Genomic DNA, 56,777 nt, shown 5'->3' with positions numbered 1-56,777 from the left:
CATGTCGGTCCCGTCGTGCACGAGCAGCAGGGGAGCGGCCTGGTCGGATGGCAAACCGGCGGGGGACCAGAGCCGGACGGGGACCGGCTGCGCCAACCGGCCGCCCGGCGTCACGATCTCGCTGATCGGGCCGGTGGCCGGAGTGAGCAACCAGGGTGGCTCGCGGTAGTCGGGGAAACGAATCTCGGATTTGTCGCCGAACGGGTTGGGCACCCGCCGCGGGTTGCCCGGATCGGTGGTCCACACGGTGTCACCGTCCCGGCGCACCGTGAACTGGTATTCCAGCCGCCAGGCCGCCGGCCGAGGCAGGTCGAGCGTCCACCGGCCGGCGGACCAGCCGAACTCGGGATCGGTCTGGCCGAGCATCCAGTCGACCTGCAGGCGCACGCCGTCGAGCGCGTGCTCGGCGTCGGCAACCCGGAACTGCACCCGGTCGGCGCCGATCAGCGGGCCGGACCCCGGGTCGGTCGGGCCGTCCTCGTCCGGCCGCCGGTGTCTGGCTGACATTCGGTTACCGTACGTCATCCCCGGGCCTGGTCCGGTGGTGCGGCAACAACGCCGACTCATCGGCTACATAAGGTGTGCGTCATGGATCGGCAGCAGCAGTTCGTCCTGCGCACCTTGGAAGAGCGGGATATCCGCTTCGTCCGGCTCTGGTTCACCGACGTGCTCGGCTTCCTCAAGAACGTCGCGGTGGCCCCGGCGGAGCTGGAGGGCGCCTTCAACGAGGGCATCGGGTTCGACGGGTCGGCGATCGAGGGCTTCTCCCGCGTCTTCGAGTCCGACATGGTCGCCCGGCCCGATCCCTCGACGTTCCAGGTGCTGCCCTGGGAGGCCGACGGTGGCCGGGTGTACTCGGCCCGGATGTTCTGCGACATCACCATGCCCGACGGGTCGCCCTCCTGGGCGGATCCGCGGCACGTGCTGCGCCGGGCCATGGGCGACGCGGCATCGCTGGGTTTCACCTGTTACGTGCACCCGGAGATCGAGTTCTTCCTGCTCAAGAGCCTGCCGGACGACGGCACCCCGCCGGAGCCGGCCGACCAGGGCGGCTTCTTCGACCAGTCGTCGCACGACGCCGCCCCGCACTTCCGCCGCCGGGCGATCGAGACGCTCGAGGCGATGGGCATCTCGGTGGAGTTCAGTCACCACGAGGGCGCCCCCGGCCAGCAGGAGATCGACCTGCGGTACGCCGACGCGCTGACCATGGCCGACAACGTCATGTCGTTCCGGTACGTGGTCAAGGAGGTGGCCATCACCCAGGGGGTGCGGGCCTCGTTCATGCCCAAGCCGTACGTGGAGCAGCCCGGCTCGGCGATGCACACCCACTTCTCGCTGTTCGACGGCGAGCGGAACGCCTTCCACGACCCCGACGACGAGTACCAGCTCTCCGACACCGGCAAGGCGTTCCTGGCCGGCGTCATCCGGCACGCCCGGGAGATCACCGCGGTGTCCTGCCAGTGGGTGAACTCCTACAAGCGGCTGGTGGTCGGTGACGAGGCCCCGACCACGGCGTCGTGGGGGACCGCCAACCGGTCGGCCCTGGTCCGGGTGCCCAACTACTCCCCGGGTAAGTCCTCCAGCCAGCGCCTGGAGTTCCGGTTGCCCGACTCGGCCTGCAACCCCTACCTGATGTACACGGTGGTGATCGCGGCCGGGCTCAAGGGCATCCGCGAGGGGTACGAGCTGCCGCCGCCGGCCGAGGACAACGTGTGGTCGCTGTCCGAGGTGGAACGGCGGGCCATGGGGTACCAGAAGCTGCCGACGTCGCTGGAATCGGCGCTGTCGGTGATGGAGGGTTCCGAGCTGGTCGCCGAGGCGCTGGGCGAGCACGTCTTCGACTTCTTCCTGCGCAACAAGCGGTCCGAGTGGGAGGCCTACCGCCGGCAGGTGACCCCGCAGGAGCTGCGGCGGTACCTGTCGCTGTAGCAAAAACCGGCTGACCCGGCCATCTCGAGGTGCCTACCCTCGGTCATGGCCGAGTTCCACGAGTTGGACGTGTTCGACGATCCGCACCGGTTCCGGGACGATATCGCGGAGCTGGTCGCCCGCGACCCGGTCGGCGCGACCATGCTCTCCGGCGTGCTGGCGAACCAGATCACCGAACCGGCGCCCGGCGCCGGTCCGCTGCTGATGTGCCTGCGCAACACCGACGGACCGTTCGTCGCGGCGCTGCGGATGCCTGGCTTCCCGATGCTGGTGGTCGCCGACCCGGCGGAACGGGACCTGCCCGCGGCGCTGCGGACGCTGATCGGCGGGGTGCTCGAGCTGGGCCAGCGCGTCGTCGGCCTGCACGGCCGCCGTGACGTGGTCCGGCAGCTGGCCGCCGCTTGGGCGGACAGGGCGGGCGTGACCCCGGAGCCGCGGATGTGGAGTCTGTTGTACCGGCTGGGTGAGCTGGTCGAACCCGGGGACGTGCGCGGCCGGGCCCGCTCGCTGGATCCCGGCGAGCCGGCCGAGATCGACCTGCTCGCCGAATGGTTCGCCCGGTTCCGGGCGGAGACGGGGGTGTCCCGCGGCGTCCCGGTGCCGGACCCGGACGGCCTTCGACGCACCCTGCGGCGCGGTGAACGGTTCACCCTGTGGTGCTTGGAGCCGGAACCGGCGCCCGGTGCCGTGCCCGTGTCCGTGGCCGGGCATTCGCCGCTGCGCGCGGACGGTGGGTGCCGGATCGCCCCCGTCTACACGCCGCCACGGTGGCGGCGGAACCGGTTCGGTGCGGCCGTCACGGTCGCCGCCGTGCGGTCGGCGCGGGGGTTGGGCGCCGCCGAGGTGACCTTGTTCACCGACGAGGACTACCGGCCGTCGAACGACCTCTACCGGTCCTTGGGGTTCGAGCCGATCGCCGAGTTTGCCGAGTTCGACCTGCCGGAACCGGCGGGGCCTACTCGGCCTGCGCCGGCTGGTTCAGCTGCAAGGCGTTGATGGCCAGCTCGCTCATCTGCCGGGCGAGCTCGACGTCCGGCAGCGGCGAGTCGAACGTGCCGACCACGTTGAGCATGCCGAATGCGCCGTGCACGGCCGTGCGGACCCGCTCCACGTCCCAGTCGGGATGCGCGTGCCCGAGCAGCGTGCGCCACTTGCGGACCAGCACCCGCTGACGCTCGTCCAGCAGCGTCCGGTCCTCGGCCGGTAGGTGGTGCACCTCGCGGACGAAGACAGCCATCAGTCGCCGCCGGCCGCAGACCGCATCCGCGTACTTGACGACCAGCTCCCGGAGCCGGGCGGCGTCCTGCTCGGGCGAGTCGGGCGCGGCCGACACCTCGACCCGGTCGTAGGCGACCGCGTCGATCACCCGGTCGAAAACCGCGGTCAGGACGGAGGCCTTGGCGCCGAAGTGCCGGTAGATGGCCGGCCCGGTGACGCCGGCGGCCGCCCCGATGTCGTCCATCCCGACCGCGGCGTACCCGCGGTCGGCGAACAGTTGTGCGGCGGCCGCCAGGATCGCCTCGCGGCGGGCGGCCCCGCGGGCCGACGGGGCGGTCGCGGGGACCGCCGGCCGTTCGGACGGGGCCGGCCGGCCCGTCCCGGCGGCGGGCGCGTCGACCGGCACGGTGCCGCCGCTGCGCCAGTACCGACCGTCGGCCCGGTCCAGCAGCCCGAAGTCGACCAGGCCCCGGCGCAGGCTGACGTAGTCGTCGAAGACCTGCATGAGCTCGTGATTGACCTCCGTCTCGGTGTACCGGACGCCGGGCACGAAGCGCTGCGCGATCAGGTCGAAGACGGCCAGCTGCCGGGATTGTTTGGCCGGCAGGTTCTTCAGGTGTCCCGCGGAGTCGAAGAAGCGCCGCACCACCGCGTCCGCGTTCTGCGCCGCGGCGCGTTGCAGATCGTCCTCCACGTGCGCGATTCCTACTCGATCGTCTCGCCGATCTCGACCCGCGGGCGCGGGGCGCGCCAGCGGCGGATCAGGCAGGACCGGTTGAAGGCATAGAAGCCCAGGGACGATCCCCGGGTGGACTGGCCGGAGCTGTCCCCGTTGGGGAACTTGGCCTGCACCTTCTTCGAGATCTGGCGGCCGAAGATGATGGAGTCGATGAGCGCGGCGGCGATCGCCACCAGCAGCACGAGCGGGCCGTAGGCCTGCACGACCTGCACCGGGATCAGCAGGATGACGAACGACAGCGCGGCGATCGGCAGTAGGATGCCGGCCACGTTGCGCCGGGCGTCGACCATGTCCCGGACGTAGGCGCGGACCTTGCCCCGGTCGCGGGGGAGCAGGTACTTCTCGTCGCCGGCCATCATGCGTTCCCGACTGACCCGGGACGCGGCGCGCCGCTCCTCCTTGGTCATCGAGGAACGCTGCACCTTCGACCGCTTCATCGCCTCCCGCTGCGTCTTCGGCGGCGGCGCGACCGGCCCGCGATTGCGCCCCTCCGCGTCGCGCCGCTTCGGGGTCGGGCGCCCCTTCTTCCCGTCGCCCTTGGTCAGATCGACCGGGTCGGGTTCCGGGGCGGCCTCGACCGCGGGTTCGGCGGGTTTGCGACGCAGAAAACTCACCGGGTCAGCCTAGTAGTTGGCCGAGCGTGCGAGGCCACCATTGGGCACTGGAGGGGTGTCCTGATGGTGATTCGGCGACGGAGGAGCCGGATTGCTCGGGACACCACTCGTCGGACGGCCAGGGGAAGAGGGTTTTTGGTCACGTCGGCGGCGGGAACCTCCCGGATGCCGAACCCGGCGTGGCATCATCGTCAGTGCGACTGCACCGCGTTCGCATCATCGCGACCGCACAGGTAGTCCTCAAGCCCTAGGGGAGTTGCGAGATGACCGTTGCTGACACCACCGCTGATGTGGCCAAGGCCGCCCACGGCGTGACGCTGTCCGACGCGGCCGCGGCCAAGGCCAAGGAGCTGTTGGACCGGGACGGCACTGCCGAGATGGTGCTCCGGATCGCCGTGCAGCCGGGCGGCTGCTCGGGCCTGCGATACGAGCTGTTCTTCGACGACCGGACCCTCGACGGGGATGCGCTCGTCGAGTTCGGCGGTATCGGCCTCGCCGTCGATCGGATGTCCAAGCCGTACCTGGACGGTGCGACGATCGACTTCGTCGACACCATCGAGAAGCAGGGCTTCACCATCGACAACCCGAATGCGCAGAACTCCTGCGCGTGCGGCGACTCGTTCCACTGATCGCCGACTGACCCGTCGTGAACCCCCGGTGACTCGCCGGGGGTTTTCGGCTGTCCGGAGCCGGCCGGATCCGGACGACCCCACACTGCCGACCCACTGGAGTGCTGCATGCCGATCGCCGTCTGCGGATCCATCGCGACCGACCACCTGATGCACTTCCCGGGCCGGTTCGCCGATTCGCTGCTGCCCGATCAGTTGCACCGGGTGTCCCTGTCGTTCCTGGTGGACGACCTGGTCGTACGGCGCGGCGGGGTCGCCCCGAACATCTGCTTCGGCATGGCCGTGTTGGGCCTGCATCCGGTGCTGGTCGGCGCGGCCGGGGCGGATTTCGGCGACTACTCCTCCTGGCTGTCCCGGCACGGCGTGGACACGTCCAAGGTGCACCTGTGCGACGACGTGCAGACCGCGCGGTTCGTCTGCACGACCGACGACGACATGAACCAGATCGCCTCGTTCTACGCGGGCGCGATGGCCCGGGCCCGGGAGATCGAGCTGGCCCCGATCGCCGCCGCGTACGACGGCCTGGATCTGGTGGTGATCTCCGCCGACGACCCGGCCGGCATGGTGCGGCACTCGCAGGAGTGCCGGGAGCGCGGCTACCGGTTCGCCGCGGACCCCTCCCAGCAGCTCGCCCGGATGGATGGCGACGACGTCGTCGAGCTGGTCAGGGGGGCCGATCTGCTGTTCACCAACGACTACGAGCTGGGCCTGCTGAAGTCCAAGACGGGCTGGTCGGACCAGGCGGTGCTGGACGTCGTCGGGTATCGGGTGACGACCCTGGGTTCCAAGGGTGTGGAGATCGTCGCGGCCGACGGCAGCCGGCTGACGGTCGCGGCGCTGCCGGAGAAGTCCAAGACCGACCCGACCGGCGTCGGTGACGCGTTCCGGGCCGGTTTCCTGGCCGGGCGCGCCCGGGCCTTGTCCTTCGAGCGGTCGGCACAGCTGGGGTCGCTGATGGCGACGCTGACCCTGGAGACGGTCGGCACCCAGGAGTATCAGCTGGACCGGGACGTGGCCCGGGTACGGATGGCCGACGCTTACGGCGAGGACGCGGCCGCGGACGTCGCCGGCGCGCTCGCCTGGTAGTTCCGGCCGGGCTCGGTCACCCCGCGCAGGTTTCGACCACTACCCGCAGCACTGCAGGACCTGGTACGACCTGGTCAGCACGGGCCCCCGGTTCGGCCCGGCAGCACGCGGGTGGTCGGGCGGCCGGCGTTCCTGGTGACCGCCCGCGGCGGCGGTTGCGGACCCGGGACGCCGCGCGCGGGGTGGGACCACGCGACGGGCTGGATGCGGCGGGTGCACGGGGAGGTCTGGGGTCTGGACCTGGCGCTGATCGAGACCGGACTGACCCTGGCCGAGGTCACGCCGGCGATGGCCGAGCTGCGTCAACCGCCCGCGACCTGCACGCCCAGTCGCACGAGGCCGCCGGGCGCGGATCGGTCGGTCGGCGTGCCGCGGCGCGGCGAGACCCCGTCGCGTCCTGATCGCCGGCGGGAGCGGTGCGGCTAGGGGTGTCCTGGAGCCAATCCGGCTCCTCCGTCGCCGCATTGGCTCCAGGACACCCTTCCGGTGCTCGATGGTGGCCTCGCAAGCTCGGCAACTTACAGCCGCACCGGGTACACCGGCTCCGGGATCTGCGGGGTGATGAGCCCGGTGACGAAGATCCCGTGCCAGATCATGAAGACCAGGATCGTCCACAGGCGTCGGGAGTGGTCGACCTCGCCGGCCCGGTGGGCGTCCAGCATGGCCAGCACGGCCGCCGGGTCCAGATACTCGTCGGTGTGCGCGGAGGTGATCACCTCGCGGGCCCATTCGTACGAGCCCTCGGCGAGGTAGTGCCGGATCGGCACCGGGAAGCCCAGTTTGCGCCGGTGCAGCACGTGCGGCGGCACGACGAGTTCCATGGCCCGGCGCAGCGCCAGCTTGGTGGTGTTCTTCGTCACCTTCTGGTCCGCCGGGACGGTGCGGGCGATCTCGAACACCTCCTTGTCCAGGAAAGGCACCCGCAGCTCGAGCGAGTTCGCCATGGTCATCTTGTCGGCCTTGACCAGGATGTCGCCGCGCAGCCAGGTGAACAGGTCGACGTGCTGCATGCGGGCGATCGGGTCGACGTCGCGGGTTTGCTTGTACACCGGATCGGTGATGTCCCGGAACGATCGGGCCGGGTCGTAGGTCCGCAGCAGCCCACCCGACAGGTGCTCCTCGCGGAAGATGCGGGCGTTGCCGTAATACCGGTCCTCGAGATCCAGGGAGGCGCGGCGGAGCAGGTCCTGGCCGCGGAAGCCGTCCGGCATGGCCCGCCCCACCGCGGCCAGGCCCCGACGCAGGCCGCCGGGCAGCCCGGTCAGCCGGCTCAGGCTCATCGGCTCGCGGTAGATGTTGTAGCCGCCGAACAACTCGTCGGCGCCCTCGCCGGAGAGCACCACCTTGACGTGCTTGCGGGCCTCGTTCGCGACGAAGTACAGGGGGACCAGGGCCGGATCGGCCACCGGGTCGTCGAGGTACCAGACGATCAGCGGCAGGGTGGACGTCAGTTCCTGCTCGGAGACCGTGCGGACGATGTGCTTGACGCCGATCGCCGCGGCCGACTCGGCGGCGACGTCGACCTCGGAGTAGCCCTCCCGCTCGAAGCCGGTGGTGAAGGTGAGCAGATCCGGGTTGTACCGCTTGGCCAGCGCGGCGATGGCGGTCGAGTCGATGCCGCCGGACAGGAACGAACCGACCGTGACGTCCGCCCGCATGTGCTTGGCCACCGAATCGTCCATGACCTCGGCGATCCGCTGGTAGAGCGCGGTGCGCTCGGCATCGGAAATCGCGGGCCGCGGCGTGAACTGCGGATGGAAGTACCGCTTGGTGCTCATCGGCCGGCCCGGCCGCACGGTGACGTGCGTGCCCGACTCGATCTTGCGGATCGCCGGATCCATCGTGGCGGGCTCGGGCACGTACTGCAGAACCAGGTAATGCTGCAGGGCCGGCACGTTGACCCCGGCCTGTCCGGTCAGCTCCCGCAGACCCTTGGCCTCGGACGAGAACGCCACCCCGTCGGGCAGCTGGGCGACGAACAGCGGCTTGATGCCGAACGGGTCCCGGGCCCCGAACAGGACCCGCTCCTCGCTGTCCCAGATGAGGAAGGCGAACATGCCCCGCAACCGGGCGACCGACTCCTGCCCCCAGTAGTGGTACGCGGCGACGATCGCCTCACCGTCGCCCTGAGTGTTGAACCGGGCGCCATGTTCGGACCACAGCGCCTCCCTCAATTCCAAGTAGTTGTAGATCTCGCCGTTGAAGACCAACGCGTACCGGTTGGGCTTGTCCGGCGGGCCCCAGCGCAACGGCTGGTGCGAATGCTCCAGGTCGATGATCGACAGTCGGTTGAATCCGAACACCACGTCGTCGTCGTTCCAGGTGCCCTGCTCATCGGGTCCGCGGTGCCGGGCGCAGCGCATCCCGGCGTCCACCGCGTCGACCCGAGCGGCCGCGTGGCCCGACCCGGAGACGAAAGCCATCAGTCCACACACCCGGCCAGTATCCCGTCCGCGACCGGGCGACGGTGCGACCGGTACCCGCGCGCCGCCACTCGACATCCCGTAGAACTCGCAGGGTCCCCGGCCGAGTGGAACCCAGGGCGGGACGGTAATCTCCCACCTGTAACACAGACGGTTGAGAGGAAGGACGCACGTGACACGGTCCCGCGCGCAACGGCGGATCTTCCTCGCCGGTCTGCTCGGCGTGGTTTCGGTGCTGGTCAGCGGCTGTTCGATCAGTGACCTGCCGACCTGGGGCTGGCCGATGGGCGTCACCCCGCAGGCGGAGCGCATGCGCGAGTTCTGGCAGGGCGCCACGATGGCCGCCCTGATCGTCGGCGTGATCGTGTGGGGCCTGATGTTCTGGGCCTTCATCGTCTATCACAAGCGCAAGAACGGGCCCCAGTACCCCAAGCAGACCAAAGAAAATCTGCCGTTGGAACTGGTGTACACGGCGGTTCCGTTCCTCATGGTCTTCGTGCTGTTCTACTTCACCGTCACCACCGAGAACGTCGCCCTGGAGAAGCAGCCCGACCCGGATGTCACGGTCGATGTCGTCGCCTTCAAGTGGAACTGGGACTTCGGTTACCCGGGCACCCAGGTGCCGGGCGGCGGCGAGGTGCACACCGTCGGCACCAGCGAGGAGATCCCGATCCTGGTGCTGCCCGTCAACCAGGTCATCCAGTACGACCTGCGGTCCAAGGACGTCATCCATTCGTTCTGGACGATCGACTTCCTGTTCAAGCGGGATGTGTTCCCCAACCCGGAACAGAACCAGACGGACAACAAGTTCCAGAACACCATCACCCAGACCGGCGCGTTCGTCGGCCGGTGCGCGGAACTGTGCGGGACCTACCACGGTTCGATGAACTTCGAGGTCCGCGCCGTCCCGCAGGACGTGTACGACACGTACCTGGACTTCCGGCAGACGCTGAACCCGGCATCCGGGGCCCCGTACACGTCGGCCGAGGCGCTGACGGCGACCGGCGACAAGATCAGCTCCTGCGGCGAGTTGTGCGCACCGCTGGCGACCACCACCGCACCGATGAACACGGACCGGACCGCCAAGGGCGCCGACGAGCCTGTGCCAGGGGGCAGCTGATGAACGCCGCGCACTCGACCGAGACCGACAAGCCGGAGGCCGCCAAGGGCGGACTGAAGGTGGAGACCTGGCTGTTCATCGGTCTGACCGGGTTCTTTGCGCTGGCCGCCGTCATCTACGGAGTCCTGGCGCCGAAAGAGGTCGTCGGCATCACCGCCCTGGTTCTCACCACCGGCCTGACGCTGATCATCGGCACGTTCCTGCTGTTCGTGTCGCGTCGGCTCGAAGCCGCGCGGCCCGAGGATGACGACGATGCTGAGGTGTCGGACGGGGCCGGTGACCTCGGGTTCTTCTCGCCCGGTTCCTACTACCCGTTCTTCCTGGCTTCCTGCGTCGCGTTGTTCGCCGTCGCCACCGCGTACCTGCTGGTCTGGCTGATGGTGATCGCCGCCGGCTTCCTGCTCTGGGTGGTTTGCGGGCTTGTCTACGAGTACCACCGCCGGCCCGCGCACCACTGATCCGCCTGCCGCGAACGGCCCGGCCCCGACGGGGCCGGGCCGTTCGTCGTTCGTCGTTCGGCGCTCGTCCGGGCGGACGGCCGGGACCGGTCCGAAGGCGCGCCGGCCGCCGGTGCCCGGCGGGGAGGCGGAGGGTCCGAGGCATGGCGTGGTGGGGGACCGCCGCGGGCCTGGAGTGGGCGCGGGTGCACGGCCGGGAGCCCGGCGCGGAAGCGTGTCCCGCCTCCCCGCAATCACTCGGCCGACTTGCCCGGTTCCGCCCATGATGGACGCGATCCAGGGCCGAACCTGGCAAGTCGCCGCCGCGTGAGCCCTGGCTGGCACGCCGACGGGCTCCGGTACCGGTCTGAAGGCGCATGGCACTCGAAACCACCACGCGCCCGGGCCTTGGCGACTTACCGACGCCCTGGCGGCCCGGCGACGGGCCGTCGGAGAGGGCATGCCGGGCCAGGGGCGCCTGGCCCACCCGACACCACGCCCGAGGGCGCGCAGACGCGGCCACGCGCGCCTGGATGACCACTGCGCCCCACTGCTGCACGGCTGTGACGGGCGTCGCCGCGGAGATGCCGGCCGGCGGCGAGTGGTACAGCACCGGTGCTCTTACGCCGGTGGTGCGCCAGTGATCGGCGATACCGCCTTGGCGCGGAGTACCCACCGCCTTGGTTGCGCCACCCACGCAGCCGGCTTCGCCGGGGCGGGTCCGCCCGCCGAGCACTGTGTCGTGTCGTGTCGTGTCGGGCCGTGCCGCTGGCCAGGCGGGCCCGGTTCGCGGCCGGGTCGGCCGCGGCCGACCCCGATCACCGTGGGACCTACGGACGATGCCACGGACGAATTCATTGCCGGGTCTCGTGCGCCGGCGGCGGGGCCGACGGCCGGGTACCTGACGTTCCCGCGGAAACGCGCGAACAACGAAGACCCCGACCGCTGAGGCGGCCGGGGCCTCCGGGGACCTCCGCGGGAGACGACGGTCCCGCGGAGACGACCCGGCGTTCCCGCGGAAACGCGCGAACGACGAAGGCCCCGACCGCTGACGCGGCCGGGGCCTCCGGGGACTTGATGAGCAGGATCAGTGTTGGGGGCGGGACTCCAACTCGTCCTTGCGCATTTCCTCGATCTCCTCGTCGGCGTAGTGGATCACGCCGGTCGTGTCGACCGGCCGCACCCAGCCCGGGACGGCGGCGCCCGCGGAGCCGAGCTGGTTCATCTTCTTCGGCACGGGGGCACCCTGGTAGGCGAGTGGCACCGGGTGGCCGTGGTCGTCGACCGGGCCGAGCGGCTGGTGGATCTCGACGAACTCGCCGCTCGGCAGCCGGCGCAGGATGCCGGTCTCGATTCCGTGCTCCAGCACGGCCCGGTCGGCGTGCTGCAGGCCAAGGCAGAGCCGATACGTCACGACATAGGCGATGACCGGGCCGATGATGGACAGCACCCGGCCGACCCAGGTCATCACGTTCAGCGAGATGTCCAGCTTGAAGGCGAACAGGTCGTTGGCGCCGTTGATCAGGTTGACCAGGTAGAAGGTGATGAACGCGACGCCGAGGGCGGTGCGCACCGGCACGTCACGGGGCCGCTGCAGGATGTTGTGCATCGCGTCGTCCTTGGTGAACGCCTTCTCGATGAACGGGTAGGCGATGACCAGGCCCATCAGGATCGTGGCGGCCAGGATCGATGGGAAGAACACCGCCGGGATCATGTAGTGCCCGAACAGGTTGCGGACTTCCCAGTTGGGCCATATTCGGACCATGCCGTCGAGGAAGCCCATGTAGAAGTCGGGCTGCACCCCGGCCGACACCTGGGACGGGTTGTACGGCCCGAGGTTCCAGATCGGGTTGATCTGGAAGATGCCACCCATGATCGCGATGACGCCGAACACGATCCCGAAGAAGCCGCCGCCCTTGGCCGCGAACTTGGGCAGGATGCGGATCCCGATGACGTTGTTCTCGGTCGCCTTGGGCGCCGCGAAGTGCGTGTGCTTCTGGAACCAGACGAGCGCGACGTGCACCGCGATCAGCGCCAGGAGGATCCCGGGGATCAGCAGGATGTGGATCGAGTAGAACCGCGGAATGATGATCTCGCCCGGGTAGTCGCCGCCGAACACGGCCCAGTGCATCCAGGTGCCGATCACCGGGATCGACAGGATGAACGCGCTGACCGCTCGCAAACCGGTGCCGGACAGCAGGTCGTCGGGCAGTGAGTAGCCCAGGAAGCCCTCGGCCATGCCCAGGATGAGCAGCAGCGCACCGATGATCCAGTTGACCTCACGCGGCTTGCGGAACGCGCCGGTGAAGAAGATGCGCATCATGTGCAGCATCATCGAGAACAGGAAGATCAGGGCGGCCCAGTGGTGGATCTGCCGGATCAGCAGGCCGCCGCGCACCTCGAACGAGATGTCCAGCGTCGTGGCGTAGGCCATCGACATCGGCACGCCGCGGAGCTTTTCGTACACGCCCTGGTAGACGGTCTCGGCCATCGACGGGTCGAAGAACAGCGTCAGGTAGACGCCGGACAGCAGCAGGACGAGGAACGAGTACATCGCGGCCTCGCCCAGCATGAACGACCAGTGGCTGGGGAAGACCTTGTTCAGCTGGGTGCGCAGCGGGCGCGCGCCGTGGTACCGGATGTCGACGTTGTCCAGTGCCTTCTGCACATGCGAATCGCCGGCCGCCGCCTTGCGGGGAGTGGTGAGTCTGCTCATCCCGTTGCCTCCTTGGGCTCCGAGTACCACGCCGGGAACTTGCCGTTCTCCCAGAAGCCGGGGCCGACCGCCTCGATGAAGTCCCGTGCGGCGACGAAGTACCCCTCGTCGTCCAGCTCGATCGGGAGTTGGGGCAGCGGGCGGGTGGCCGGACCGAAGACCGGAAACATGCCCTCGTACAGGTTGAACTGGGACTGATGGCACGGGCAGAGCACCCGGCCGGTCTGCTGCTCGTACAACGAGACCGGGCAGCCGACGTGCGTGCAGATCTTCGAGTAGGCGTAGTAGTCGCCGAACTGGAAGCCCTGCTGCCCGTCGCGGATGCGGATGACCGAATCCGAACGAACCCGGAACAGCATGACCGCGGCATCCGAGGCCTTCGAACCGCCGGGAACCCCGGGGAACACCGTCGCCATCGAGCCGGCGGACAGGTCCTCCGGTCGCACGGGTGTGCCGTCGATCTGGGTGAGCCGGACCTTGGTGCCGTCGGCGAGCGGGGCCCACGGGGTGACCCAGAGCGGCGAGTCGGCCCGTTCCTCCCACGGGTTCTTGATCAGGGCCCCGAGGATCGGGATGGCGGCGACCAGGCCGAGGGCTCCGCCGGCCAGCGCCAGCGAACCCTTGATCATCCCGCGTCGCTTGAGGCCGGCCTGATCGACGGTGTCCATCACCTGGGCGGCCAACGTCTGCCGGTCGAACTCGGCGGACATCCCGACGTGCCGGGTCTGGATCGCCACCTCGTGGGCGAAGATCTTGCGCGCCATCTGGACCACGCCGATGCCGAAGCACAGGATGGCGCCGCCCATGGTCAGCCCGATGATCGGGGTGTAGAGCGCGTACGCGAGCTGGCCCTCCTGGTAGGCCGGCACGTACTCGTGCGGCCACCAGATGAACGCGACCGCGAACAGCAGGCCGAGCAATCCGGCCAGCAGGAACCACATGGCGACGCTGCGCTCGTTGCGCTTGTCGGCCGGCGAACCGGGGACGGCGACCGGGCCGTATTCGTCGAGTTCGACGTGGTCGGCGGCGAGCCCGGCCGCCGCCTTCTCCTCGCGGGACATCTTGGCGAGCTCGGCGTCACCGGGAACGGCGTGCTGATCGGTCGTCATGCCCGAGCCCCCATCCACAGGGTCGCGGCCACGATGGCGCCCATGCCGACCAGGAAGGCGATGAGACCCTCCGGCGCGGGGCCGAATCCGCCGAGCGGCAGGCCGCCCGGATCGATCGTCGCCTTGTTGTTCTGGATGAAGGAGGTGATCGCCGCCTTCTCCTCCGGGGTCAGCTGGCCGTCGCCGAACTTCGGCATGTTCTCCGGGCCGGACAGCATGGCGCCCCAGATCTCGGTGTCGGTGGCCGGGTCGAGGTTCGGTGCGTACTTGCCCTGGGACAGCGCGCCCCCCTGGCCGGTGAAGTTGTGGCACGAGGCGCAGTTCAGGCGGAAAAGCTCGCCACCCTTGGCCACCTGCGCGTCGTCGCGCAGGCCGCTCGTCGGGATCTCCGGGCCGCCGCCGTTCGCTTGGATGAAGGCCGACAGGTCGTCGATCTCCTCAGGGGTGAAGAACGGCTCCTTGCGTGGCATCTGCGCCTGGTTCTCGACGGCCGGCATGCGTCCGGTCGCGAGCTGGAAATAGGCGGCGGCCTGGCCGACGCCGACCAGCGACGGGCCCCGGTCCAGCACGCCCTGCAGGTTTCCACCGTGGCAGCTGATGCAGGAGGTTTGGTAGATCTGTGCGCCCCGATCGACCTGCGCGGCGTCGGTGCTCGCCACCGTGGCGGTGGTCGCCTCCTTGGCCTGCGCGGTGAACGCGGCGAACGCGAACCCCATCGCGGTGAGCCCGAGCAGCAGGGCCAGGGTGCCGGTGATCCGGCGCATGCCCTTGGTGCGGCGCCGCGGAATAGCTCGCCGGCGCCGTCGCGGCGGCTCGGCGGCCGGCGGTGTGTCGTTGACCGACATTTTTGGTGGACACCTCGTGCTCGTTTTGGCGGCGGGCTAGACGAGTAGGAACTGCCGAACTGCCGTTGGTTCTAAGTACTGTAGAAGGTTGAGCGCCGGATGCGCTGCCCGGTCATCGAATGATGTAGATCGTGGCGAACAGACCGATCCAGACGATGTCGACGAAGTGCCAGTAGTACGACACGACGATCGCCCCCGTGGCCTGGGCCGGGGTGAACTTCGAGAGCTTGGTCTTGCCGATCAGCAGCACGAAGGCGACCAGCCCGCCGATGACGTGCAGCCCGTGGAACCCGGTGGTCAGGTAGAACGCGGTGCCGTACGGCGAGGACGCCAGGGTGGTGTCGTGATGGGTGACCAGCGTGTAGTACTCGTTCGCCTGACCCAGCACGAAGATCGTGCCCATCACCAGGGTGAGCAGGTACCAGCGGCGCAGCGCGAACACGTCACCACGTTCGGCGGCGAAGACGCCCCACTGGCAGGTGAACGACGAGGCCACCAGGATGATCGTGAAGACCAGCGCGTAGCCGATGTTCAACTCGGTCGGCGCCGGCGGGAACTCCCCGTCGTACTGCGCCCGGATCGTGAAGTAGACGCCGAACAGGCCGGCGAAGAACATCAACTCGCTGGCCAGCCACACGATCACCCCGACACTGACCATGTTCGGTCGGTTCAGGGTGTGCACGCGTGCGCTGAATGCGGAGGGCCCGGCGGCGGGGCTGGTCGCAGTCGTCACACGAGGATTATGGACTGCGGTCGCCGATCATGCCCTTGGGGGGCACCCCGCGGCGGGTCGCGGCCCCCACGACACCATGTCGGGCCCGGTTCGGCGGCGTCTCGGTGACGGGTGGGAGTTGCCTGGGAACGGCCACGTGCGTCGCATTAGCATCTACCGGGTGAGCAATCCCGTGCTGCTGGTCTACAGCAATCGCCCGGAGGTCCGGGAACGGATCATGACGGCGATCGGTCGCCGGCCCGCGCCGGACGTCGGGCGGGTGGACTACATCGAGGCCTCGGCCGTGCACGAGGTCATGACGGCCACCCAGGGCCGCGAGGCCGACGTGCTGATCCTGGACGGTGAGGCACAGCCGACCGGCGGGATCGGGGTGAGTCGGCAGATCCACCTGGAGGCCGAGGTCGTCCCGCCGGTGATCCTGGTGGTTCGCCGGGCCGACGACCGGTGGTTGGCCACCTGGGGTGGCGCCGACGAGATCCTGGTCCACCCGCTGGACCCGGTGACCGCTGCCGAGTGCGTCGCCGGGCTGCTGCGTCGGCGGGCCGCCGGGCTGGTGCCCACGGTCACCCAGAATCCGTGAGCGGCCCGACCTGGTCGGGTCTGCTGACCCGGCTGCTGGCCGGCGAGAACCTCGACCGGGCCGACACCGAGTGGGTCATGGACCGGGTGATGTCCGGCGAGTCCAGCGACGTGCAGCTGGCCGCGTTCACCGTCGCACTCCGGGCCAAAGGGGAGACGCCCGAAGAGGTGGCCGGTCTCGTGGCGGCAATGCTCGGTCACGCGGTCCGGGTCGATGTGCCGGGCCGGACGGTCGACATCGTCGGCACCGGCGGGGATCGCGCCAACACCGTCAACATCTCCACCATGGCCGCCGTGGTCATGGCCGGGGCCGGCGCCACCGTCGTCAAGCACGGGAACCGGGCCGCGACCAGCAAGTGCGGCGCGGCCGACCTGCTGGAGGGGCTGGGCGTGGCCATCTCCCTCACCGCGCCGCAGGTGGCCCGGACCGCGGCCGACGTGGGCATCGGGTTCTGCTTCGCGCCGGTCTACCACCCGTCGTTCCGGTACGCCGGTGCGGTCCGTCGCGAGCTCGGCGTGCCGACGGTGTTCAACTTCCTCGGGCCGCTCACCAATCCGGCGCAGCCGGCCGCCGGCGCGATCGGTTGCGGCAACCCGGTGATGGCCCCGGTGATGGCTCGGGTCTTCGCCGATCGAGGGTCGGACGTGCTGTTGTTCCGCGGCGACGACGGACTGGACGAACTGACCACCACCACCACGTCCACCGTGTGGCGGGTGAGCGGGGGTGCCGTCGAGCAGGTCACCCTCGACCCGGCCGCGCTGGGCATCGAGCCGGCCGATCCGTCCGCCCTGCGGGGCGGCGACGTGGCGCAGAACGTGCAAGTGGCCCGTGACCTGTTCGCGGGCAAGCGCTCCGCGGTCCGGGACGCGGTCGTGCTCAATGCCGCCGCCGGGCTGGCCGCGCATGCCGGGCTGTCCGACGACCTGACCGGCGACCTGACCACCGGGGTCCGGCGGGCGCAGGACGCACTCGACAGCGGGGCGGCCGCGCAGGTGCTGGACCGGTGGATCGCGCTGGGTCAGGAACTGGCCGCGACGCCCGCCTGAGCGGGTCGGTGCCCGCCCGCGTCGGGTGGGCTCGGCCCGGCTTCGCGGATGAACGGCCCGCAGAACCGGGCACAACGAGCGCGGATCCGAGATGGTGGCCCGCGCAGCGATGGGGGGCCACGCCAGGTTGGGCCGTCCCGCTCGGTCACGCGGCCAACGCGAGCCGGTCGGCGACCGCATCGCCGCGGGCGACCCCGGCCGTCGTCGCCGGGCCGGCCGCCACCTGCACCGGGATGACGCCGACCGCGCCCCGCAACGAGGCCACCAGCGCATCGGACCGTCCGGCATCGCCGATCACGGCCACCCGGATCACCAGCGTGTCTCCGTCGTCTCCGACCGCGACGCCGGTCACCGCCGTCCGTGGCAGCCGCACCGCCCAGCGCTGCCAACCCGCCAGCACCGGTTCGGCGTCGGCCCCGGCGAAGGTGAGTTCGGCCACGATCAACGACGACGGCTGCGGCACCAGGTCAAGGGTCATCGCGACGACGAGACCGGGCGCGGTCTCGCCGTGCCGCAATGCGTAGAAGTGCGGGTTGTCCCGACCGACCCGGCGGTGTTCGCCGGCGGCGGTGACCACCTCGAACGACCTGATCCGGTCGGCGGCGAACGCGAAGGCCCGGGGTGCGCCGCTCACACCGACGGAGGCGGCGGCGGACAGCGCGGTCAGACCGAACGGCTCGGCGGCGTCCAGCACCTGCCGCCAGCTCGCCCCGATGCCGATGGTGGCCGTGCGCCTGGCCGGGTCGACCCGCACCGTGGCCAGCAGCCGGGTGACCAGCAGGATCGTCGACTCCGTCGCCACCACGGCCGGGCGTCCGGTGATCTGGGCGACGACCCGCCGGCCGGCGCGGGCCGCCAGCGCCGCCACCCGGCCGACGTCGCCGGCATCGGCCGCGACGATCACCAGTTCGGGGGTGACGCCGGTCGCGCCGAACGAGGCGGCGGCAAAGCTCGGCTCGTCCGGGGTGACCACGTCGCCGTGGATCGACGCACGCACGGTCGCGGCCAGGTCGGTGGTGCTCAGCGGGCCTGCGGTGATCATGTCGGTCTCCGATGCGGGTCGATCTGTGTTGACCCGTTCATCCCACCGGCGACTGCTTAAGGCTCACTGAAGGACGGCTGTAGGCGGCTTGGATCAGGCTTGCGTACTGCTCGCCGCAGGGGCTTGACCCGGCTCCGCCCGGACTGCCGGCCCGGGGCGCCGCTCGCCGCAGTGGCTCGACCGGGCTCCGCCCGGGCAGTTAGGCCTGCATGCCGATCGAGAAGGCGTCGTCGGCGTCCCGGCTCGAGTACTCGCGGAACGCGATGTGGGTGATGGTGCGCAGCACTCCCGGCACCTTGGAGATGTGGCCGGGCACGAGTTCGGCGATTGCCTCGTGGGACACCGCCCGGACCACGGCCACCACGTCCACGTCGCCGGCGCACGAATACACCTGATCCACGCCCGGCAGGTCGGCGATCTCCTGCGCCGCCTCCGGGATCCGGTCCGCCTCGATGTCGATGAGCACGATCGCCGTCACCATGCCGCGATGCTATGACGCCGGCGTCCGCGCCGCCGGTGCCGGTCGGGTGCTGCGGGCAATGTCGGCCGTGCGCATGAACGGACGCCAGCGTCCCGCCGCGGCCGCCGGGCTGGACCATGGCGCGGTGCTGCGGACCAGGCGGCTGCCCGGACGTTCGATCCAGCGCAGCAATGTGCCGGTCTCCTCCGCCGATGCCGCGAACAACGGCCCGGCGCCGGGCAGCACCGTCTCCGCCGAGGCGATCATCGCCTCCACCACCGGCATCGGGTCGACACCCCGGCGGGCGTGCGCGGCCGCCGCGAACCGACCGTGCCGGACGACGGTCAACTCCCAGCCACCCCGCTCGTCCGGACGCGCCACCACCATCTCGCGGATCGCGCCCAGCCCACCCAGCCGCTGGCGCCGATCGGCGGCCGCGGCCAGCGCGGACAGCCGGTCCCGGGCCACCGCGGCCTGATCGAACCGGCCGTCCGCGGACAGCCCGAGCAGACGCTCCCGCAGGCAGCCCAGCACCTCGTCGGACCGTCCGTCCACCAGTGCCGCGATCCGATCGACGATGGACGCGTAGGCGACCTCGTCCTGGTGCCCGGCGCAGGGCGCGCCGCACCGGCCGAGCTCGGCCAGCACGCAGGGCGTGCCGTCGGGGGAGCGGCGGCGGATCCGGGAGGTGCACTGCCGGATGGCCACCACCTCCTGCAGCGCCTCGACCGCCACCTGGGCGGCGACCCGGTTGCTGAACGGGCCGAGGCAGGCCGCGGTCAGCCGCGGCGGGCTCCGCACGATCGACAGCCGCGGAAACGGCTCGTCGGTCAGCGCCACCCAACACACCCCGCCGGGGCGGCGCGACCGCCGGTTGTAGGGCGGCTGGTGCGCGGCGATCAGCCGCTGCTCCCGGATGTGCGCCTCCAGGGCGTGCGCACACTCGACATGATCGACCCGGACGGCCAGCCCGACCATCTGCTTGATCCGGGACCGTTGCTCCGACGCGGTGAAGTACGAACGCACCCGCTGGCGCAGGTTGCGGGACGTCCCGACGTACAGCACCTCCTCCCGCGGCCCGCGGAACAGGTAGACCCCTGGTGCGGCCGGCAGCCGATCCGCCAGCCCGCGCTTGCGCCGCCGGTGCGGCGCCACGTCCCGGGTGGCGTCGTGCAACTCGGACAGGCTGTGCACGCCGAGCGAGCCGAGCCGCTCGAACAATGCGTGCAGCACGTCCACCGTGGCCCGGGCGTCGTGCAGCGCCCGGTGGTCCGGCCGGGTCCGGGCACCGAGCAGCTGGGCGAGCGCGGACAGCCGGACGCTCGGCGCCTCCGCACGGGGCAACACCGTCCGGGCCAGCCGCACCGTGTCCACCACCGCCGGCCCCGGCCAGGGCACCTGCTCGCGGGCGCACGCCGCTCGCAGGAACCCGACGTCGAACCGCGCATTGTGCGCGACCAGCACCGAGCCGCGGATGAACTCGAGGAACATCGGCAGCACACCCTGGATCCGCGGTGCGTCGAACACCATGGTGTCGGTGATCCCGGTCAGCATCGTGATTTGCGGCGGAATGCTCCGGCCCGGATCCACCAGGGTGGCGAACTCGCCGAGGACCTGCCCGCCGCGCACCTTCACCGCACCGATCTCGGTGATCGCGTCCGTGGCCGCGGAGCCACCCGTCGTCTCCAGGTCGACCACCACGAACGTCACCTCGCGCAGCGGCTCACCCAGCTCGTCGAAGCTGCGCTGGCCACCGGTGGCCGGCGTCACCACCGGATCCGGGCCGGGCGCCGGACCCGGCTCGGTGACGACCGTTTCGTCGAGGAACAGCGGCATGCGCCGACCGTAGAACGTAGGTACGACAGTCGGGCCGAACGACTCGCGCCGGCGCCCGCCGACGGTGGTGTCAGGATGGCGGGATGACCTCCGTCGGGGACGAGCTCCCGCACCCCGACGCACCGTCGATGGCCGTCGAACCGGATCACCCCGAGGGTGCAGTCGATGCGTTGCCGCCGCTCGCCGATCTGCCGGCGGCGGTCCGGGCCCGGGTCGTCACCTGGGCCGCGGACGTCGTCGGCCGGGCCCCGACCCGTGACCTGTCCGCCTCCCTGCAGAAGGTGGCGCGGTTCGCACCGGCGAAACGGGCGCTGCGGGCCGGGGCGGTGCTGGCCGACGCCGTGCAGCACGACGAGGTGTTCCGGGCGATGGTCGCCGAGCACGCCGCCCGGCAGCCGGCGGACGCGACCGACCCGTCGACGGTGGCGGCCCGAGCCCTGCTGCTCCGCGCGCCGGACGCGCCGGAGCTGCTGACCCGGGCGGTCGCCGGGCAGGAACACGCCGATGCCCGGGCCCGGGTCGGCGAACTCGAACACGAGGTGCGGGTGCTGACCGCCCGGCTGACCCGCGCCGAACGGCACCTCGCCGCGCAGGCCGCGGCCCCGCCCGTCGAATCCGGTGCGGAGGCGGAACGGCTCAAGAAGCGGTTGCGCGAGCAGGGCACCCGGCTCCGCGAGGTGCAGGACCAGCTGGCCGAGCAGCGGGCGCAGGCGCAGACCCGGCAGCAGGCACTGACCGAGGAGTTGGATCGCGTCCGGGCTCAGGCCCAGGCATGGCGCGAGCAGGCCGAGGCCGCCGCCGGCCGGGCCGACGCGGCCGCCGAGAGCGTGCGGAAGCTGCGGGAGACCTCCGACGGGCGGCGCGCCGCCGACGACCGGCGGCTCGACCTGCTGTTGCAGGTGATCGAATCGGCGGCGTCCGGTCTACGCCGCGAGTGGGATCTGATCGGCGGCGGCCCGGCGCCGGCCGAGGTGGTGGCATCCGGGATGGCGGAGCCGGCGACGGATCGGCGCACCGGCGATTCCGTCCGGGTGGCGGCCTGGGTGGGCCTGCCGGGCACCCACCTCATCGTCGACGGGTACAACGTGTCCAAGACCGGGTTCGCCGAACTGTCGCTGGCCGACCAGCGGGATCGACTCGTCCGCCAGCTCTCGGTGCTCGGCGCGCGCACGTCCGCCGAGGTCACCGTGGTGTTCGACGGGGCCGCGGTCACCACCACCCGGCCGTTCGCGAGGGGAGTGCGGGTGCTGTTCTCGGCCCCGGGGATTCAGGCCGACGATGTCATCGCCGATCTGGTCCGCGCCGAACCGACCGGTCGGCCGGTGGTGGTGATCAGCTCGGACCGGCGGGTCGCCGACCACGCGGTGCGGACCGGTGCGCGGGCCGCACCCTCGTCGGTGTTCCTGGCCCTGCTCGGCGGCGGATGAGCGGGCCCGACCGCGACCCCGGACGGCCTGCTCTGCCGGAAGGACGACGCGGATCGCTTCTTCGGCCGCACCCGGGTGTGGACCGACGGACAGTGGCGGTTGTCGGTGGTCGGGCACGGCCCCGTGGTTGGGTTCGCGCACCTCGAGCCGGTGCGGCACACTCCGTACGTCACCGACCTCGACGGGGCCGAGGCGAGCACGTTCGGGTCGGTGCTGGCGATGGTGACGAGCGCGCTCCGGTCGGCGCTGGGGGCGGACCTGGTCTACGCGTCCGTGTTCGGCGAGCGGGTCGGCCACTTCCACGTGAACCTCGCGCCGCACCGGGCGGGCGACGCGCTGGCCGGCGGCCCGGCAATGATCGTCCCCGGTGCCTCCGATGCTCCGGCGGCCGATCATCGGGCCGCCGTCGCCGGAGTCCGGGACCGGCTGCGCTGACCGGGTTGACCGGGTCGGCCGAAGTCGCTGCGGCCGTCCAATTCGGTTGAACGACGGCGACTCGCATCACAAGATCGTGCCCATGGTCGGTGACGCAGCACCCGAATTCGACGGCGGCGGTTTCCCGCGCAGCGCCCGCTACCACCCGGACTGGGTCGCGGCGACGGTGAGCGGTGGCGCCAACTCGCTGTGGCTGACCGAATGGTTGACGGCGGACATGGACCTCCGGCCGGGACTGCGAGTGCTGGATCTGGGCAGCGGGCGGGGCGCCTCGTCGGTGTTCCTGCACCGTGAGTTCGGCGTGCAGGTGTGGTCGGTGGATCTGTGGTTCGGCGTGGACGAGCGTGCGCGGCGGATTCGGGACGCCGGGGCGGCCGAGGCGGTGTTCCCGCTGCACGCGGACGCGCGGTCGTTGCCGTTCGCCGAGGGCTTCTTCGATGCGGTGATCAGCATCGACTCGTTCGTCTACTACGGCACGGACGACCTGTATCTGAACTACCTGGCCCGATTCGTCCGCCCGGACGGGCTCATCGGGATCGCCGGGGCAGGACTGGTCCGGGAGGTCGAGGACGTCCCGGAACAGCTGCGCGGGTGGTGGGAGCCGAGCCTGGCCTGCCTGCACTCGGCCGCCTGGTGGCGCCGGCACTGGACCCGCAGCGGGCTGGTCCGGGTGGATCTCGCCGACACCATGCCCGATGGCTGGCGCCGTTGGCTCGACTGGCAGCAAATCGTCGCGCCGGACAACCGGGCCGAGATCGCTGCGCTGACCGCCGACGCGGGCCGCACCCTGGGCTACGTGCGGGCGATCGCCCGGCGAACCGGCATGCCGGACGAGCCCATCGAGTCGGTGCCGACCGAGTACGCGGCCCACCCGCTCCTGCGTGGCACCGATCCGCCTCCGCTATCCGCTCAGGATTGACGAATCCCGACTGTCGGAGGCTGCCGTTACCGTCCGCACCGAACACCCGAGGTCGCCGGAACGGCCGGCCCCCGATGGGAACGGAGCGCGTCATGCACATCGATTGCGATCACTGTGCGGTGAAGGGACCGGCCTGCAGCGGATGTGTCGTCACCGTCCTGCTGGGGTCCACTCCGGAGGGTATCGAGTGGGACGAGGCCGAACGGTCGGCGATCGGCGTCTTGGCTGAATCGGGCCTGGTCCCGCCGTTGCGGCTGGTGCCCGTACGCGGGTCGGGGGATCGTGCGGCGGGGTGACGAGCGCGTGTCCAGCAGGCTGCGCCGATCACCGGGTGTGACAGTGGTCTCATTTCGATCACAACCCCCTCCGATGCCGGAGGACGTGCCATCAGTGCAGGTCAGGCAGGTGTGAGCGGGCGTTCACCGGCGTGTTTGACGGGTGTTGTGCACAACTCTCCCATCTCGACTGGACTCTTTCGGGTCGGGTCTCGTAACCTGACCGAGACCTTCGGCCGTATCCACCAATCGGGTGGTCCCGTCGGTCCCGCCGAATCGGTGATCGCGCTCGCACGCGCGTGAGTCGAACCGGGGAACCAAGTTTTGTCTGGGGTGAATCCCCTGGTCGAACGCGCGTGGCGCAAGCCTGCCCGCATTCGGCGAGGGGTAGGGCTAACTTCCTGGCCCGAATCCGTCAGCTAACTCGGTAGGCGGCGAGGAGGAAGGTACGCCTGCTGTGGCGACCCTGCACGCCCGGCCACGGCCGGCCATGACCCACAAACTTCGTCGACGGACCCGTGGCGTCGCCATCGGTGCGATCGTGATGCTGTCCGCCAGCATGCTGTGGACCGGTTCGGCCATCGCCGATCCGAACGATCCGACCACGGCCGATCAGGCCCAGCAGGCCTACCTGGACAGCTCCCACCGAGCGGGTGCGCTGAACGAGGAGCTCCTGGTCGCCCAGGAGAAGGAATCCGCCGCGACCGCCGCCGCGGCCGCCGCCGGCGAGCAGGTGACCGCCTCGGCGTCGGCCGTCGAGTCGGCCAAGGCCCAGGAATCGCAGGCCGATGCGGCCGCCGCGAGCTACCAGGCGAAGGTCGACGCCTTCGCCAATGCCAGCTTCCGCGGGGCCCGCCTGGACAGCATGTCCGTCATCCTGACCGCGGGTTCGGCCGAGGACTTCCTCGACCAGATGAGCTCCCTGGACCGGGTGGCCGCCGATTCCCAGCAGACGCTGGACGAGGCCATCGCCGCCCGGGACACCGCGGCCCAGGCCAAGGCCCAGGCCGATGCGGCGGCTGCGGCCGCCGCGCAGGCCAAGGCCGATGCGGACGCCGCGGCGGCCAGCGCGCAGCAGGCGACCGCCGACGTCACCTCGCGCAAGTCCGATCTGGACGCCGAGGCCACCCGCTACAAGGCGCTCTACGACTCGCTGTCCCAGCAGGAGCGCGACACCGCCGAGGCGGCCCAGGTGCAGGCGAACACCACCGCCAATGCCGCCGCGGCCCCGGCCGAGGCCGCCAGCCGGTCCGAGACGCGCACCGACGTCGGCGCCGGGTCCAACTCGGCCGAGGCGGCGCCGAGCGCGCCCGCCGGCAGCGGCGCCGCCGCCGCCGCGGTGGCCGCCGCCCTGTCCAAGGTCGGTTCGCCCTATGTGTACGGCGCAGCCGGGCCGAACGCGTTCGACTGCTCGGGGCTGACCTCCTGGGCGTGGGCGCAGGCCGGCGTCAGCATTCCGCGGACGTCCGGCGGACAGGCCGGTCTGCCGTCGGTTCCGCTGAGCCAGCTTCAGCCCGGTGACCTGGTCACCTACTACTCGCCGGTTTCCCACGTGGCGATGTACATCGGCAACGGTCAGGTGGTGCACGCCTCGACCGAATCGCGTCCGGTCTACGTCACCACCGTCAGCGGGGCCGGCCCCAACGCGAGCGGTCACCGCGTCAGCGGCTGACGGTCGCCGACCGGTGCCCGGGCGAACCCGGGTGCCGGCCGACCGCCGGACGAGCTCGGCGGTGTCCCGGGCGGATAGGCTCGGCACCGGTCGAGCCGGCCACTGGTGAGTCGGCCGGAGCAGAAGGGTCGTGGGTGCACCGCTCGTGCAGCGAACGCTGTTGGTGACCAACGACTTTCCGCCGCGCGCCGGAGGTATTCAGTCCTACGTCCTGGCTCTGGCCCAGCGACTGCCGGCCGATTCCCTGGTCGTCTATGCCCCGTCCTGGCCAGGTGCGGCGGAATTCGATGCGCGCCAGCCCTTTCCGGTGTACCGGCACCCCGGCTCGCTGATGCTGCCGGGGACCGCGGTCCGCTCCCGGGCGGTCGAGCTGATCCGTGAGCATCGCATCGCGGCGGTCTGGTACGGGGCCGCCGCGCCGCTCGGCCTGCTCACCCCGGCCCTGCGGGGCGACGGAGTCGTCCGGTCGGTGGCGTGCACCCACGGGCACGAGGTGGGGTGGTCGATGCTGCCCGGAGCGCGGCGCGCGCTGCGCCGGATCGGCCAGGTCAACGACGTGCTGACGTTCGTCAGCCGCTACGCCCGGCGCCGCATCTCGAGCGCGCTCGGTCCGATGGCGGCCCTGGAATACCTCCCGCCCGGCGTGCTGACCCAGACTTACCGTCCCGATCCCGGCGCCCGCGCAGCCATCCGTCGGCGCTACGGGGTGGGCGATGCGCCGCTCGTGCTGTCGGTTTCCCGGCTGGTGGCCCGCAAGGGTCAGGACGCACTGATCCGCGCCGCCACGCGGATCCGGGAGGTGGCGCCCGACGCCCGCATGCTCCTCGTCGGCGACGGTGCGGACCGCGCGCGCCTGGCGGGGCTGATCGATCGGCTCGGTCTGGGCCGGGAGATCCAGCTGACCGGGGCCGTGCCGTGGGCCGAGTTGCCGGCCCACTACGCGGCCGCGGACGTCTTCGCCATGCCGTGCCGGACCCGCGGACTGGGCCTGGACGTCGAGGGCCTCGGACTGGTCTTCCTCGAGGCGGCCGCCAGCGGACTGCCGGTCGTGGCGGGCCGGTCCGGCGGGGCCCCCGAGACCGTGCAGGAGGGCCGGACCGGCACGGTCGTCGACGGTCGCGACGTGACCGCGGTGGCCACCGCGGTCGCCGATCTGCTCGTCGACCCGGTGCGCGCCGCGACCATGGGGGCGAACGGGCGCCGTTGGGTCAGCCGCGCGTGGAACTGGGACACCTCGGCGCAGCGGTTGGCCGCGCTGCTGTCCGGCTGAACGCCGGGTCCGGCTGAACGCCGAGCCGTCGGGCGGCCGAGCGACGCTCGTTCGAGTGATCGGTTCCCTCCAATATCGGTGACAACAGTCACAAAAAGTGTTCACTTCGTGGAAGCGACAACGTTATCGGGCCGAATTGAGAGGTTCGTCATGCCCGTTTGGGCTGCATCCGAACGTGTTTCTGTCGTAATCTATTCGTGACCTTGAGCAGCGGATGTCGCTCGGACACCCCTCCTGGTCACCGCCTAATCGATGCCTATGCATCGAACCGGGGACCCAGGTTCAGTCTGGGGTGAATCCCGGGCGTCGCAACGCACGCCGTTTGTGGTGTGGTCGCGATGCCGGGGTAGGGCTACTTCCTGGCCCGAACCCGTCAGCTAACTCGGTCGGCGGCAAGGATGAAGGGCTTGCCGTAACCGTGACGATCGATCGTGGAACCCTGCTGCGCTCCGCACCCTCGCGACGACCCAGTGCCGGTCCGCCCGGCCGCACCCGCACCCCCCGGCGGGCCCGGGTCTACCGGATGGCCGGGGGCGTCGTGCTCGCCGCCACCATGCTGTCCGCCGTGGCCGCGCTGCCCGCGTCCGCCGATCCCGGGGTCCGGTTGCCGGTCGTCGCCGATGTGCCGGTCCCGGCCGAGCAGCCCGCCCCCGCGGACCAGCCCGCTCCCGCCGAGGCTCCGGTGCCGGCCGTCGCCGTGCCGGCCACCGCCGAGGAGGCCAAGCAGGCCTGGCTCGATGCGGCCCGCCGGTCGGAGTCCTACAACGAGCAGGTGCTGACCGCGCAGGCCGCCGTGGACGCGGCCAAGGCGCAGTCGGACGCCGCCGCCGCCGAGGTGGCCGCCGCCGCCGATCGCACCTCCGCCGAGCAGCAGAAGGTCGCTGCCGCCGACGTCGTGGTCGCCCAGTTCCAGGCCAAGGTCGACGCGTTCGCCAACGCGAGCTTTCGCGGCGCCCGCACGGACGACCTGACGGTGCTGCTCACCGCGGGCAGCCCGGACGACTACCTGAGCCAGGCCGGGTCCCTGCGCCAGATCGCCACCGATCAGCAGCAGACCCTGTCCGGCGCGCTCGCCGCCCGACAGGCCGCCGCCGATGCGCGGGCGGCAGCCCAGGCGGCCGAGGGGCAGGCCCGGGTGGCCAAGCACGCGGCCGACCAGGCCACCGCCGATGCCCAGGCGGCCCGCGACGCGCTGGACACCGGCCAGTCGCAGCTGCAGGGCGAGATCGCGGTCTACCAGTTGGCCTTCGCCCAGCTCTCGACCTCCGACATCGATGCCGCCGTGGCGGCCCAGGAGGCGGCCAACCTGGACTCCGCCTCGGTCGCCCGGCAGGCCCAGCAGGCCGCCCAACGCGACCGGGCGGGTCTGGCCGACGATGCCGCGCCCGTCGGCGACACCGGGCCGGCGTTCGCCGCCTGGGCCGCCGCGCACGCGCCGAGCGCGCAGGCGGGCATCGCCGTGGAGGCGGCCCTGTCCCGGCAGGGTCTGCCTTACGTGTGGGGGGCCGTCGGCCCCGACACCTTCGACTGCTCCGGCCTGATGCTGTGGGCGTGGCAGCAGGCCGGGGTGGAGATCCCCCGGAACAGCGGCGCCCAGGCCGGCCTGCGGGACATCCCGCTGGACCAGCTGCAGCCCGGCGACCTGGTGACCTACTACTCCCCGGTCAGCCACGTCGGCATGTACGTCGGCGACGGAAAGGTACTGCACGCGTCCATGCCCGGCGTGCCGATCAAGGTCGTCCCGCTGGCCGCGGCCGGCCCCAGCCCGACCGGGCACGCGGTCAATCGCTGAGCCCTGGATCGCCGACCCTACAGTGATTCGGTGCGCCTGTCCTTCGTCTCCGATGTGCACGGCAACGTGGCCGGCCTCCGCGCGGCGGCCCGGCAGGCCGAGCAACTGGTCGTGCTCGGTGACCTGATCGACTACGTCGACTACCACGATCCGGCCGGGGGAATCCTCGGCCGGATCTTCGGTGCGACCCGGGTGCAGCCCTTCATCGACCTGCGGTTGGCCGGCGACTTCCCGCGCCTGCGGCAGCTGAACCACGACCTGTGGGACAGCATCCCCGATCCGCTGGGCACGCTGTCGGATGTGGTCGCCGCCCTCTACCGGGACGTGCTCGACGCGGTCGGACCGGGGGCGCTGCTGACCCTGGGCAACGTCGACGTCGCCGAACTGTGGACCGAGGTGGCCGGCGGTCAGTTGCCCTACCTGGACGGGCAGGTCGTCGAGATCGCCGGTCGACGGCTGGGTTTCGTCGCCGGTGGGGCCAGCAGCCGGCCCGGCGCGGTGGTCGGCGGACCCGCGCCGGTGTGGCGTCCGCTCATGCGGTCGCCCGCGGACTATCGGGCCGCGGTGGCCGCCCTGGGTCCGGTCGACATCCTCTGCTCGCACGTACCGCCGGCGATTCCGTTGCTGCGTTACGACGTCGTCCCGGGCCGGCTGGAGATGTGCGGGCCAGGCCTGGTCGAGGCGATCGACGAGTTCGGGCCCGAGCTGTCCGTGCACGGTCACGTGCATCAGCCCATTGCCCGCCGGCTGCGGCGGGGCCGGACCGAGTGCGTCAACGTGGGGCACTTCCAACGTTTCCCGACCCCCTTCGAGGTCGACCTGCGCGCGGGGTCGCCCCGCCGGACCTGGTGATCCGGTGGAGACCCGCACCACACCGTCCACCTGCGGCCACCTGCAGCCGAACGGCATCCGGCTCGGTAGCCTTCCTTGCATGGCCACTCCCTCTTCGCAGTCGATCACCATGACTGCCGAACCTGCGGCGATCATGGACGTGATCGCCGACTTCGCCGCCTATCCCGAGTGGGCGGGCGCGGTGAAGAGCGTCGACGTCACCGTTCCGGGGGAGGACGGTCGTGCCCAGCAGGTGAAATTCAGCATGGACGCCGGGTTGCTCAAGGACACCTACGAGCTGGCCTACCAGTGGGACGCCGACGGCCTGGGGGTGTCCTGGACGCTGGTCTCCGGTCAACTGCAGAAGTCCCAGCAGGGTTCCTACAAGCTCAGGACGACCCCCAAGGGCACCGAGGTGACGTACACCCTCGCGGTGGACCTGTCCGTGCCGATGATCGGGGTGCTGCGCCGCAAGGCCGAACGGGTCATCCTGGACACCGCGCTCAAGGAGCTGAAAAAGCGGGTCGAAGCCGGATGAGAATTGCCCTGCACACCGGCAAGGGCGGCGTCGGCAAGACCACCATTTCGGCGGCCACGGCCGTTGCCTGTGCCGTGGGGGGTGCCCGGACCCTGCTGGTGTCCACCGACCCGGCCCATTCGATCGGTGACGTGCTGGGCACCCGGGTGCATGGTGACCCGACCCCGGTGCCCGGGCTGCCCAACCTGTCGGCCGCCCAGGTGGACACCCGCGGTCGCTTCGAGCAGAGCTGGGGGCATATCCGCAGCTACCTGGTCGGAGTGCTGTCGGCCCGGGGCATGGCCGAGGTGCAGGCCGAGGAACTGGTCGTGCTGCCGGGCGCCGAGGAGATCGTGGCGCTGCTGGAGCTGCGCCGGCTGGCGTCGTCCGGCGAATTCGACGCGATCGTCGTGGACTGCGCGCCGACCGGAGAGACGCTCAGGTTGCTCGCCCTGCCGGAGACGATCGGCTTCTACGCCCAGCGACTGCTCGGCACGCCGCAACGGGTGCTGCGCACCATCGCGGCGTCGTTCACCGGCCTGCCCGGCGCGCCCAACGCCACCGTCCGGGACGCACTCGGCGAGCTGCTGTCCGAGCTGATGGCGGCCCGCGCGCTGCTGGCCGACCCGTCGGTCACCGGGGTCCGGCTGGTGCTCACTCCGGAACGGATGGTGGTCGCCGAGGCCCGTCGGCTGTTCACCGCGCTGTCGCTGCACGGTTTTGCCGTCGAGGCGGTCACGGTCAACCGCCTGTTGCCGCCCGGCGTCGGGGGCGACTTCCTGCGCCGGCAACGGGAGGGCCAGCGGGAGGCCATGACGCAGGTCGAGGAGTCGTTCCAGGGCCTGCCGATCCGTCGCGTGCTGACCAAGCCCGATGAGCCGATCGGCGTGACCCAGCTGGCCGACCTGGCCATCGACATGTTCGGTGACGTCCCCGGTTCGAGGGACCCGCTGGCCACCCTGGGCACCGGCCCGGGCGCCGCGGGCGCCGGCCCCGCGATGGAGGTCAGCGGCGCGGACGGCTGGTACCAGTTGTCGCTGCCGTTGCCGCTGGTCGACCGGGGCGACCTGGCCCTGTCCCGGTCGGGCACCGATCTGGTGGTGACCGTCGGCGATGTCCGTCGGCGCATCGCGCTGCCGTCCGTGCTGCAGCGCTGCACCACCGAGGGCGCGAGCTTCACCGGCGGCCGGCTGGTCATCGATTTCGCCGCCGATCCGGCCCTGTGGCCGGCCGGACCGGTCACCGGGGTGGCCGGCGCGGCAGCGCTGGCCGGTGCCGGGTGAGCCAGCAGGATTCGGGTCCGGACGAGAACCGGCCCGGTGCCGAAGCGGGGCCGCCGGCGGTCGGTCCGCTCGCGGTGGAGGCGGCGCTGCTGCTCGACGTCGTCGCCGATCGGCTGGCCGCCTTGAAGCCGGACCGGGCCGAAGCCGCGCCGGCATCGACCCCGTCGGATGCGGGGCTGCCGCCGAACGACCGGACCAGCGGTGAGCGGGCCGGATCGGCCGCGTCCGGCGGCCCGCCGGGTCCGGACGGCCGATGCCCGGAATGCGGCTCGGTGCCCGGAGCTTCGTGCACGGCCTGCCCGGTCTGCCGGTTGCTGGCGATGTTGCGCGGGGAACGGCCGGAGACCACGGCGAAACTGGTCGACGGCGCGCTGCTGATCGTGCGGGCACTGCGTTCGTTGATCCCGGAGGCGCCGGCCGCCCCGGAGGCAGCGGCTCCACGCGGGGCCGGCGATCCGCCGCCCCCGCCGCCGGCACCCGCCCGCCGGGGCGGATTCGAGCGGATCGACATCCAATGAGCGCCCGGCGACCGGGAGCTTTCGACTTCACTTCGAACCGACGGCCGGAGGGTGCTCGGTGACGACGACGATCGGGATCGACATCGGCGGCACCTCGGTGCGCGCGGCCGTCCTGGACGGCACGGCGATCCGCGGTACCTCCCTGCGGGACACCACCCCGCGCACGGAGCGGGAGACCGAGGACCTGCTGGTGAACCTGATCACCAAGCTGGCGGCCACCGAGCCGGTGTCCGCCGTGGGTCTCGCGGTCGCCGGGTTCGTCAGCGCCGACCGGCAGCGGGTGATGTTCGCGCCGCACCTCGCCTGGCGCGATGCTCCTGTCCCGCAACGGATCTCGGACCGAATCGGGGTTCCCGTGGTGATGGACCACGACGTGAACTCCGCGGCCTGGGCCGAGTACCGGCAGGGGGTGTCCGCCGGGGCGTCGATCGCCCTGCTCATCGCGTTGGGCACCGGGATCGGGGCCGGACTGGTGATCGACGGCCGGATCTATCGCGGTGCGCACGGGGTCGCTCCCGAGTTGGGTCATCTGACCGTGGTGCCGGACGGCCGACCCTGCCCGTGCGGCAAGCGGGGGTGCTGGGAGCGGTACTGCTCGGGCACGGCGTTGGCCCAGACCGCCCGCCTGCGAATGGCCGACCACGACGCCCCGGTGCTGCGCCGGCTGTCCAACGACGATCCGGCGGCGGTGACCGGCACGATGGTCGCGGTGGCGGCGACCGAGGGTGACCCGGTCGCGCTCAAGGCGATGGACGAGCTGGGCCACTGGCTGGCCGCCGGGCTCGCGCTGGTCACCGATGTGCTCGATCCCGAGGTCATCGTGATCGGTGGGGGAGTCTCGGCGGCGGCCGGGATGTTCCTGCCGTTGACCGTGTCCGAGTTCGCCCAGGCGATCACCGGCGCCGGACATCGACCGCTGCCCCGGGTCGAACTGGCCCGCTTCGGAGACCGGGCCGGCATCATCGGCGCGGGTCTGCTGGCCGCGGAGGCGGTCGGCGCGGCCTGACCCGAGGCCGGCCCGAACCGGACCACCAGGTCGATCCCGACCGACGCAGCCGGGCAGCGAGCCCGGTCAGACCACCGCGCCGTCGTCCCAGCCGTCGCCGTTGCCGTCGCTGCCGCTGCGGCGGCGCCAGATGCCGGTCACCAGGAGCACTGCGCCGCCGACGATCAGCAGCACGGCCAGCACCATCGCCAGATCGGGAGCCACGGCCAGGAGCCCCGGGCGGGCCAGCAGCAGGATGCCGCCCAGGATCATCAGCACCGAGCCCACCGTCCGGAGCTTCGGCCGGGGCAGCGGCGGCGGTTCGGGCGGGGTGAAGTGCTCCTGATCGGCGTCGTGCTCGGCCTGTTCCTGCTCTTCGCCGGCCTGGAAGGCGGCCAATTCGGCGGCGCGCTCCAGCCGGCGCAGTTCGCGGCGGCGGGCCCGGTCGGACGCTGTGTCGGGGGCCGGCTCGGGCTCGTCGAGATCGGGCGTGGCCGGCCGGACCGGATCGGTGACCGGCGCCGGTACGGTGCCCGACGGGTGCCGGCGGACGCTGTCGGTGATCATCCCGGACACGATGTCCGCGAACGCCGCGTCCACGTCGTCATCGCTGGGGTTGCTGCGCCAGGAGTGCCCGGCGGGGTCGTGACCGCTGGTCGGCCCGAGGGAGCCGGCCGGTCCGGCCGTCTCCGGCCGGTCGGGGCGGTCGTCGTCGCCGGGGGCCACAGTCACGGCAGGCTCGCGGTGACCTTCTCGATGAACTCGATCGACGAGGCGAAGATGAGTTCGGCGTCGTGGTCCATGGTCGCCACGTGGTAGCTACGGGTCAGCTCGATATCGGTGACGTCGGTCGAGCCGATCTCGGCCCGCACGATCTGCGCGTTCTCCGGCTCCACGATGTGATCGACGGTCGAATGCAGCAGCAGCACCGGTGCGGTGACCTTCGGCAGGTCGGCGCGGACCACCGGCCAGGCCTTGGACAGTGAATAGGCGGCCTTCGTCGGGATGTACCGGTAGCCGGGTTCGGTGACGTCCGGCTTGGCGATGTCGCCGATGATGCCCGGGTAGGCGGGCACGACCCGCCACAGCCAGGGCAGTAGCACCTTGGCGTCCCAGCGCGTCGTCATCACCGACGGGTTGACCAGCACGATCCCGTCCACCGCGGCCGGGTACAACTCGGCCAGCCGCAAGGTGAGGGTGCCACCCATCGACAACCCGCAGATCACCACCGCCCGGCAGCGGGCCCGCAGTTCCTGGAAGGCGCGGGTCACCTCGGCCAGCCAGTCGTCGAACGTCGTCCGGTTGGCGTCCGGCCACTTGGTGCCGTGACCGGGCAACAACGGCAGCCGCACGGTGTACCCGGCGTCGACCAGCCGGTCCGCCCAGTCCCGCATCGACCCCGGTGCGCCGGGAAATCCATGGCACAGCAGCACCCCGATGTCGGACCCGTCGTGCCGGAACGGCGCGAAGTCCCGGTCCGGGGTGCTGGGGGTCATTCGGGCTCCCGCAATAGGTATCGACAACGAAGCGAGCCGGCCGGAGGAGGTCGACCCGGCCGGGGTGGAGGCTGCCCTTCAATCATGCCTGCCGTTGGGCCCGATCCGCTTGGCCAGTCCACCCGCTCGGACTCGCCCCGTCGACGTCTCGGCACCGATTTGCCAGGCGGCGTACGGTTGTCCGCAGTCCGATTCCGGCTCGAATCCGCCATCGAGGGGCCTGCGCGCGTGGTCTACAAGCTCATGAAGTACGTGTTGCTGGGGCCCTGGCTCCGGCTCCTGTTTCCCTGCAAGGTGACCGGCGTCGAATACATCCCCGCCGAGGGTGGCGTGATCCTGGCCGGAAATCACATCTCGGTGGCCGATTCGTTCTTCACGCCGCTGTACATCAAGCGCCGGGTCACCTACCTGGCCAAGAGCGAGTACTTCACCGAGACGGGCGTCAAGGGCGCCTTGAAGAAGGCGTTCTTCAGCGGCATGGGCCAGGTCCCTGTCGACCGCAACGGTGCCAGCGCGGCCCGGGCGGCGCTGGACACCGGCATCCGGCTGCTCAAGGAGGGCCACATCCTGGGCATCTACCCGGAGGGCACGCGCTCACCGGACGCCAAGCTGTACAAGGGCAAGACCGGAGTCGCCCGGATGGCGCTCGAGGCCAACGTGCCGGTCGTCCCGGTCGTCATGATCGGCACCGACAAGGTCAACCCGATCGGCTCCAAGGTGTGGCGGCCCGGCCGGATCAAGATGATCGTCGGACGGCCGCTCGATTTTTCCCGGTACGAGGGAATGGCCGGTGATCGGTTCGTCGAGCGATCGATGACCGACGAGATCATGTACCGGCTGATGGAGCTGTCCGGACAGCAGTACGTGGACAAGTACGCCGCCAAGGTCAAGGAGGACCTTGCGGCGGGCAAAGCCGCCGGCGCCGCGGACAGTGCGGTGGCCCGGGTCGAGGGGCGTGGTCCGGGCACCGTCACCCGGCTGCCCGGCACCAAGGCCGGCTGAGCCGGACTTGGCTGTTCCGATCCGACCCGGGCCGGTCGCCCGCTACTTCTACGACTGCGAGTTCATCGAGGACGGCCGCACCATCGAGCTGATCTCGATCGGGGTGATCGCTCAGGACGGTCGCGAGTTCTACGCCGTCTCCTCCGAGTTCGACCCGGGCCGCGCGAGCGCGTGGGTGCGCGGGCACGTGCTGGACAAGCTGCCGTCACCGGCCGACCCGGCGTGGCGCTCCCGCACCGCCATCCGCGACGATCTTTACGCGTTCCTGATGGCGCCCGGCCGGCCGGTGGAGCTGTGGGCCTGGTTCGCCGCCTACGACCACGTCGTGCTGGCCCAGCTGTGGGGATCCATGCCCGACCTGCCGCGGGACGTGCCGCGGCTGACCCGGGAGATCCGCCAACACTGGGAGGCCGCCGGCTGTCCGCCGATCCCCGGACCCGGCACCGACCGGCACGACGCGCTGGCCGATGCACGGCTGGCCCACGCCCGCTGGCAGGTGGCGCAGGACGTGCTCACCGCCGGTCGCCGCGCTCGCTGAGCCTGAGCCGGCGGGCCGCGGCTCCGGGGCGATCCCCACGTGGTGCCACCGCCATCGTCGTGAGCATGTGGAGTGTTGCGTGGCTCACCACGCATTGATGCTTGACAAACTACGCAGTGCTTGGCAGACTAAGCACATCACGTTGATGCACACCACCTAAGGAGAACACCATGACCGATTACGTCGCCGAGGCCACCAAGGTTGCCGACGAGTACCTGGCCAACGTCGCCAAGCTGCAGGACCAGTTCGTCGAGGCCGTCGAGGCCTTCGTCAAGAGCCTGCCCGAGCTGCCGAAGCCGGCCGTCGAGCTGCCCGCCGTCGAGCTCCCGGTCGACCTGCCCAAGGCGCAGGACGTCACCGCGGCCGGCTTCGACTTCGCCGAGAAGGCGCTTGCCCAGTACCGCGTGACCACCGACAAGCTGGTCGCCCTGGTGCCGGCGGTCTGACCGACCGCACCACGCACACGGCCGCTCCGCCCGGACACCCGGGCGGGGCGGCCGTTTGCGTACCCGGCCGATGAGGAGCGCCCTGAGCAATGCCCCTCCTGCGTCGCCGAATTGCTTCCCGGGCCCTCCTGCGGTGTTCATGGGCGGCCTCGCAGGCTCGGCCGACTCGGACCGCGCTGATCAATCAGGTTCCTGCGTCGCCAGATCGCCTCCGCCCGGTCCTCCTGCGTACATGGGCGGCCTCGCAGGCTCGGCCGACTAGGCTGTCCGGCGTGAACTGGACCATCGACATCCCGGCGGACATCTTGCCGAGCCTGCCGCCGCTGCCGCCCGAGCTGCGCAACCGGCTGGACGACGCCCTGGCCCGGCCCGCGGCCCAGCAGCCGGAGTGGCCGAATCCCGAACAGGTGCTGGCGGTGCGCGCCGTGCTCGAGGCGGTCCCGCCGGTCACGGTGCCGGGCGAGGTGGACAAGCTGCACGACCAGCTGGCCGCGGTCGCCCGCGGTGAGGCGTTCCTGCTGCAGGGCGGCGACTGCGCCGAGACCTATGTCGACAACACCGAACCGCACATCCGCGGCAACATCCGCACTTTGCTGCAGATGGCGGTGGTACTCACCTACGGCGCCTCGCTGCCGGTGGTCAAGGTCGCCCGCATCGCCGGCCAGTACGCCAAGCCCCGATCGTCGAACATCGACGCGCTGGGCCTGCCGTCCTACCGCGGCGACATCATCAACTCGCTGGCCACCACGCCGGAGGCGCGGGTGCCCGACCCGTCCCGGATGGTGCGCGCCTACGCGAACTCGTCCGCGGCGATGAACCTGGTTCGCGCGGTCACCGCGACGGGTATGGGTGACCTGGCCCGGGTGCACGAGTGGAACCAGGAGTTCGTGCTCACCTCGCGCGCCGGCGAGCGGTACGAGCGGGTGGCCGCGGAGATCGACCGGGCCATGCGGTTCATGTCGGCGTGCGGGGTGACCTCGCACTCGCTGCACCAGGTCGACATCTTCTCCTCGCACGAGGCACTGCTGCTCGACTACGAGCGGGCCATGCTGCGGCTGGACACCAGCCACGACGAGGCCCGGCTGTACGACCTGTCCGGGCACTTCCTGTGGGTGGGGGAGCGGACCCGGCAGCTCGACGGCGCGCACATCGCCTTCGCCCAATTGCTGTCCAACCCGATCGGCCTGAAGATCGGCCCGGGCACCACCCCGGAAATGGCCGTCGAGTACGTCGAACGGCTCGACCCGCGGAACCAGCCGGGACGGCTCACCCTGATCACCCGGATGAGCAACACCAAGATCCGGGACGTGCTGCCGCCGATCATCGAGAAGGTGGAGGCCTCCGGGCATCGGGTCATCTGGCAGTGCGACCCGATGCACGGGAACACCCACGAATCGCCGACCGGATACAAGACCCGGCACTTCGACCGGATCGTGGACGAGGTGCAGGGCTTCTTCGAGGTGCACAACGAGCTGGGCACCCACCCCGGGGGCATCCACGTGGAGCTGACCGGCGAGGACGTCACCGAGTGCCTCGGCGGTGCGCAGCAGATCTCGGACGCCGACCTGGCCGGGCGCTACGAGACCGCCTGCGACCCTCGGCTGAACACCCAGCAGTCCCTGGAGCTGGCCTTCCTGGTCGCGGAGATGCTGCGCGGCTGAGCGGACGTCGCGGACCGCGTTCGGTCAGGCCGGGCCGGGATACCTCGCCCCGTCCGGGCCGACCGGCGGTTCCTCGGTCGCATGGTCGCGCACGACGGCGGCGTTGAGCCGGGCCAGCACGTCCAGCGGGTGTTCGGCGTCGGGTCGCCACACACAGAACAGCCGGGCCAACGGATACTCCACGGTGCCGTACCAGGGGTCGTCCTGGCGACCCAGGTCGACCATGCCGATCCGCCGGCAGACGTTCGCCGACGACGTGTTGTGCGGCCACATGCCCGCCCACACCCGCGGCGCCGCGCCGTCCACGGCGACGCCGAGAACGGCGGCCGCGGCCTCGGTCGCCCAGCCGTGACCGCGCGCATCCGGGTGCAGGAACCAACCGACGTGCGGGTCACCCGGTTGCCCGAGCAGCGGCTTGAATCGCTCGATCATGATCGTGCCGACCGGAACCCCGGTGGCCAGCGGCACGACGGCCCGCCGGATCGGAATGTCCGTGGTGGCGGCATTGCCGGCGATGAAGTCGGCGACGTCGTCCGCGGTCCACGGGTCCGGATTGCCCAGCCAGGCGGTGACCTCCCGGCGACCGACGATGTCCAGCAGCCGGTCGGCCTCGTCGGGCCGCCAGGGGCGGATCTGGGTGCGGTCGGTGGACAGTTCCATGCGATCAGCTCCATCCGATCAGTGCGTCGACCTCAGCGCAGCACATAAACGGTGACGGTGCCGCCCGGCTGGAGCCGGACTCCGGCGGACGGCGACTGGTCCCAGACGTTCCCGTTGTCGCCGCCGAGGAACGAGGTGACGTCGATCCGCAGCCCGAGATCGGTCAGCTTCCGCTCGGCGTCCTTGACCCGCAGCTCGCCGAGATCGGGCACGGTCACCGCGTTGGACGGGACCAGGAACACCTTCGCGCCGGTCCGGTCGACCCGGCTGCCCGGCCCCGGGTCGGTGCGCAGGATGTCGCCGGCGTCGACGTCCGGGTCGAAGGCGGGGGCGCCGACGGTCACCGAGAATCCCGCATCCCGCATCGCCGTGGTTGCGTCCTTGGTCGACGTGCCCCGCACATCGGGCACGGTGATCGAGTCGGCCACCGTGAGGTCGACCGCGCTGCCCCGCGCCGCGGTGCTACCGACCGTCGGCGATGTTCGCAGGACGGTGCCGGGATCAGATCGGGCGTCGAACGCCTTGGTGACCGCGCCGATGGTGAAGCCGGCGTCGGTGAGCGTCTTCTGGGCGTCCGGCTGCGGCCGGCCGACCACCTGCGGCACCACGATCGGTCGCGGTCCGGCCGACACGATCAGGGTGACCGTGGCGTTCACCGCGAGTTCGGTGCCGGCCACCGGATCGGTGCGCAGCACGGCCCCGACCGGCACGCTGTCGTCGAACTCCTGATCGGTGCCGACGACCGCAGCCAGGTCGGCGTTCTTGACCGTGGCGCTGGCGGTGGTCACGTCCGTGCCGGCCTTGATGTCCGGCACGGCCGGCCGGCCGGCCGAGACCACCACGGCGACCTCGGACCCGCGCAACTGTTCCACGCCGGCGTCCGGGTCGGTCTGCACGATCAGCCCGACCGGGACCGTGTCCGAGTGTCCGGTGCTGGTTCGAGGCACGAGCCCGGCCTCCCGGATGGCGGCCTCGGCCTGGGACTGGGTCAACCCCGCGGTCGCCGGGGTGGCCGCCCACCGGCCGCCGAGCCACCAGCCGCCGGCGGCCGAGATCAGGCCGAGCACCAGCACGACGATCAGGGCGATGAGCCACCGCTTGCGCCGCCGCCGGCGCAGCGCCCGGGTCGGGTCGACCGGTGGGGGCGGGCGGGTCTGCACCGTCGGCGGCGGCGTCGTCGGCGGCGGATCCGTCCGGTTCGGGTCGGCGGGTGGGGCGGATTCGGCACCGAGCATCCGGGTGCCGGTCGGGCCGGGGGCGTCGGGCGGCGCGCCGGCCGGGTGGGCGTGGGTCCGGTTGGGGTTCGGATCGATCGGCACGGGGACCGGCGGCACCGCGACCGAGTGGCGATTTCGCGGGACCGGGACGGGGACCACCGGCACGGCCAGGGTCGAGCCGATGTCGCGAAGCTCGGCCAGGAACGCGGCGGCGTCGCGGGGCCGATCGGCCGGGTCGCGGGCGGTCGCGGCGAGGACCAGATCGTCGAGCGGAGCGGGCACGGCGTCCGCCGGGCCGGCCGGGTCGATCCGGCTGGACGGCGCCGGGACGTCCGAGTGCACGTGCTGGTACGCGACCGACATCGGATTGTCGCCCTCGAACGGGGGGCGGCCGGTCAGCATCTCGAACGCCACGATGCCCGCCGCATACACGTCGGTGCGAGTATCGCTGACCCCGGTCGCGACCTGCTCGGGGGACAGGTACGCGACGGTGCCGAGGATGACGTCACCGGTGGCCACGGTGTGCGAGCCGACCGCGCGTACCAGGCCGAAGTCCGCGATCTTGACCGTGCCGCGGGCCGAGATGAGCACGTTCTCCGGCTTGACGTCGCGATGCACCAGGCCGTTCGCGTGCGCCGCCCCGAGTGCGTCCAGCAGCGGGTCGAGGATGGCGAACACCACCGGCACCGGCAGCGGCCCGCGTTCGCGGATCAGGTCCCGCAGGGTGCCGCCGTCGACGAGCTCCATCACCAGGAACACCAGGTCGCCGTCCTGGCCTTGGTCGTATACCGCGACCACGCCAGGGTGGCCCAGCGAGGCGGCCAGCCGCGCCTCCCGCTCGAACCGGGTCAGGAAGGTGGGGTCGGCGACGTAGTGCGGGCTCATCACCTTGACCGCGACCGGGCGGTCCAGGCGGGTGTCGACTCCGCGGTAGACGGTGGACATGCCACCCCGGGCGATCATCGCGCCCAGCCGGTACCGACCGTCGAGCACGGTGCCGCTCGTCAGGCCGGTGAAGACGTCCACAGTTACCGATTATTCCGTGCGCCGAGCCGAATCCGGTTGACCGCGCGCGGCCGCGGCCGGTAGGCACGGCAGATGCTCGCGATCCGCTGTGCCGCGCTCTTCGACGGCGCCTCGTTCGCCCCCGGTCCGGCGACCGTGTACGTCGACGGCGCGGTGATCACCGGGACCGAGCCGGGTCACCCGCCGGTGGGCGATGCGGTGGAACTGGTCGACCTGGGGGAGGTGACCCTGCTTCCCGGGCTGATCGATACGCACGTGCATCTGGTTGCCGACAGCGGGCCGCGGGCGCTGGACCTCGTCGAGGGCTATTCCGATGGGGAAATCGACGCGGTGGTGACCCGGTCGTTGGCCGCCCAACTGGCCGGCGGCGTCACGACCGTCCGCGATCTGGGGGACCGGCGGTTCGTCGCCGTCGATCGGCGGGACGCCCAGCGGGCCGGCCGAGCGGGGCCGGTCGAACCCACGATCCTGGCCTCGGGGCCACCGCTGACCGTGCCGCGCGGCCACTGCTGGTACCTGGGCGGCGAGGTCGACGGTCCGGCGGAGATCGAGAACGCGGTCGCCGAACGGATCGACCGGCGGGTGGACGTGGTCAAGGTGATGGCCAGCGGCGGCATGAACACCACCGGCAGCGACGTGATGGTGCCGCAGTTCTCGCTCGGTGAGATGCAGTTGATCGTCGCCATGGCCCACGGCGCCGGCGTCCCGGTGACCGCGCATGCGCACGCGCTGGCCGCCGTCGAAGTGGCGGTGGCGGCCGGGGTGGACGGGTTGGAGCACTGCAGCTGCCTGACGCCCCGGGGGCTGGCGATGCCTGACGCGTTGCTCTCCGTGCTGGCCGGGCGGGCGACCCCGATCGGCGCGGGGATGATGGCCGGAGGGGTGGCGGCGTTCGCCGAAGCACCGCCCAACGTCATCGCGTCGATGACCCGGATGGGCCTGACGCCGCAGATCTGGATCGACTCGCGGAGGGCGCTGGTCGGCCGGATGCACGCCGCCGGCGCCCGGTTCGTCGGCGGGTCGGACGCCGGGATCGAGCCGTACCTGGGTCACGGGTTGATGCGATCCGGGCTCGACTTCCTCGTCTCGGCCGGGGCGACCGTGCCGCAGGCGCTGGCCGCCGGCACCTCGCTGGCCGCGGACGCCTGCGGCCTCGGATCTCGGAAGGGGTGGCTGCGGGCGGGCGTGGACGCGGATCTGATCGTGGTGGACGGATTCTTCGGGGTCGACCTCGCGCCGCTGGCGCGGGTGCGTCAGGTGATGGTGGGCGGTGCGTTCGTGGGGTCGGAGACGCGCTGACCCCGATCGGACCGTGGGCGGCGGTGTCGCTGGTCAATGGGTGCTGTCGGACAGGTGTGGGAGGGTCGAGCGTGACCAGGCAACGACCGGGGTCGTGGGCCACGTCGAAGCGCGAGCCGGCGTTGTCGGCGACATAGAAAGAACGGCTAGTCGGACGGTGTTAACCCAGTTCAGATTGCTTATTTCGTACACTGATGTCATGCTGGGTCATGACCACGGCGGTGACCACCCTCGACGACGTGCAGGACGTCGCCGCGACGGTGGCCGCCGGTCTGGACCAGCTGCTGCACGCTGAATACTGGAAGCTCCCCGGCGATGACCTGCTGGCCGCGGCCCGCACCGTGGAACACCTGGCCCGGCTGACCTACGCCGTGCAGGTCGCCGTCGCCGGCGAGATCGACCTGGCCCACCTCGCCCAGACCCACGGCCAACCCAGCACCGCCGCCCTCCTCCGGCACGCCCTGACCATCGGCCCCGGCGACGCCCGCAGCCGGGTCCGCGCCGCCCGCACCGTGCTGCCCCAGGACGCCATCAGCGGCGGTGAGATCCCACCCGTGCTGCCCGAACTCGGGAACGCTCTGCGCTGCGGGGCGGTCGGCGCCGAACAGGTCGGCATCGTGGTCAAGACAATGAGCCGCATCCCCACCGACCTCACCCCCGAGGTCCGCGGCGACCCCACCCAGGCCGGGGAACGACCCCACGTCACCATGACCGTGCCCTACGACGTCCTGACCGGCCGGCTGGGTCAGGCGACGCTGGACGCCACCGGCATCACCATCGGCCCCGCCCAGGCCCGGCGGCTGCTGTGCGACTGCAACGTCATCCCCGCCGTCCTCGGCACTCCCCAGTGAACCGTTGGACATCGGTCGCGCCACCCGGATCTGGCCCACCGGCCTGCGCCGCGCGATCACCCTGCGCGACAAAGGATGTGTGTTCCCCGGGGTGCGCCGTGAGGCGCTTGTTGATCGTGTGGAGGTGAGAGGCCTTCGCCGCAGTCCTGTCGCAGCAGTGCTGTGAAGCTGGGGGCAGCCCGCTCCGGGAGACGCCGGACGTGGGTGGCAAGCGGCCCTGACAAAGCCGGGACGTGTCGGCACTGCCAGACGGTGCGGGCCCGGCAAGCGAGACGAAACGGTATACGCAAGAAACCGATGTTCTAAAGCCTCTCAAATACGCACCGACCCCGAGCCTGGCGGGTATGGGTCGGAGGCGGTGATGTCCCTCATAAAGTCTGGGTAAGAGGGAACTCCCGGCGACCGAGGTCGTTCGGGATGGCCATGGTGAAGTGCTGCGGGGTAACCGTGGTGAGCGCCGCAGGGGCAAAGTCGGGTGCCTCGTTCGTCGAGCGATCAACGAGTGAACACGGGAACCATCCCGGTTCCGCCACCTGGCGCCGCATCCAGCGGCGACAGCAGGGGCTGGGTCCGTCGTCGGCCGATCGGCCCGGGATGGGGCGGAGCCGCCGTAGTAGTCCGAGACCGGGAAAGCCGGTCACATGGCGAAGGGCGGCAGCGGTAATCACGAAGAGAGGCACTGACATGACGAGAGATGCGTCGGTGAATACCGGCGCCGACCCGGTCCGGGATGACCCGGACGGGTGGGTATCGCGGATTCAGACCAAACTTCATTGTTGGGCGGCGGCCGATCCCGGCCGCCGGTTTGATGATCTGTTCAACCTCGTGCACGACCCGGCCATCCTCGCGGTGGCGTGGGACCGGGTCGCGACCAACAGGGGGGCCCGCTCGGCCGGATCGGACGGCATCACCGTCGCCCGGATCGAGACCGAGATCGGGTCCGCCCAGTTCCTGAGCGAACTGCGGATGCAGCTGCGGACCAGCGAGTTCGGTCCGCAGCCGGTCCGGGAACGGAAGATCCCCAAGCCGGGCGGTAGTGGAAAACTGCGCCGCCTTGGGATCCCTACCGTGGCCGACCGGGTCGTTCAGGCGGCGTTGAAGCTCGTGTTGGAGCCGATCTTCGAGGCCGACTTCTTGCCGGTCTCCTACGGCTTCCGACCCGAACGGCGCGCGCACGACGCGATCGCCGAGATCCATCTGTTCGGCACCCAGCAGTACCAGTGGGTGCTGGACGCGGATATCGAGGCGTGCTTTGACCGAATCGACCACACCGCCCTTCTCGAGCGGGTCCGTGGCCGGGTCAAGGACAATCGCGTGCTCGCACTGGTGCGGGCATTCCTCAAGGCCGGGATCCTCACCGAACTCGGCGACTACGAGGACACCTACACCGGCACACCGCAAGGGGGCATCCTGTCCCCGCTGCTGGCCAACATCGCGTTGTCGGTGCTCGACGAGCACCTGCACGCCGATTGGCAGCCGGGCGGACGGATGCACACGAGTGACCAACGCGCCGGCCGCCGCAAACGCGGAAAACCGAACCATCGCCTGGTCCGCTACGCGGACGATTTCGTGGTGATGGTCAACGGCACCCGCGCCGACGTGGAGGCCCTGCACGAGGACGTCGCCCGCGTGCTCGAACCCATGGGATTGCGGCTGTCACCGGCCAAAACCCAGATCGTGCACATCGACGACGGATTCGAGTTTCTTGGCTTCCGAATCCAACGGCGCAAGAAGCGAGGCAGCAACCGCTGGCACGTCTACACCTTCATCGCCGACCGCTGCATTCGGTCGGTCAAGGCGAAGGTTCGGGCCCGCACGCGCAGAACATCACAGGCCGACCTGAAGGACACGCTGATCTGGCTCAACCAGATCCAGCGTGGCTGGGTCAACTACTTCCGGCACGCCATCGCCCAGCGCACGTTCGATCATGTTCGCCAGTTCACCTGGTGGCGGGTCGTGCGCTGGCAACGCACCCGGCGTCGCTGGAACTGGACGGACGTTCGTCGATGGCTCACTACCCCCACCGGAAAGTGGCGTCCCATCCATGCGGACGGGATCGAGTTGTTCAACCCCGCGGCGGTGCCCATTCGGCGCTACCGCTACCGGGGCCAGGCGATCCCCAACCCCTTCGTGGCCTGCACCACCACCGCCTGACAACTGAGACCGTGGAGAGCCGGATGCGGTGAGAGTCGCACGTCCGGTTCGGAGAGCGGCCTGAGAAAACGGACCCTGCGGAAGCAGAGCACCGCGTTTCAGGCCGACTCACCTGCGACCGGCCCGCCCGCTGGTCCGAAATCCACCACATCCAGTTCTGGGTCAACGGGGGACCCACCAGCCTGGACAACGGTGCGGTGGTCTGCGGGTTCCACCACACCCTGATCCACCAGGGCGACTGGACCATGCGAATGGGCAAAGACGGCCACCCCGAAGTCATTCCACCCACCTGGATCGACCCCGACCAACGACCCCGCCGCAACACCCTGCGCTTATGACGAAGAAGTTCGCGACGCGGACCTGATCGCCGTCGACGGGCGCTTCGGCACCGATCTTCACCCGCTGGCGCGGGTGCGTCAGGTGGTGCTGGGCGGGGCGTTCGTGGCCGCTGGCACCCGCTGATCGGTGCGCCGGGCCAGCATCAGGAAGACCCATTGTCCGGTGATCCCGGCCAGGAACGGCACCCACCACAGCGCACCGCCCACGCCGGTCGCCGCGCCAATCAGGCCCAGTACTCCGGTCAGGGCCAGGGCCGAGCCGATGGACCACCACCATCGAGCTCGAGCAGGCGGCAGCGGGTCGATGGGCCGGCGCACCAGCTCCGGGTGCCGGCGCAGCGCGACGATCGTCGCGGCTGCGCTGATCAGGGAAAGCACCAGGATCGATACGAACGTCCAGATGAAGAAGGTCGGCAATCCGGGCATGCGGCCGCCGGCCCGGCTGTTGCGCACCGTCATGCCGAGCATGGCCGAAAAGAACGACAAGGAGCCCAGCGAGGTGGCCGCGACGGCGGGCACTGAGCGTCCGGCCAGCCACCACGTCCGCCGGAGGGGCTGGGTGTTGGCCCGTCCATGATCCGTCGGCATCGTCATCCAGCCGCCCCCCGTTCCGGCCGGGCTGTACCCGGGGGAGCCGTGGACCAATCGCCGGACGTTCCCGCGGGAACGTCCGGCGCCGGAGGCGGTGCGGGACGGTGCCGGGCGGGGGAGTGGGGCACGGCCGGTGCTCGTGGTCCGTGCCGTCGGTGCCGTTTCCGCGGAAACGCCCCTCGCCGGGCGTTCCCGCGGAAACGGCGGGCGCCGGGAGCCTGGGTCGGGTGTCCGGGGAGGGGCGAGCGGGCCAGTCGATCCGGTGACGTAGGGTTCGCCGAGCCAATGCCGTCGTCAGGAGGACCCATGCCCCGTCGGTCGCGGTTCGGTGGGATCACCCGGTCGCGTCGTTGGCTGACGGCTCCGGCGGTGGCGGGGGCGTTGGTCCTGTCCGCGTGTGGCGGGTCCACCCCGGTGCCGGCCCCGTCCGCGACGTCGGACGCGCCATCGTCGGTCGCGGCGGCATCGGCATCGGCATCGGCATCGGCATCAACGGTTCCGGCCTCGCCGAGCCCGTCCGCGGCGCCGGTCCGGCTCGACGACGCGACGAAGGCCCGGCTGCAGGCGAGTCTTGAGCAGACGTTCGCTGCCGCCACGGTCGGCGGCGCGCAGACACCCGGGGCGATCGCCTACGTCTCCGTCGGCGATCAGGAGTGGATCAGCGCGCTGGGCGTGTCGGACGTCGAGACCAAGGCGCCGATCGACCCGGCTGGGCACGGGCGGATCGGCAGCATCACCAAGCCGATCGTTGCCAGCGCGGTGCTCGTGCTGGTCGACCAGGGCAAACTGTCGCTGGACGACCCGCTGGCCAAGTACATCCCGGGGATCGCGAACGGCGACCGGATCACGGTCCGGCAGCTGCTGTCGATGTCGTCCGGCGTGTGGAACTACACGACCGACCAGCAGCTGGTCGACACGTTCGCCACCGCCCCGATGACGCAGTGGACGATCGATCAGACGATCGACCTGATCCGCTCGCACCCGGCCGACTTCGCGCCGGGGGAGAAGGTCGCGTACTGCGACTCGAACTTCGTGCTGCTCGGCCGGATCGCCGAGATCGTCACCGGGCAGCCGATCAGCGACGTGGTCCGCACCCTGGTCACCGAGCCCTTGGGGATGACCGGAACCCGGATGCCGGCCGACGATCAGCCGGACGTGCCCGACCCGAGCATCGGCAGCTATCAGCCGGTCGGCGGGCAGCCGTCGGCGATCCCGGACCTCAACCCGACCTTCGCCTGGACCGCCGGCGCCGCGACGTCGACCGTCACCGACCTGGCCCGGTTCGCCCGGGAGGTCACGGACGGGTCGCTGCTCTCACCCGAATTGCAGGCCCAGCGGCTGGCCACGACCACGTTCACCGGCATCCCGCTCGACGTCGGGTACGGGCTCGGCGTACTCAACATGAACGACCTGATCGGGCACAACGGCGACATCACCGGCGGCGGCGGCACGATGCTGCGGCTGCCCGAACAGGACGCCACCTTCGTCGTGCTGGTCAACCTGTCGACCAATGCGGAGAACTCGTCGGGCGCGATCGCGAACGCGTTGATCGACGACCTGTACCCCGGCCAGACGGTGCACCGCTGACCGTGGCCGAGCCGGCTCCGCCGGGTCAGCCGAGCGGGATGTCCAAGACCGAAGCGATGGTGCGGACAACGCCGTTGTCGTTGTTCGACGGTGCGACGAACTTGGCCCGCTCGTGCAGCAGCGGGTGGGCGTTGTGCATGGCGAATGCGTAGTCGGCGGTGTCCATCATTTCCAGGTCGTTGAGGAAGTCGCCGAAGACCATGGTCTGCGCCGGGGTGATGCCCAGGGCGTGCTGCAGCGCGGTGACGGCGTGGCCCTTATTCGCGGTGCGGGTATTGACGTCCAGCCAGTGCTCGCTGGACACGACCACCTTGTGGCTGCCGGTGAACTCGGACAGGTAGGGCAGCGTGCCGTGCTCGGCGGAGCCGAAGTCGTACACCGCGATCTTGAGCACGTCGTCGTCGATCACCTTGGTCAGGTCGTCGACGATCTGCAGCCGCGCGTAGTACCGGTCGACCTGGTCGAGGAATGCCGGGTCGGACCGCTCGATGTAGGCCGACTGCTTGCCGCAGACGATGATGCCGCCGTCGATCCCGTCGGCCGCCGCGGCCCGCAGGGTGTGCACCACCCGCAAGGCGTCCGCCCGGTCGAGGCAGTCGGCGCTGATCTCGTGGCCGCCGCGCATGACGATCGAACCGTTCTCGGCGATGAACACCATTCCGTCGGCGAGGTCGGCGAACTCGCGCTCCAGGGTGTAGTACTGGCGGCCGCTGGCCGGCGAGAACAGGATGCCGCGGCGGCGCAGTTGCTCGATCAGCGGCCAGAAGTCGGCATGCAGCGCCTTCTCGTCGTCCAGCAGCGTGCCGTCCATGTCGGTGACGACCAGCCGGATGTCGGGGGTGTGGTCGAACACGGGGATCGTGGTGGTGGGCTCGGCGAGCAGCAAGATGGCATCCTCTGATTTGTTCACTGGTTGTCCACAATGATGGACGTGCCCGGTGTCAATGGGGTTGCCGGGATGTGACCTAGGTCCGCAGGATGGACCGATGGATTGGTTGGCCGCCGTGGCGGCGACACCGGCCGAGCGGGCGGAACCCCGCTCCGGTGATGACATCGTGGCGCGGCCGGACGTCGTCATGGACCGGGCCTTCACGGTCCCGGGTAGGCCCGTTGACGTCTGGCCGTGGATCCGGCAGTTGGGCAAACGGCGGGCCGGCTGGTACCTGCCGCGCGGGGTCGAGCGAATCGTCCCCCGCGGCCGGCGGGCCGTCCGGCATCTCGACCCACGATGGGCGGCCCTGACGGCCGGACAGGTCATTCCCGACTACGGCGGACCCCACGAGACGTTCACGGTGGACCGCATCGATCCGCCGCACGCCCTGGTCTACCGATCCCGGCGTGGTGCCGCGAACGTCAGCTGGTCGATCGAGCTTCGACCGGACGACGTGGCCGGCGTGGCCCGGACCCGGGTGCTGCTCCGGCTACGGCTGGCCCCCATCCGGCGGGTCCGGTTGGCCCGGACCGTCGGCGAGCTGTTCGATGCGCTGACGATCGCCGGGTTGGCAGGCGGCCTGCGTGAGCGCCTGCTCGATCCGATCGTTCGGTGAACATCCGGTCGGAGAGCAAATGTCCGGCCGGTGGCGCGCGGGCCGGCGCTCCGGGTCAGCCGGGCGGCGGCCGATACAGCTCCTGCACCGCGACGTCGATGTCGCCGCCGGAGGTATCGACCGGTTCCAGGTACAGGCGCATGTCCCTGATCAGTCCGTCCCGGACGGTCAGGATCGTCACGCCGCGCATGGCGAACGCGCTGCCGTCGGTATGCCGGCCGTGCCAGTCCCACTCGCCCCACTCGCTGGCGCCGTCGGCACAGGAACCGACCAATTCGGCGGTGAAATCCGGAACACCGGCGAAGACGGCCGTCCAGTTCGCCTGCACCTGTTCCCGGCCGCCGAATCCGCGAGCCGGATGGACCGGTTGAACGCTGCGGTAGTCGGGCGCGAACAATGCCGCCATCCGTTGCGGATCGTGCGCATTGAGCGCGCTGACCAGACGATCAACCATTGTCGGCATTGTCCGAGAATAGCTCGTGATGGCCGATCATTGTCCGGATCGAGTCGGCGGTCACGGCCGTCGGTCGGGAGCTCCTGGGCGGCGGCGGTGTCGCCGTTTCAGCCGGTCAGGATCGCCGAGTTCCGACGGTGTTTGACGTTCCATTGCTCGCCGGGAAGACTCGGTACCGCACGACCCAGCGAAGGAAATGTGAGGCACCTGATCGGGAGGTCGACGTCATGCCGCTGCCACCGCCACCGAAACTGAGCGCGACCGGGCTGTTCTGGTGGGGCATCGCCCTCGCCGCCGGCGGGATGCTGGTCTCCTGGGGCTGGTTCGCGGTGGCCAATTCCGGTCCGTTCGACAGGCCCGAATACTCGGCGATGATGGACGTCTACCAGTACCTTTCGCCGGTGCTCTGGGTGCTGCAGCTGGTCGGCGCGGCACTGATCGCCGGCGGCCTGATCGTGCGGTCGTTGACGTCGCGGCGGGAAGCCGGTGTCGACCACCACCGGTGAGAGCTGGGTGCACACCCGAACCCATTGGTACGACGGTGATGTGAGTGACTTCCCGCCCAGGATTGAGTTACTGCAACGGGAAGCGGGTCGATCCCTCATCCGGGTGGCGCAGCGGGTGCTGACCGACGGCCGCCGCTACCGGGTGGAATTCACGGACGGATCGCCGTCGCGGATCTTCGACGGCACGACGGCGCTGATGTTCTGCTACTTCCGATCGGACCAGTTCTACCGTCCGGGGCCGGTGGTGCCGATCCGGCTCCCGCTCCGGCCGGATCGGGACCACTTGGAGGTGGTGCGCCCCCACCCGTGGCCCGACGGCACGGAGGGCATGCCGGCGCTGTCGATCCGCCGGGTCGAGCGCGGCGGGCGGATGCTGGTCGAGGAAGTGCGACCGGGGGCCCCGGACCGGCCCGACGAGCCCGGATACCGCAACCTGTCCGATCCGGACACCGGGCAGCTGGTCCGGCAGTCCTATGGAACGGACGAACTGCAGGTCGTCGAGTGGTCCGCCGTCACCATGGTGCCGGACCTGGACGAGCGCCTGTTCGGCTGGGCGGGCCCGAGCCGCGAGCCGCCAACGGGCCTGGCAGGCTGACACCCGTGACCACCGCCACCGAACCCACCTGGGCGTCCGTCCCTGCGATCGCGGAGCAGCTGCAACTGCCGGTGACCAAGGTGCACCAGCTGATGCGCGACGGCCAGCTGATCGGCGTCCGCCGCGACGGCATCCTGCGCATTCCGGCCGAGTTCGTCCTGGACGGGCTGGTCGTCAAGGGTCTGCCGGCGACGTTCACGCTGCTGCGGGACGCCGGCTACCGCGACGACGAGATCATCACCTGGCTGTTCACCGGGGACGATTCGCTGCCGGGAACCCCCATCGCCGCGCTCCGGGAGAACCGCGGGCGCGAGGTGCACCGCCGGGCCCAGGTCGCCGGGTTCTGATCGCCGGTCGACCGGGGGCCGGGGACGGCGCCCCGGTCAGGAACGGTGCTGTTCGCCCCGGGCCCGGATGGCGTCGCTCAGCACGGTCACGGCCACATCGGGCTCGTTCACCGTCAGGGTCACCCGGCGTCCATCGGTCAGCCTGAGCCGCAGGGCAGGCCCGGTCCGCTGGGTGATGCGCAGCCCGTCTCGCGAGGACCACCAGATCCCGCCGAACATCGCCCAGGGTGCCAACTCGGCCGGTTCGGCGTGGGCGATCCGGTCGATCGGGAACGTCCACCGGGGGAGCCCGAGCAGGCCCGACCGGACCGTGACGCCGCCCGTCCCGGCGGTGACCCGCAGGCTGGTGCTCATCGCGATCCCCACGACGATCACGCCGGCCACCACCAGCGTGCCGGTCAGCGACCGCTCGGGTTCGACGGCGGTGAGTCCCATCACGATCAGTGGGACGGCAAGACCGCTCGCAATGGCCAGGAACGGCCAGTTCGTGGCCCGGGAGGTGTAGACGGTGGTCGGTGTGGGCATCACGCCATCCTTTCGATCAGGGTGATCAGCTCCGCGCGGGTGTAGCCCTCGGCGCGGGCGAGGTCGATCAGGCGCGCGGCGGCCTGGTGGATGGCTGCCGCGCCGCCGGTGACATCGGCGACGCGAACGCCGCGGCCGCGCCGGAACTCGAGCAGTCCCTCGTCGCGCAGGCTCCGGTAGGCCGCCAGGACCGTGTTGCGATCCACTCCCAGCGCTACCCCGAGCTCGGCCGCCGGGGGCAGCCGGTCACCGTGGGCCAGGGCGTTCTCGGCGACCGCCCGGCGCACGCAGCCGGCAATCTGGTCTTGGAGCGGAGCGCGGTCCGCGGGGTCGACCTGCCACAACATGGTGCTAATCGTACTAGGACCATTGCCAGCCAGCAACCGCCGGCTCCCCTGACCGGACCGGGTGTTGCGATGCACCCAGATCGGGACCTTCGACCTTGGTCAGACCATAGGACGGCTATCTACGGTGGGAGCCACTACAGGTTCTGACCCAGGGAGAACACCATGGTTGCGCCCACCGTCCTTCGGCCCGAGGACATCGAGCAGGGGGAGCGACCCGAGCTGTCACTCCCCGAACCGGCTGACCAGGTACCGCCGGTCGACGAGATCGACGTCCTGGTGGCCTGCGCCATGCAGGCGCTCGACGACTACGCCGACTTCGACCAGGAAAAGATCGACTACATCGTCAAGAAGGCCGCCGTCGCCGCGCTGGATCAGCACGGCCAGCTCGCCCAGGCCGCCGTCGCCGAGACCGGCCGCGGCGTGTTCGAGGACAAGGCGGTCAAGAACATCTTCGCCTGCGAGCACGTCACCAACTCGATGAAGTACCTGCGCACGGTCGGCGTGATCAGCACCGACGAGATCACCGGGATCACCGAGATCGCCGAGCCGGTCGGCGTCGTCGCCGGCATCACCCCGGTCACCAACCCGACGTCCACCACCATCTTCAAGAGCCTGCTGGCCCTCAAGACCCGCAACCCGATCGTCTTCGGCTTCCATCCGGCCGCCCAACAATCCTCGGCGCAGGCCGCCCGGGTCGTGCGCGACGCGGCGATCGCCGCCGGCGCCCCCGAGCACTGCATCCAGTGGATCGAGCACCCCTCGATCGAGGCCACCGGCAAGCTGATGAACCATCCCGACGTCGCCACCATCCTGGCCACCGGCGGCAATGCCATGGTCAAGGCCGCCTACAGCTGCGGCAAACCCGCCCTCGGGGTCGGCGCCGGCAACGTGCCCGCATTCATCGAGCGCACGGCCCAGCTGGCTCGGGCGGTCAACGACGTCGTGGTCTCCAAGTCGTTCGACAACGGCATGATCTGCGCCTCGGAACAGGCCGTCATCCTGGACGAGCCGATCTACGAACCGGCAATGGCCGAGTTCGACCGGCTGCACGCCCACCGGGCGAACGCGCAGGAGAAGGCGCTGCTCGAGGAGTTCCTGTTCGGCGTCCGCGCCGACGGAACCGCCTGCGGCGGAGCCAAGCTCAACGCCGCGGTGGTCGGGCAGAGCCCGCAGTGGATCGCCCGGAATGCCGGCTTCGAGGTGCCCGAGGAGACCTCGATCATCCTGGTCGAGGTGCCGTTCGTCGGCCCCGGCCAGCCACTGACCCGGGAGAAGCTGTGCCCGGTGCTGGCCGTGTTGGCCGCCCGCGACGCGCAGCACGGCATCGAGCTGGCCGAGCAGATGGTGGAGCTGGACGGGCTGGGCCACAGCGCGGCCATCCACACCGGTGACGAGGCCCTCGCGGTCGAGTTCGGCCGCCGGGTCAAGGCCGTCCGGATCATCCGCGATTCGCCGACGTCGATGGGCGGCATCGGTGACATCTACAACGCCCTGGCGCCGTCGCTGACCCTGTCCTGCGGGTCGTACGGGCACAATTCGGTGTCGGGCAACGTCTCGGCCATCAACCTGGTCAACGTCAAACGGGTCGCCCGGCGCACCAACAACCTGCAGTGGTTCAAGGTGCCGGCCAAGACCTACTTCGAGCCGAACGCCATCCGCTACCTGATCGACATGCCCGACGTGCACCGGGTCACCATCGTCACCGACGCCACGATGACCAAGCTCGGCTTCGCCGACCGGATCATCGACGTGCTGCGTCGCCGGCAGCACCCGGTGTCGCTGCAGATCATCGACGGCGTGGAGCCCGAGCCCAGCGTGCAGACCGTCTACAAGGGCGCCGACCTGATGCGAGACTTCAAGCCCGACACCATCATCGCGCTCGGCGGCGGGTCGCCGATGGATGCGGCCAAGGTGATGTGGCTGCTCTACGAGCACCCGGCCACCGTGTTCGCCGACCTGAAGGAGAAGTTCTTCGACGTCCGCAAGCGCGCCTTCCGCTTCCCGCGGCTGGGCAGCCTGGCCAAGCTGGTCTGCGTGCCGACCACTTCGGGCACCGGCGCCGAGGTGACCCCGTTCGCGGTGATCACCGACCCGACCACCGGGATCAAGTACCCCCTCGCGGACTATGCGCTGACCCCGACCGTGGCGATCATCGACCCGGTGCTGACCGGCAAGATGCCGGCCTCGCTGGCCGCCGACTCCGGCTTCGACGCGCTCACCCATGCGACCGAGGCGTTCGTGTCGGTGTACGCCAACGACTTCACCGACGGCATGGCCCTGCAGGCCATCCGGCTGATCTTTGCGAACCTGGCCACCTCGGTCAACGGTGACCCCAAGGACCCGGCGACCGTCAAGGCGCGGGAGAAGATGCACAACGCCGGCACCATCGCCGGGATGGCCTTCGGCAACGCGTTCCTGGGCATCGTGCACGCCATGGCGCACACCATCGGCGGGCGCTACCACCTCGTGCACGGCCGCACCAACGCGACGCTGCTGCCGCACGTGATCCGCTACAACGGCACCGTGCCGACCAAGCTGACCAGCTGGCCGAAGTACGAGAGCTACGTCGCGCCGGAGCGTTTCCAGCAGATCGCGGCGATGCTCGGGCTGCCCGCCGCCACCCCGGAGCAGGGTGTCGAGTCCTACGCCACCGCGGTGGAGCAGCTGCGGGCGATGGTCGGCATCCCGGCCTCCTTCCAGGCGCAGGGCGTGGACGAGACCCTGTTCACCGGCGAGCTGGACCTGCTCGCCATGGGCGCCTATCGCGACCAGTGCGCACCGGCCAACCCACGGATGCCGATGCTGGCCGACATGAAGGTGATCATGACGGCGGCCTACTACGGCATCGGCTACCCCCAGGCCAAGGCTCGGCTGGCGGGCGTGCCCGCGGTGTGACGGTCGGCCGGGTCCGGTTCGGGGAGGCTGGGCAGCGAGAAGCCTCCCACCTCCCCGAACGTTCCCGGCTACGGCTGACGGACGGGCTCGCGATCCGGCGCCGGAGGAGCCGGCGCCGGCTCCGGATTTCCGGGTTTCGGGCCGCTCCCGCCGGCCGGCGCAGCTCGGCGGACGACCAGGCGCCGGCGGTTCTTCCGCCGCCAGGCGTTCAGTCCCACACCGACCGCGGCGACGATCAGCAGCAGGACTCCCACCGCCACCAGCGGATGCCACCACTCGTCCGCCAACCAGTGCATGTTCCGGCCGAGGACGCCGACGTCGGTTTCGGACGTCCCGAACAGCCAGGGCCGCACGGCGGGTGTGGTGATCGCGAAAACGCCCAGTACGAGCGTGATCCCGAGCACCGAGCCCCATAGTCGCGGTCCGCGCTGCCACACGGCGAAGGTGAGCAGGTAACCGCCGACCGCCGCCGCGGCCAGCCCTGGGATTCCGAGGATGCCTGTTGATGCGGCGACCACCCCGGCGGCCAGCAGTGCGAGCCCGATCAGCAGGAGTCGAGCAGGCTGTGCCCTGGTCGAGTTCGCGACTCGGTAGCCACCCAACGCGATGGTGTGCACCGTTGTGACGGCCGGGCGGGCCACCCCGGGCAGCTGCCGCATCGACGACACGGCCGCCGTCGTGGTCGCCGCCGCCTTGGTCAGGGTGCGGACCATCAGCGGCGTGCCCTTCTCGGTGGTGTGCAACTTCTCCATCGACACCGGGCATCGGATGAGCGCGTCCCGCACCGCTTCGTCGCCGGCGAGTTCCGTCGGCAGGCTCTTGGACCATCGCCTGGAGGCCGACGGACTTCGATCGACCTTGGCGCCCGACCCCTCGCCCGCACCGTCGATCTCACCGGCCAGGTGCCGAAGTTCCTCGCTTCCGATGAGCGACTGCCAGGCGGTCGCGATCCACATCGAGGTGACGGGCAGGCTCGGCGGCAGCCTCGTCGGGTCGGCGACGGTCAGGCCGGCCAATTCGCGGAGCACGTCGTCGCGGGTGGCCGCGTCGCGTCCGACGACGGCGTCGTCCGGCAGGAAGGCATCCAGTTCGTCGAACAGCCAACGGGCCCGATCGGCGGGCGCGATGTCCCGGCGGTCGGCGATCCGGACCAGCCGGCGAGGGTCCAGCAAGGTGTGCACCAGCCACCCCGCCGCGTCTAGCCGTCCCCACATCCAGTCGTTGGCCCGCCACGACCGTTTGTAGAACGCACCGAAGTTGTGTACCTGAAGCCCGGTCAGCTTGTCCTGCGCGGTGCGCCGATTCAGGTCGAGCAGGCAGCGGGTGTCGGCGCTGACCTGGACAAGTTCGACCGGCTGCACATTCTGGGACCCGACCGGAAGGAGGGCCTTCTCCGCGATGGCCAGATCGAAGAGCCGTTGCGCGATCGCCGTCGTGTCCGGCGACCGCCGATCCAGTCCCAGGTAGTCGACATACACCCGAACGTCCGCCTGATGCGGCGACGGCGGTTCGCCTTGTCGTGGGATGGCCACCGTGTCAAGGGTTCCGGCGAGGCCGGCGAGTACGCCCGCCAGGATCGCCCACGACCCGGGGGAGACCGTGGTGCCGGCGAGCCATTGGCGTCCGAGATCGATCGCCGTGGCCGACAGCGTCCGCGGGGGCTCGCCCTTGACGGCCGCCTCGCATACTTCCCGGGCCGATTCGGCGGCGTCGGGGCGGGACGGCTGCCCGACGGCCGCGTGCAGCCACTCGATCCCGGCCAGGAGCGAGCGGCGTTGTTCCGGGGTCGTCGCCGCCTCGTGGGCCGTCCGGACCACCGACAGGGCAATCGACTTGACGTCGTCGAACAGGCTCTGACCGAAGCCGGCGAACTGGTCCATGGTATCCGGCAACCGAATGGGCAGGCCGATCGTGGCCGGTGACCAGGCGCCGGTCAGGGTGCGAATGATCGCGGTTCGGCAGTTGGCCTCGGTCGGGCTGCCCAGATCCAGATCGGACCGCCACGACGGTGGCACCCCCACGGTGCCCTCCGGCCCGGGGGCCTGCGGTGGCCAGACGTCGATCCGGCGCAGCATCGCCCGGACCAGCAACCGCGCCTGGCGTTCCCCCTCCCGGTCGAGGAAGTCGGCCAGCAGGGAGGTGGAGAGCAGGCGAACGGCGGCCGATCGGGTGGCCAGTTCGGCCAGCCGCCGGCGCAGATCGAACCGTG

At 70.8% G+C, this 56,777-nt stretch carries 54 protein-coding genes, 1 pseudogene and 2 riboswitches (2 of these 57 cut by a window edge); of the genes and pseudogenes, 34 read left to right on the top strand and 21 right to left on the bottom strand.

The window, feature by feature from the left end; translation table 11 throughout:
* Positions 1-507: the 5' end (the start) of an alpha/beta hydrolase gene (locus tag ACILSK_RS09345; protein ID WP_395726875.1), read on the bottom strand. The gene continues 588 nt to the left of window position 1, outside the view; only the first 507 of its 1,095 coding nucleotides appear in the window; the start codon lies at positions 505-507; its stop codon lies beyond the left edge, outside the window.
* A gap of 81 nt (positions 508-588) precedes the next feature.
* On the opposite strand from ACILSK_RS09345, the gene ACILSK_RS09340 reads away from it, so the two are divergent.
* Both ACILSK_RS09340 and ACILSK_RS09335 read left to right on the top strand, forming a co-directional pair.
* A complete protein-coding gene (locus ACILSK_RS09340) occupies positions 589-1,929 on the top strand; it encodes a glutamine synthetase family protein (protein WP_395726874.1) in 1,341 nt (446 codons plus the stop codon).
* A gap of 45 nt (positions 1,930-1,974) precedes the next feature.
* Positions 1,975-2,925, top strand: coding sequence for a GNAT family N-acetyltransferase (locus tag ACILSK_RS09335; protein WP_395726873.1), 951 nt, complete (start codon positions 1,975-1,977; stop codon positions 2,923-2,925).
* Here the strand turns inward: ACILSK_RS09335 and ACILSK_RS09330 are convergent.
* Both ACILSK_RS09330 and ACILSK_RS09325 read right to left on the bottom strand, forming a co-directional pair.
* Positions 2,885-3,841: a DUF2087 domain-containing protein gene (locus ACILSK_RS09330; protein ID WP_395726872.1), complete on the bottom strand. Its 957-nt coding sequence runs from the start codon at positions 3,839-3,841 to the stop codon at positions 2,885-2,887. The two genes, ACILSK_RS09335 and ACILSK_RS09330, sit on opposite strands and share 41 nt — an antisense overlap.
* Before the next feature lie 11 nt (positions 3,842-3,852).
* Complete coding sequence (locus ACILSK_RS09325; protein WP_395726871.1) at positions 3,853-4,500, bottom strand: DUF3043 domain-containing protein; 648 nt, start codon at positions 4,498-4,500, stop codon at positions 3,853-3,855.
* 263 nt (positions 4,501-4,763) lie between these two features.
* On the opposite strand from ACILSK_RS09325, the gene ACILSK_RS09320 reads away from it, so the two are divergent.
* From ACILSK_RS09320 to ACILSK_RS09310, 3 genes are all read left to right on the top strand, one after another.
* Entirely contained in the window at positions 4,764-5,129 is a 366-nt protein-coding gene (locus tag ACILSK_RS09320) for a HesB/IscA family protein (protein WP_395726870.1), read from the top strand.
* A 108-nt stretch (positions 5,130-5,237) separates the two neighbouring features.
* Positions 5,238-6,215: a carbohydrate kinase family protein gene (locus ACILSK_RS09315; protein WP_395726869.1), complete on the top strand. Its 978-nt coding sequence runs from the start codon at positions 5,238-5,240 to the stop codon at positions 6,213-6,215.
* Between the two features lie 213 nt (positions 6,216-6,428).
* Positions 6,429-6,641, top strand: coding sequence for a hypothetical protein (locus ACILSK_RS09310; protein ID WP_395726868.1), 213 nt, complete (start codon positions 6,429-6,431; stop codon positions 6,639-6,641).
* A gap of 92 nt (positions 6,642-6,733) precedes the next feature.
* Here the strand turns inward: ACILSK_RS09310 and asnB are convergent, their stop codons facing one another.
* On the bottom strand, positions 6,734-8,650 hold the full coding sequence (gene asnB / locus ACILSK_RS09305; protein ID WP_395726867.1) for an asparagine synthase (glutamine-hydrolyzing): 1,917 nt from the start codon (positions 8,648-8,650) through the stop codon (positions 6,734-6,736).
* A 160-nt stretch (positions 8,651-8,810) separates the two neighbouring features.
* Here asnB and ACILSK_RS09300 point away from each other — a divergent pair, with 160 nt between their 5' ends.
* Positions 8,811-9,758 (top strand): cytochrome c oxidase subunit II, encoded by a 948-nt coding sequence (locus ACILSK_RS09300; protein ID WP_395726866.1) that lies wholly within the window; start codon positions 8,811-8,813, stop codon positions 9,756-9,758.
* A 53-nt stretch (positions 9,759-9,811) separates the two neighbouring features.
* Positions 9,812-10,216: a cytochrome c oxidase subunit 4 gene (locus tag ACILSK_RS09295; protein ID WP_395726911.1), complete on the top strand. Its 405-nt coding sequence runs from the start codon at positions 9,812-9,814 to the stop codon at positions 10,214-10,216.
* A 1,066-nt stretch (positions 10,217-11,282) separates the two neighbouring features.
* Here the strand turns inward: ACILSK_RS09295 and ACILSK_RS09290 are convergent.
* The 4 genes from ACILSK_RS09290 to ACILSK_RS09275 all read right to left on the bottom strand — a co-directional run bounded on the left by ACILSK_RS09290 (position 11,283) and on the right by ACILSK_RS09275 (position 15,598).
* Complete coding sequence (locus tag ACILSK_RS09290; RefSeq protein WP_395726865.1) at positions 11,283-12,911, bottom strand: cytochrome bc complex cytochrome b subunit; 1,629 nt, start codon at positions 12,909-12,911, stop codon at positions 11,283-11,285.
* The gene (locus ACILSK_RS09285) at positions 12,908-14,020 is read right to left on the bottom strand and encodes a ubiquinol-cytochrome c reductase iron-sulfur subunit (protein ID WP_395726864.1); all 1,113 of its coding nucleotides are present in this window, start codon (positions 14,018-14,020) and stop codon (positions 12,908-12,910) included. Before ACILSK_RS09285 ends, ACILSK_RS09290 begins: the two co-directional genes overlap by 4 nt.
* Positions 14,017-14,865 (bottom strand): c-type cytochrome, encoded by an 849-nt coding sequence (locus tag ACILSK_RS09280; protein WP_395726863.1) that lies wholly within the window; start codon positions 14,863-14,865, stop codon positions 14,017-14,019. The genes ACILSK_RS09285 and ACILSK_RS09280 overlap by 4 nt, the downstream gene beginning before the upstream one ends.
* A gap of 112 nt (positions 14,866-14,977) precedes the next feature.
* Positions 14,978-15,598: a heme-copper oxidase subunit III gene (locus ACILSK_RS09275; RefSeq protein ID WP_395726862.1), complete on the bottom strand. Its 621-nt coding sequence runs from the start codon at positions 15,596-15,598 to the stop codon at positions 14,978-14,980.
* Between the two features lie 217 nt (positions 15,599-15,815).
* Here ACILSK_RS09275 and ACILSK_RS09270 point away from each other — a divergent pair, with 217 nt between their 5' ends.
* Together ACILSK_RS09270 and trpD are read left to right on the top strand one after the other, a co-directional pair.
* Positions 15,816-16,178 carry a DNA-binding response regulator gene (locus tag ACILSK_RS09270; RefSeq protein ID WP_395726910.1) on the top strand — a complete coding sequence of 121 codons (363 nt, stop codon included), beginning with the start codon at positions 15,816-15,818 and terminating at the stop codon, positions 16,176-16,178.
* Complete coding sequence (gene trpD, locus ACILSK_RS09265; protein WP_395726861.1) at positions 16,175-17,224, top strand: anthranilate phosphoribosyltransferase; 1,050 nt, start codon at positions 16,175-16,177, stop codon at positions 17,222-17,224. Before ACILSK_RS09270 ends, trpD begins: the two co-directional genes overlap by 4 nt.
* Positions 17,225-17,369: 145 nt before the next feature.
* On the opposite strand, the gene ACILSK_RS09260 is transcribed toward trpD, so the two are convergent.
* The 3 genes from ACILSK_RS09260 to ACILSK_RS09250 form a co-directional block, all read right to left on the bottom strand.
* A complete protein-coding gene (locus ACILSK_RS09260; RefSeq protein ID WP_395726860.1) occupies positions 17,370-18,266 on the bottom strand; it encodes an FAD-binding protein in 897 nt (298 codons plus the stop codon).
* A gap of 199 nt (positions 18,267-18,465) precedes the next feature.
* Positions 18,466-18,747: an Lrp/AsnC ligand binding domain-containing protein gene (locus tag ACILSK_RS09255; RefSeq protein WP_395726859.1), complete on the bottom strand. Its 282-nt coding sequence runs from the start codon at positions 18,745-18,747 to the stop codon at positions 18,466-18,468.
* 9 nt (positions 18,748-18,756) lie between these two features.
* On the bottom strand, positions 18,757-20,562 hold the full coding sequence (locus ACILSK_RS09250; RefSeq protein WP_395726858.1) for a DEDD exonuclease domain-containing protein: 1,806 nt from the start codon (positions 20,560-20,562) through the stop codon (positions 18,757-18,759).
* Between the two features lie 83 nt (positions 20,563-20,645).
* Here ACILSK_RS09250 and ACILSK_RS09245 point away from each other — a divergent pair, with 83 nt between their 5' ends.
* The 11 genes from ACILSK_RS09245 (at position 20,646) to ACILSK_RS09195 (ending at position 32,507) form a co-directional block, all read left to right on the top strand.
* Positions 20,646-21,989, top strand: a complete 1,344-nt coding sequence (locus ACILSK_RS09245) for an NYN domain-containing protein (RefSeq protein WP_395726857.1) — start codon at positions 20,646-20,648, stop codon at positions 21,987-21,989.
* A gap of 150 nt (positions 21,990-22,139) precedes the next feature.
* Positions 22,140-22,424 (top strand): hypothetical protein, encoded by a 285-nt coding sequence (locus ACILSK_RS09240; RefSeq protein ID WP_395726856.1) that lies wholly within the window; start codon positions 22,140-22,142, stop codon positions 22,422-22,424.
* Positions 22,425-22,506: 82 nt separating this feature from the next.
* The gene (locus tag ACILSK_RS09235) at positions 22,507-23,343 is read left to right on the top strand and encodes an SAM-dependent methyltransferase (RefSeq protein ID WP_395726855.1); all 837 of its coding nucleotides are present in this window, start codon (positions 22,507-22,509) and stop codon (positions 23,341-23,343) included.
* Positions 23,344-23,877: 534 nt separating this feature from the next.
* A riboswitch (cyclic di-AMP (ydaO/yuaA leader) is annotated at positions 23,878-24,067 on the top strand.
* 8 nt (positions 24,068-24,075) lie between these two features.
* Positions 24,076-25,290 carry a C40 family peptidase gene (locus ACILSK_RS09230; RefSeq protein ID WP_395726854.1) on the top strand — a complete coding sequence of 405 codons (1,215 nt, stop codon included), beginning with the start codon at positions 24,076-24,078 and terminating at the stop codon, positions 25,288-25,290.
* A 145-nt stretch (positions 25,291-25,435) separates the two neighbouring features.
* Positions 25,436-26,560, top strand: coding sequence for a glycosyltransferase family 4 protein (locus ACILSK_RS09225; RefSeq protein WP_395726909.1), 1,125 nt, complete (start codon positions 25,436-25,438; stop codon positions 26,558-26,560).
* Positions 26,561-26,792: 232 nt separating this feature from the next.
* Positions 26,793-26,966: riboswitch (cyclic di-AMP (ydaO/yuaA leader) on the top strand.
* A 12-nt stretch (positions 26,967-26,978) separates the two neighbouring features.
* Positions 26,979-28,352: a C40 family peptidase gene (locus ACILSK_RS09220; RefSeq protein ID WP_395726853.1), complete on the top strand. Its 1,374-nt coding sequence runs from the start codon at positions 26,979-26,981 to the stop codon at positions 28,350-28,352.
* Positions 28,353-28,382: 30 nt separating this feature from the next.
* Entirely contained in the window at positions 28,383-29,204 is an 822-nt protein-coding gene (locus ACILSK_RS09215) for a metallophosphoesterase (RefSeq protein ID WP_395726852.1), read from the top strand.
* 79 nt (positions 29,205-29,283) lie between these two features.
* On the top strand, positions 29,284-29,721 hold the full coding sequence (locus ACILSK_RS09210) for an SRPBCC family protein (protein ID WP_395726851.1): 438 nt from the start codon (positions 29,284-29,286) through the stop codon (positions 29,719-29,721).
* Positions 29,718-30,983 (top strand): ArsA family ATPase, encoded by a 1,266-nt coding sequence (locus tag ACILSK_RS09205; RefSeq protein ID WP_395726850.1) that lies wholly within the window; start codon positions 29,718-29,720, stop codon positions 30,981-30,983. The genes ACILSK_RS09210 and ACILSK_RS09205 overlap by 4 nt, the downstream gene beginning before the upstream one ends.
* Positions 30,980-31,501 (top strand): hypothetical protein, encoded by a 522-nt coding sequence (locus tag ACILSK_RS09200; RefSeq protein ID WP_395726849.1) that lies wholly within the window; start codon positions 30,980-30,982, stop codon positions 31,499-31,501. Before ACILSK_RS09205 ends, ACILSK_RS09200 begins: the two co-directional genes overlap by 4 nt.
* Positions 31,502-31,559: 58 nt before the next feature.
* Complete coding sequence (locus ACILSK_RS09195; RefSeq protein ID WP_395726848.1) at positions 31,560-32,507, top strand: ROK family protein; 948 nt, start codon at positions 31,560-31,562, stop codon at positions 32,505-32,507.
* Positions 32,508-32,573: 66 nt separating this feature from the next.
* Here the strand turns inward: ACILSK_RS09195 and ACILSK_RS09190 are convergent, their stop codons facing one another.
* Both ACILSK_RS09190 and ACILSK_RS09185 read right to left on the bottom strand, forming a co-directional pair.
* Positions 32,574-33,218 carry a DUF308 domain-containing protein gene (locus tag ACILSK_RS09190; protein ID WP_395726847.1) on the bottom strand — a complete coding sequence of 215 codons (645 nt, stop codon included), beginning with the start codon at positions 33,216-33,218 and terminating at the stop codon, positions 32,574-32,576.
* Complete coding sequence (locus ACILSK_RS09185) at positions 33,215-33,982, bottom strand: alpha/beta hydrolase (RefSeq protein WP_395726846.1); 768 nt, start codon at positions 33,980-33,982, stop codon at positions 33,215-33,217. The genes ACILSK_RS09190 and ACILSK_RS09185 overlap by 4 nt, the downstream gene beginning before the upstream one ends.
* 228 nt (positions 33,983-34,210) lie before the next feature.
* Here ACILSK_RS09185 and ACILSK_RS09180 point away from each other — a divergent pair, with 228 nt between their 5' ends.
* The 4 genes from ACILSK_RS09180 (at position 34,211) to ACILSK_RS09165 (ending at position 37,629) form a co-directional block, all read left to right on the top strand.
* On the top strand, positions 34,211-34,984 hold the full coding sequence (locus tag ACILSK_RS09180) for a lysophospholipid acyltransferase family protein (protein WP_395726845.1): 774 nt from the start codon (positions 34,211-34,213) through the stop codon (positions 34,982-34,984).
* 7 nt (positions 34,985-34,991) lie between these two features.
* A complete protein-coding gene (locus tag ACILSK_RS09175) occupies positions 34,992-35,522 on the top strand; it encodes a polyadenylate-specific 3'-exoribonuclease AS (RefSeq protein WP_395726844.1) in 531 nt (176 codons plus the stop codon).
* Positions 35,523-35,692: 170 nt separating this feature from the next.
* Complete coding sequence (locus ACILSK_RS09170; RefSeq protein WP_395726843.1) at positions 35,693-35,968, top strand: hypothetical protein; 276 nt, start codon at positions 35,693-35,695, stop codon at positions 35,966-35,968.
* Between the two features lie 272 nt (positions 35,969-36,240).
* On the top strand, positions 36,241-37,629 hold the full coding sequence (locus ACILSK_RS09165) for a class II 3-deoxy-7-phosphoheptulonate synthase (protein WP_395726842.1): 1,389 nt from the start codon (positions 36,241-36,243) through the stop codon (positions 37,627-37,629).
* A 24-nt stretch (positions 37,630-37,653) separates the two neighbouring features.
* On the opposite strand, the gene ACILSK_RS09160 is transcribed toward ACILSK_RS09165, so the two are convergent.
* On the bottom strand, positions 37,654-38,289 hold the full coding sequence (locus tag ACILSK_RS09160; protein WP_395726841.1) for a GNAT family N-acetyltransferase: 636 nt from the start codon (positions 38,287-38,289) through the stop codon (positions 37,654-37,656).
* 32 nt (positions 38,290-38,321) lie between these two features.
* The gene (pknB, locus tag ACILSK_RS09155; protein ID WP_395726840.1) at positions 38,322-40,532 is read right to left on the bottom strand and encodes a Stk1 family PASTA domain-containing Ser/Thr kinase; all 2,211 of its coding nucleotides are present in this window, start codon (positions 40,530-40,532) and stop codon (positions 38,322-38,324) included.
* Between the two features lie 72 nt (positions 40,533-40,604).
* Between pknB and ACILSK_RS09150 the strand changes: the two genes are divergently transcribed.
* The 4 genes and pseudogenes from ACILSK_RS09150 to ACILSK_RS09135 form a co-directional block, all read left to right on the top strand.
* Positions 40,605-41,831: an amidohydrolase family protein gene (locus ACILSK_RS09150; protein WP_395726839.1), complete on the top strand. Its 1,227-nt coding sequence runs from the start codon at positions 40,605-40,607 to the stop codon at positions 41,829-41,831.
* Positions 41,832-42,040: 209 nt separating this feature from the next.
* Complete coding sequence (locus ACILSK_RS09145; RefSeq protein ID WP_395726838.1) at positions 42,041-42,682, top strand: DUF222 domain-containing protein; 642 nt, start codon at positions 42,041-42,043, stop codon at positions 42,680-42,682.
* A gap of 684 nt (positions 42,683-43,366) precedes the next feature.
* Positions 43,367-44,836 carry a group II intron reverse transcriptase/maturase gene (gene ltrA, locus ACILSK_RS09140; RefSeq protein WP_395726837.1) on the top strand — a complete coding sequence of 490 codons (1,470 nt, stop codon included), beginning with the start codon at positions 43,367-43,369 and terminating at the stop codon, positions 44,834-44,836.
* A gap of 122 nt (positions 44,837-44,958) precedes the next feature.
* Positions 44,959-45,174, top strand: a pseudogene (locus tag ACILSK_RS09135) (HNH endonuclease signature motif containing protein); the annotation flags it as partial.
* Positions 45,175-45,252: 78 nt separating this feature from the next.
* Here the strand turns inward: ACILSK_RS09135 and ACILSK_RS09130 are convergent.
* Positions 45,253-45,768, bottom strand: a complete 516-nt coding sequence (locus tag ACILSK_RS09130) for a hypothetical protein (RefSeq protein WP_395726836.1) — start codon at positions 45,766-45,768, stop codon at positions 45,253-45,255.
* Between the two features lie 303 nt (positions 45,769-46,071).
* Here ACILSK_RS09130 and ACILSK_RS09125 point away from each other — a divergent pair, with 303 nt between their 5' ends.
* Positions 46,072-47,352, top strand: a complete 1,281-nt coding sequence (locus tag ACILSK_RS09125; RefSeq protein WP_395726835.1) for a serine hydrolase domain-containing protein — start codon at positions 46,072-46,074, stop codon at positions 47,350-47,352.
* Positions 47,353-47,377: 25 nt separating this feature from the next.
* On the opposite strand, the gene ACILSK_RS09120 is transcribed toward ACILSK_RS09125, so the two are convergent.
* Entirely contained in the window at positions 47,378-48,238 is an 861-nt protein-coding gene (locus ACILSK_RS09120) for a Cof-type HAD-IIB family hydrolase (RefSeq protein WP_395726834.1), read from the bottom strand.
* 100 nt (positions 48,239-48,338) lie between these two features.
* Here ACILSK_RS09120 and ACILSK_RS09115 point away from each other — a divergent pair, with 100 nt between their 5' ends.
* On the top strand, positions 48,339-48,899 hold the full coding sequence (locus ACILSK_RS09115) for a hypothetical protein (protein WP_395726833.1): 561 nt from the start codon (positions 48,339-48,341) through the stop codon (positions 48,897-48,899).
* Between the two features lie 55 nt (positions 48,900-48,954).
* Here the strand turns inward: ACILSK_RS09115 and ACILSK_RS09110 are convergent, their stop codons facing one another.
* Entirely contained in the window at positions 48,955-49,353 is a 399-nt protein-coding gene (locus tag ACILSK_RS09110; protein WP_395726832.1) for a nuclear transport factor 2 family protein, read from the bottom strand.
* Between the two features lie 227 nt (positions 49,354-49,580).
* Here ACILSK_RS09110 and ACILSK_RS09105 point away from each other — a divergent pair, with 227 nt between their 5' ends.
* From ACILSK_RS09105 to ACILSK_RS09095, 3 genes are read left to right on the top strand one after another with little or no spacing between them, the layout of a single operon-like run.
* Positions 49,581-49,859, top strand: coding sequence for a hypothetical protein (locus ACILSK_RS09105; protein ID WP_395726831.1), 279 nt, complete (start codon positions 49,581-49,583; stop codon positions 49,857-49,859).
* Positions 49,840-50,454 (top strand): hypothetical protein, encoded by a 615-nt coding sequence (locus tag ACILSK_RS09100; RefSeq protein ID WP_395726830.1) that lies wholly within the window; start codon positions 49,840-49,842, stop codon positions 50,452-50,454. Before ACILSK_RS09105 ends, ACILSK_RS09100 begins: the two co-directional genes overlap by 20 nt.
* A gap of 5 nt (positions 50,455-50,459) precedes the next feature.
* Complete coding sequence (locus ACILSK_RS09095) at positions 50,460-50,801, top strand: Rv2175c family DNA-binding protein (RefSeq protein ID WP_395726829.1); 342 nt, start codon at positions 50,460-50,462, stop codon at positions 50,799-50,801.
* A 36-nt stretch (positions 50,802-50,837) separates the two neighbouring features.
* Here the strand turns inward: ACILSK_RS09095 and ACILSK_RS09090 are convergent, their stop codons facing one another.
* Together ACILSK_RS09090 and ACILSK_RS09085 are read right to left on the bottom strand one after the other, a co-directional pair.
* Complete coding sequence (locus ACILSK_RS09090; RefSeq protein ID WP_395726828.1) at positions 50,838-51,326, bottom strand: hypothetical protein; 489 nt, start codon at positions 51,324-51,326, stop codon at positions 50,838-50,840.
* Positions 51,326-51,673 (bottom strand): GntR family transcriptional regulator, encoded by a 348-nt coding sequence (locus tag ACILSK_RS09085; RefSeq protein ID WP_395726827.1) that lies wholly within the window; start codon positions 51,671-51,673, stop codon positions 51,326-51,328. The genes ACILSK_RS09090 and ACILSK_RS09085 overlap by 1 nt, the downstream gene beginning before the upstream one ends.
* Before the next feature lie 162 nt (positions 51,674-51,835).
* On the opposite strand from ACILSK_RS09085, the gene adhE reads away from it, so the two are divergent.
* Positions 51,836-54,568, top strand: coding sequence for a bifunctional acetaldehyde-CoA/alcohol dehydrogenase (adhE, locus tag ACILSK_RS09080; protein WP_395726826.1), 2,733 nt, complete (start codon positions 51,836-51,838; stop codon positions 54,566-54,568).
* Between the two features lie 68 nt (positions 54,569-54,636).
* Here adhE and ACILSK_RS09075 read toward each other — a convergent pair whose 3' ends face one another.
* On the bottom strand, positions 54,637-56,777 hold the 3' portion of the coding sequence (locus ACILSK_RS09075; RefSeq protein ID WP_395726825.1) for a patatin-like protein. Its footprint extends 1,072 nt past the window's final position; only the last 2,141 of its 3,213 coding nucleotides appear in the window; its start codon lies beyond the right edge, outside the window; it ends in the stop codon at positions 54,637-54,639.

This window comes from Nakamurella sp. (assembly GCF_044224575.1).
GTDB lineage: Bacteria > Actinomycetota > Actinomycetes > Mycobacteriales > Nakamurellaceae > Nakamurella.
This window is presented reverse-complemented; position numbering and strand designations above follow the sequence as displayed.

Coding starts and splice junctions, on each gene's coding strand:
- ACILSK_RS09280 (WP_395726863.1), bottom strand. CDS start 14,865: ATGTCGGTCAACGACACACCGCCGGCCGCCGAGCCGCCGCGACGGCGC.
- ACILSK_RS09125 (WP_395726835.1), top strand. CDS start 46,072: ATGCCCCGTCGGTCGCGGTTCGGTGGGATCACCCGGTCGCGTCGTTGG.
- ACILSK_RS09090 (WP_395726828.1), bottom strand. CDS start 51,326: ATGCCCACACCGACCACCGTCTACACCTCCCGGGCCACGAACTGGCCG.
- ACILSK_RS09205 (WP_395726850.1), top strand. CDS start 29,718: ATGAGAATTGCCCTGCACACCGGCAAGGGCGGCGTCGGCAAGACCACC.
- ACILSK_RS09245 (WP_395726857.1), top strand. CDS start 20,646: ATGACCTCCGTCGGGGACGAGCTCCCGCACCCCGACGCACCGTCGATG.
- ACILSK_RS09130 (WP_395726836.1), bottom strand. CDS start 45,768: ATGACGATGCCGACGGATCATGGACGGGCCAACACCCAGCCCCTCCGG.
- ACILSK_RS09145 (WP_395726838.1), top strand. CDS start 42,041: ATGACCACGGCGGTGACCACCCTCGACGACGTGCAGGACGTCGCCGCG.
- ACILSK_RS09315 (WP_395726869.1), top strand. CDS start 5,238: ATGCCGATCGCCGTCTGCGGATCCATCGCGACCGACCACCTGATGCAC.
- ACILSK_RS09260 (WP_395726860.1), bottom strand. CDS start 18,266: ATGATCACCGCAGGCCCGCTGAGCACCACCGACCTGGCCGCGACCGTG.
- ACILSK_RS09270 (WP_395726910.1), top strand. CDS start 15,816: ATGACGGCGATCGGTCGCCGGCCCGCGCCGGACGTCGGGCGGGTGGAC.
- ACILSK_RS09210 (WP_395726851.1), top strand. CDS start 29,284: ATGGCCACTCCCTCTTCGCAGTCGATCACCATGACTGCCGAACCTGCG.
- ACILSK_RS09255 (WP_395726859.1), bottom strand. CDS start 18,747: ATGGTGACGGCGATCGTGCTCATCGACATCGAGGCGGACCGGATCCCG.
- ACILSK_RS09085 (WP_395726827.1), bottom strand. CDS start 51,673: ATGTTGTGGCAGGTCGACCCCGCGGACCGCGCTCCGCTCCAAGACCAG.
- ltrA (WP_395726837.1), top strand. CDS start 43,367: ATGACGAGAGATGCGTCGGTGAATACCGGCGCCGACCCGGTCCGGGAT.
- ACILSK_RS09170 (WP_395726843.1), top strand. CDS start 35,693: ATGACCGATTACGTCGCCGAGGCCACCAAGGTTGCCGACGAGTACCTG.
- adhE (WP_395726826.1), top strand. CDS start 51,836: ATGGTTGCGCCCACCGTCCTTCGGCCCGAGGACATCGAGCAGGGGGAG.
- ACILSK_RS09250 (WP_395726858.1), bottom strand. CDS start 20,562: ATGCCGCTGTTCCTCGACGAAACGGTCGTCACCGAGCCGGGTCCGGCG.
- ACILSK_RS09290 (WP_395726865.1), bottom strand. CDS start 12,911: ATGAGCAGACTCACCACTCCCCGCAAGGCGGCGGCCGGCGATTCGCAT.
- ACILSK_RS09340 (WP_395726874.1), top strand. CDS start 589: ATGGATCGGCAGCAGCAGTTCGTCCTGCGCACCTTGGAAGAGCGGGAT.
- ACILSK_RS09185 (WP_395726846.1), bottom strand. CDS start 33,982: ATGACCCCCAGCACCCCGGACCGGGACTTCGCGCCGTTCCGGCACGAC.
- ACILSK_RS09105 (WP_395726831.1), top strand. CDS start 49,581: ATGCCGCTGCCACCGCCACCGAAACTGAGCGCGACCGGGCTGTTCTGG.
- ACILSK_RS09160 (WP_395726841.1), bottom strand. CDS start 38,289: ATGGAACTGTCCACCGACCGCACCCAGATCCGCCCCTGGCGGCCCGAC.
- ACILSK_RS09235 (WP_395726855.1), top strand. CDS start 22,507: ATGGTCGGTGACGCAGCACCCGAATTCGACGGCGGCGGTTTCCCGCGC.
- ACILSK_RS09285 (WP_395726864.1), bottom strand. CDS start 14,020: ATGACGACCGATCAGCACGCCGTTCCCGGTGACGCCGAGCTCGCCAAG.
- ACILSK_RS09115 (WP_395726833.1), top strand. CDS start 48,339: ATGGATTGGTTGGCCGCCGTGGCGGCGACACCGGCCGAGCGGGCGGAA.
- ACILSK_RS09335 (WP_395726873.1), top strand. CDS start 1,975: ATGGCCGAGTTCCACGAGTTGGACGTGTTCGACGATCCGCACCGGTTC.
- ACILSK_RS09110 (WP_395726832.1), bottom strand. CDS start 49,353: ATGGTTGATCGTCTGGTCAGCGCGCTCAATGCGCACGATCCGCAACGG.
- ACILSK_RS09320 (WP_395726870.1), top strand. CDS start 4,764: ATGACCGTTGCTGACACCACCGCTGATGTGGCCAAGGCCGCCCACGGC.
- ACILSK_RS09150 (WP_395726839.1), top strand. CDS start 40,605: ATGCTCGCGATCCGCTGTGCCGCGCTCTTCGACGGCGCCTCGTTCGCC.